At 60.0% G+C, this 56,443-nt stretch carries 52 protein-coding genes (2 of these 52 cut by a window edge); 22 read left to right on the top strand and 30 right to left on the bottom strand.

Annotated elements, in window-relative coordinates; all coding sequences use genetic code 11:
• Both fadB and ACKZ62_RS20955 read right to left on the bottom strand, forming a co-directional pair.
• Nucleotides 1–645, bottom strand: partial view of a fatty acid oxidation complex subunit alpha FadB gene (gene fadB / locus ACKZ62_RS20950; RefSeq protein ID WP_032888792.1) — the 5' end (the start) only. Its footprint begins 1,503 nt before the window's first position; the window shows 645 of its 2,148 coding nt (coding positions 1–645); the start codon lies at nt 643–645; the stop codon falls past the left edge of the window.
• 493 nt (nt 646–1,138) lie between these two features.
• Nucleotides 1,139–1,576, bottom strand: coding sequence for a hypothetical protein (locus tag ACKZ62_RS20955; protein ID WP_032888790.1), 438 nt, complete (start codon nt 1,574–1,576; stop codon nt 1,139–1,141).
• A 105-nt stretch (nt 1,577–1,681) separates the two neighbouring features.
• Here ACKZ62_RS20955 and ACKZ62_RS20960 point away from each other — a divergent pair, with 105 nt between their 5' ends.
• On the top strand, nt 1,682–2,122 hold the full coding sequence (locus tag ACKZ62_RS20960; protein WP_032888788.1) for a universal stress protein: 441 nt from the start codon (nt 1,682–1,684) through the stop codon (nt 2,120–2,122).
• Nucleotides 2,123–2,260: 138 nt separating this feature from the next.
• Here the strand turns inward: ACKZ62_RS20960 and ACKZ62_RS20965 are convergent, their stop codons facing one another.
• Nucleotides 2,261–4,180, bottom strand: coding sequence for an ATP-binding cassette domain-containing protein (locus ACKZ62_RS20965; protein ID WP_122764927.1), 1,920 nt, complete (start codon nt 4,178–4,180; stop codon nt 2,261–2,263).
• 213 nt (nt 4,181–4,393) lie between these two features.
• Between ACKZ62_RS20965 and ACKZ62_RS20970 the strand changes: the two genes are divergently transcribed.
• Nucleotides 4,394–6,322, top strand: a complete 1,929-nt coding sequence (locus tag ACKZ62_RS20970) for a transglycosylase SLT domain-containing protein (RefSeq protein WP_447095776.1) — start codon at nt 4,394–4,396, stop codon at nt 6,320–6,322.
• A gap of 209 nt (nt 6,323–6,531) precedes the next feature.
• Entirely contained in the window at nt 6,532–10,434 is a 3,903-nt protein-coding gene (locus tag ACKZ62_RS20975) for a hypothetical protein (protein ID WP_447095777.1), read from the top strand.
• Between the two features lie 22 nt (nt 10,435–10,456).
• On the opposite strand, the gene ACKZ62_RS20980 is transcribed toward ACKZ62_RS20975, so the two are convergent.
• The gene (locus tag ACKZ62_RS20980) at nt 10,457–12,223 is read right to left on the bottom strand and encodes an ABC transporter transmembrane domain-containing protein (protein ID WP_099601402.1); all 1,767 of its coding nucleotides are present in this window, start codon (nt 12,221–12,223) and stop codon (nt 10,457–10,459) included.
• Between the two features lie 243 nt (nt 12,224–12,466).
• Between ACKZ62_RS20980 and ACKZ62_RS20985 the strand changes: the two genes are divergently transcribed.
• The gene (locus ACKZ62_RS20985; protein WP_032888780.1) at nt 12,467–12,640 is read left to right on the top strand and encodes a PA1571 family protein; all 174 of its coding nucleotides are present in this window, start codon (nt 12,467–12,469) and stop codon (nt 12,638–12,640) included.
• A 53-nt stretch (nt 12,641–12,693) separates the two neighbouring features.
• On the opposite strand, the gene pdxB is transcribed toward ACKZ62_RS20985, so the two are convergent.
• On the bottom strand, nt 12,694–13,836 hold the full coding sequence (gene pdxB, locus ACKZ62_RS20990; RefSeq protein ID WP_122755747.1) for a 4-phosphoerythronate dehydrogenase PdxB: 1,143 nt from the start codon (nt 13,834–13,836) through the stop codon (nt 12,694–12,696).
• Between the two features lie 256 nt (nt 13,837–14,092).
• Between pdxB and ACKZ62_RS20995 the strand changes: the two genes are divergently transcribed.
• The gene (locus ACKZ62_RS20995) at nt 14,093–15,487 is read left to right on the top strand and encodes an MATE family efflux transporter (protein WP_122764925.1); all 1,395 of its coding nucleotides are present in this window, start codon (nt 14,093–14,095) and stop codon (nt 15,485–15,487) included.
• Here the strand turns inward: ACKZ62_RS20995 and tusA are convergent.
• Nucleotides 15,484–15,735, bottom strand: a complete 252-nt coding sequence (gene tusA / locus ACKZ62_RS21000; RefSeq protein WP_032888777.1) for a sulfurtransferase TusA — start codon at nt 15,733–15,735, stop codon at nt 15,484–15,486. The genes ACKZ62_RS20995 and tusA overlap by 4 nt on opposite strands.
• Before the next feature lie 13 nt (nt 15,736–15,748).
• Entirely contained in the window at nt 15,749–16,825 is a 1,077-nt protein-coding gene (gene rlmM / locus ACKZ62_RS21005; protein ID WP_032888775.1) for a 23S rRNA (cytidine(2498)-2'-O)-methyltransferase RlmM, read from the bottom strand.
• 190 nt (nt 16,826–17,015) lie between these two features.
• Here rlmM and acnA point away from each other — a divergent pair, with 190 nt between their 5' ends.
• A complete protein-coding gene (gene acnA / locus ACKZ62_RS21010; RefSeq protein WP_447095778.1) occupies nt 17,016–19,757 on the top strand; it encodes an aconitate hydratase AcnA in 2,742 nt (913 codons plus the stop codon).
• A 157-nt stretch (nt 19,758–19,914) separates the two neighbouring features.
• Here acnA and ACKZ62_RS21015 read toward each other — a convergent pair whose 3' ends face one another.
• Complete coding sequence (locus ACKZ62_RS21015; protein WP_447095779.1) at nt 19,915–20,853, bottom strand: aspartyl/asparaginyl beta-hydroxylase domain-containing protein; 939 nt, start codon at nt 20,851–20,853, stop codon at nt 19,915–19,917.
• A gap of 145 nt (nt 20,854–20,998) precedes the next feature.
• Nucleotides 20,999–21,973 (bottom strand): cysteine synthase A, encoded by a 975-nt coding sequence (gene cysK, locus ACKZ62_RS21020; RefSeq protein ID WP_122764924.1) that lies wholly within the window; start codon nt 21,971–21,973, stop codon nt 20,999–21,001.
• Between the two features lie 124 nt (nt 21,974–22,097).
• Here cysK and ACKZ62_RS21025 point away from each other — a divergent pair, with 124 nt between their 5' ends.
• The 3 genes from ACKZ62_RS21025 to ACKZ62_RS21035 all read left to right on the top strand — a co-directional run bounded on the left by ACKZ62_RS21025 (nt 22,098) and on the right by ACKZ62_RS21035 (nt 25,320).
• Nucleotides 22,098–23,174 (top strand): DUF748 domain-containing protein, encoded by a 1,077-nt coding sequence (locus ACKZ62_RS21025; RefSeq protein ID WP_122755744.1) that lies wholly within the window; start codon nt 22,098–22,100, stop codon nt 23,172–23,174.
• A 122-nt stretch (nt 23,175–23,296) separates the two neighbouring features.
• Nucleotides 23,297–24,142, top strand: a complete 846-nt coding sequence (locus ACKZ62_RS21030; RefSeq protein ID WP_003210690.1) for an AAA family ATPase — start codon at nt 23,297–23,299, stop codon at nt 24,140–24,142.
• Nucleotides 24,142–25,320 (top strand): vWA domain-containing protein, encoded by a 1,179-nt coding sequence (locus ACKZ62_RS21035; RefSeq protein ID WP_095184104.1) that lies wholly within the window; start codon nt 24,142–24,144, stop codon nt 25,318–25,320. Before ACKZ62_RS21030 ends, ACKZ62_RS21035 begins: the two co-directional genes overlap by 1 nt.
• Nucleotides 25,321–25,469: 149 nt before the next feature.
• Here the strand turns inward: ACKZ62_RS21035 and ACKZ62_RS21040 are convergent, their stop codons facing one another.
• The 3 genes from ACKZ62_RS21040 to ACKZ62_RS21050 are packed head-to-tail and all read right to left on the bottom strand — an operon-like array spanning nt 25,470 to nt 27,816.
• A complete protein-coding gene (locus tag ACKZ62_RS21040) occupies nt 25,470–26,378 on the bottom strand; it encodes a 5-oxoprolinase subunit C family protein (RefSeq protein ID WP_447095780.1) in 909 nt (302 codons plus the stop codon).
• A complete protein-coding gene (pxpB, locus tag ACKZ62_RS21045; RefSeq protein WP_095184102.1) occupies nt 26,375–27,079 on the bottom strand; it encodes a 5-oxoprolinase subunit PxpB in 705 nt (234 codons plus the stop codon). The genes ACKZ62_RS21040 and pxpB overlap by 4 nt, the downstream gene beginning before the upstream one ends.
• Entirely contained in the window at nt 27,076–27,816 is a 741-nt protein-coding gene (locus ACKZ62_RS21050) for a 5-oxoprolinase subunit PxpA (protein WP_122755742.1), read from the bottom strand. Before ACKZ62_RS21050 ends, pxpB begins: the two co-directional genes overlap by 4 nt.
• Before the next feature lie 177 nt (nt 27,817–27,993).
• Between ACKZ62_RS21050 and ACKZ62_RS21055 the strand changes: the two genes are divergently transcribed.
• Nucleotides 27,994–28,908, top strand: a complete 915-nt coding sequence (locus tag ACKZ62_RS21055) for a LysR family transcriptional regulator (protein WP_032888752.1) — start codon at nt 27,994–27,996, stop codon at nt 28,906–28,908.
• A 123-nt stretch (nt 28,909–29,031) separates the two neighbouring features.
• Here the strand turns inward: ACKZ62_RS21055 and ACKZ62_RS21060 are convergent, their stop codons facing one another.
• Genes ACKZ62_RS21060 through ACKZ62_RS21070 form a run of 3 tightly spaced genes read right to left on the bottom strand, consistent with a single transcriptional unit; the run spans nt 29,032 to nt 30,917 of the window.
• A complete protein-coding gene (locus ACKZ62_RS21060; RefSeq protein ID WP_032888750.1) occupies nt 29,032–29,574 on the bottom strand; it encodes a DUF2937 family protein in 543 nt (180 codons plus the stop codon).
• Between the two features lie 11 nt (nt 29,575–29,585).
• The gene (locus ACKZ62_RS21065) at nt 29,586–30,362 is read right to left on the bottom strand and encodes a class II glutamine amidotransferase (RefSeq protein ID WP_024074057.1); all 777 of its coding nucleotides are present in this window, start codon (nt 30,360–30,362) and stop codon (nt 29,586–29,588) included.
• 21 nt (nt 30,363–30,383) lie between these two features.
• Entirely contained in the window at nt 30,384–30,917 is a 534-nt protein-coding gene (locus tag ACKZ62_RS21070; protein WP_032888746.1) for a hypothetical protein, read from the bottom strand.
• Nucleotides 30,918–30,941: 24 nt separating this feature from the next.
• On the opposite strand from ACKZ62_RS21070, the gene ACKZ62_RS21075 reads away from it, so the two are divergent.
• Together ACKZ62_RS21075 and ACKZ62_RS21080 are read left to right on the top strand one after the other, a co-directional pair.
• On the top strand, nt 30,942–32,984 hold the full coding sequence (locus ACKZ62_RS21075; protein ID WP_447095781.1) for a S9 family peptidase: 2,043 nt from the start codon (nt 30,942–30,944) through the stop codon (nt 32,982–32,984).
• A 67-nt stretch (nt 32,985–33,051) separates the two neighbouring features.
• Nucleotides 33,052–33,525, top strand: coding sequence for a cyclic nucleotide-binding domain-containing protein (locus tag ACKZ62_RS21080; protein WP_032888741.1), 474 nt, complete (start codon nt 33,052–33,054; stop codon nt 33,523–33,525).
• Here ACKZ62_RS21080 and ACKZ62_RS21085 read toward each other — a convergent pair.
• Nucleotides 33,522–33,800 (bottom strand): hypothetical protein, encoded by a 279-nt coding sequence (locus ACKZ62_RS21085; protein WP_032888738.1) that lies wholly within the window; start codon nt 33,798–33,800, stop codon nt 33,522–33,524. The genes ACKZ62_RS21080 and ACKZ62_RS21085 overlap by 4 nt on opposite strands.
• Nucleotides 33,801–33,878: 78 nt before the next feature.
• Here ACKZ62_RS21085 and ACKZ62_RS21090 point away from each other — a divergent pair, with 78 nt between their 5' ends.
• Nucleotides 33,879–34,565 (top strand): spermidine synthase, encoded by a 687-nt coding sequence (locus ACKZ62_RS21090; protein ID WP_032888736.1) that lies wholly within the window; start codon nt 33,879–33,881, stop codon nt 34,563–34,565.
• Nucleotides 34,566–34,696: 131 nt separating this feature from the next.
• Here the strand turns inward: ACKZ62_RS21090 and ACKZ62_RS21095 are convergent, their stop codons facing one another.
• The gene (locus ACKZ62_RS21095) at nt 34,697–35,617 is read right to left on the bottom strand and encodes a ParB/Srx family N-terminal domain-containing protein (RefSeq protein ID WP_447095782.1); all 921 of its coding nucleotides are present in this window, start codon (nt 35,615–35,617) and stop codon (nt 34,697–34,699) included.
• A 101-nt stretch (nt 35,618–35,718) separates the two neighbouring features.
• Between ACKZ62_RS21095 and ACKZ62_RS21100 the strand changes: the two genes are divergently transcribed.
• The 3 genes from ACKZ62_RS21100 (at nt 35,719) to ACKZ62_RS21110 (ending at nt 37,147) form a co-directional block, all read left to right on the top strand.
• Complete coding sequence (locus ACKZ62_RS21100; RefSeq protein WP_003210675.1) at nt 35,719–36,093, top strand: YajD family HNH nuclease; 375 nt, start codon at nt 35,719–35,721, stop codon at nt 36,091–36,093.
• Between the two features lie 168 nt (nt 36,094–36,261).
• Nucleotides 36,262–36,729, top strand: a complete 468-nt coding sequence (locus ACKZ62_RS21105; RefSeq protein ID WP_003189607.1) for an RNA methyltransferase — start codon at nt 36,262–36,264, stop codon at nt 36,727–36,729.
• Nucleotides 36,730–36,796: 67 nt separating this feature from the next.
• Nucleotides 36,797–37,147, top strand: a complete 351-nt coding sequence (locus ACKZ62_RS21110) for a YgaP family membrane protein (protein ID WP_095184096.1) — start codon at nt 36,797–36,799, stop codon at nt 37,145–37,147.
• Nucleotides 37,148–37,292: 145 nt separating this feature from the next.
• On the opposite strand, the gene ACKZ62_RS21115 is transcribed toward ACKZ62_RS21110, so the two are convergent.
• A complete protein-coding gene (locus ACKZ62_RS21115; RefSeq protein WP_095184095.1) occupies nt 37,293–38,513 on the bottom strand; it encodes a M61 metallopeptidase family protein in 1,221 nt (406 codons plus the stop codon).
• A gap of 13 nt (nt 38,514–38,526) precedes the next feature.
• Nucleotides 38,527–38,976: a YcgN family cysteine cluster protein gene (locus ACKZ62_RS21120; protein WP_003172524.1), complete on the bottom strand. Its 450-nt coding sequence runs from the start codon at nt 38,974–38,976 to the stop codon at nt 38,527–38,529.
• A gap of 153 nt (nt 38,977–39,129) precedes the next feature.
• On the opposite strand from ACKZ62_RS21120, the gene ACKZ62_RS21125 reads away from it, so the two are divergent.
• A complete protein-coding gene (locus tag ACKZ62_RS21125) occupies nt 39,130–39,714 on the top strand; it encodes a nitroreductase family protein (protein ID WP_032888724.1) in 585 nt (194 codons plus the stop codon).
• Nucleotides 39,715–39,760: 46 nt separating this feature from the next.
• Here the strand turns inward: ACKZ62_RS21125 and ACKZ62_RS21130 are convergent, their stop codons facing one another.
• The 6 genes from ACKZ62_RS21130 to ACKZ62_RS21155 all read right to left on the bottom strand — a co-directional run bounded on the left by ACKZ62_RS21130 (nt 39,761) and on the right by ACKZ62_RS21155 (nt 47,095).
• Nucleotides 39,761–42,295, bottom strand: coding sequence for an OspG family effector kinase (locus ACKZ62_RS21130; RefSeq protein ID WP_447095783.1), 2,535 nt, complete (start codon nt 42,293–42,295; stop codon nt 39,761–39,763).
• Between the two features lie 142 nt (nt 42,296–42,437).
• On the bottom strand, nt 42,438–43,370 hold the full coding sequence (locus ACKZ62_RS21135) for a D-2-hydroxyacid dehydrogenase (RefSeq protein WP_122752639.1): 933 nt from the start codon (nt 43,368–43,370) through the stop codon (nt 42,438–42,440).
• Nucleotides 43,371–43,477: 107 nt separating this feature from the next.
• Nucleotides 43,478–43,771, bottom strand: coding sequence for a YcgL domain-containing protein (locus tag ACKZ62_RS21140; protein WP_032888718.1), 294 nt, complete (start codon nt 43,769–43,771; stop codon nt 43,478–43,480).
• On the bottom strand, nt 43,768–44,901 hold the full coding sequence (gene rnd, locus ACKZ62_RS21145; RefSeq protein ID WP_099601387.1) for a ribonuclease D: 1,134 nt from the start codon (nt 44,899–44,901) through the stop codon (nt 43,768–43,770). Before rnd ends, ACKZ62_RS21140 begins: the two co-directional genes overlap by 4 nt.
• 122 nt (nt 44,902–45,023) lie before the next feature.
• Nucleotides 45,024–45,623, bottom strand: a complete 600-nt coding sequence (locus ACKZ62_RS21150) for a class I SAM-dependent methyltransferase (protein ID WP_032888714.1) — start codon at nt 45,621–45,623, stop codon at nt 45,024–45,026.
• A 101-nt stretch (nt 45,624–45,724) separates the two neighbouring features.
• Nucleotides 45,725–47,095 carry a glutamine synthetase family protein gene (locus ACKZ62_RS21155; protein ID WP_095184092.1) on the bottom strand — a complete coding sequence of 457 codons (1,371 nt, stop codon included), beginning with the start codon at nt 47,093–47,095 and terminating at the stop codon, nt 45,725–45,727.
• Nucleotides 47,096–47,462: 367 nt separating this feature from the next.
• On the opposite strand from ACKZ62_RS21155, the gene ACKZ62_RS21160 reads away from it, so the two are divergent.
• Nucleotides 47,463–48,236 (top strand): transporter substrate-binding domain-containing protein, encoded by a 774-nt coding sequence (locus ACKZ62_RS21160; protein ID WP_099601386.1) that lies wholly within the window; start codon nt 47,463–47,465, stop codon nt 48,234–48,236.
• Between the two features lie 49 nt (nt 48,237–48,285).
• Nucleotides 48,286–49,125, top strand: a complete 840-nt coding sequence (locus tag ACKZ62_RS21165; protein ID WP_179179402.1) for a cache domain-containing protein — start codon at nt 48,286–48,288, stop codon at nt 49,123–49,125.
• An 86-nt stretch (nt 49,126–49,211) separates the two neighbouring features.
• Here ACKZ62_RS21165 and ACKZ62_RS21170 read toward each other — a convergent pair whose 3' ends face one another.
• Together ACKZ62_RS21170 and pobA are read right to left on the bottom strand one after the other, a co-directional pair.
• Nucleotides 49,212–50,729, bottom strand: coding sequence for an MDR family MFS transporter (locus tag ACKZ62_RS21170; protein ID WP_447095784.1), 1,518 nt, complete (start codon nt 50,727–50,729; stop codon nt 49,212–49,214).
• A gap of 66 nt (nt 50,730–50,795) precedes the next feature.
• Nucleotides 50,796–51,980, bottom strand: a complete 1,185-nt coding sequence (gene pobA / locus ACKZ62_RS21175) for a 4-hydroxybenzoate 3-monooxygenase (protein WP_178075188.1) — start codon at nt 51,978–51,980, stop codon at nt 50,796–50,798.
• Nucleotides 51,981–52,169: 189 nt separating this feature from the next.
• On the opposite strand from pobA, the gene ACKZ62_RS21180 reads away from it, so the two are divergent.
• The gene (locus ACKZ62_RS21180; protein ID WP_032888697.1) at nt 52,170–53,048 is read left to right on the top strand and encodes a helix-turn-helix domain-containing protein; all 879 of its coding nucleotides are present in this window, start codon (nt 52,170–52,172) and stop codon (nt 53,046–53,048) included.
• Here the strand turns inward: ACKZ62_RS21180 and ACKZ62_RS21185 are convergent.
• On the bottom strand, nt 53,041–53,217 hold the full coding sequence (locus tag ACKZ62_RS21185) for a hypothetical protein (RefSeq protein ID WP_163033154.1): 177 nt from the start codon (nt 53,215–53,217) through the stop codon (nt 53,041–53,043). The genes ACKZ62_RS21180 and ACKZ62_RS21185 overlap by 8 nt on opposite strands.
• Nucleotides 53,218–53,317: 100 nt before the next feature.
• Nucleotides 53,318–54,223, bottom strand: coding sequence for a LysR family transcriptional regulator (locus ACKZ62_RS21190; protein ID WP_099601383.1), 906 nt, complete (start codon nt 54,221–54,223; stop codon nt 53,318–53,320).
• Nucleotides 54,224–54,330: 107 nt separating this feature from the next.
• Between ACKZ62_RS21190 and ACKZ62_RS21195 the strand changes: the two genes are divergently transcribed.
• Together ACKZ62_RS21195 and ACKZ62_RS21200 are read left to right on the top strand one after the other, a co-directional pair.
• The gene (locus ACKZ62_RS21195) at nt 54,331–55,197 is read left to right on the top strand and encodes an MBL fold metallo-hydrolase (protein ID WP_447095785.1); all 867 of its coding nucleotides are present in this window, start codon (nt 54,331–54,333) and stop codon (nt 55,195–55,197) included.
• A gap of 34 nt (nt 55,198–55,231) precedes the next feature.
• On the top strand, nt 55,232–55,846 hold the full coding sequence (locus ACKZ62_RS21200; RefSeq protein ID WP_122680203.1) for an NAD(P)-dependent oxidoreductase: 615 nt from the start codon (nt 55,232–55,234) through the stop codon (nt 55,844–55,846).
• 40 nt (nt 55,847–55,886) lie between these two features.
• On the opposite strand, the gene ACKZ62_RS21205 is transcribed toward ACKZ62_RS21200, so the two are convergent.
• Nucleotides 55,887–56,443, bottom strand: the 3' portion of a protein-coding gene (locus ACKZ62_RS21205) for a LysR substrate-binding domain-containing protein (RefSeq protein ID WP_122764913.1). It continues 322 nt past the right edge of the window; 557 of the gene's 879 nt are visible here — the last part of the coding sequence; the start codon falls outside the window, past its right edge; its stop codon occupies nt 55,887–55,889.

The following is a 56,443-nucleotide window of genomic DNA, read 5'->3' on the forward strand; positions in this document are numbered from 1 at the left end:
CTTGGCCTTGTAATCAAACTCGCCGCTGATGGCGCCCTTGATCAGGTTCAGTGCGGCTTCGGCCAGTTTGTCCGGAGCAACCACGGCGTCGACGGCACCGACTTTCAGCGCGTCTTCAGCACGGTTTTCCTTACCGGCGGCGATCCACTCGATGGCGTTGTCGGCCCCGATCAGGCGCGGCAGGCGCACCGTGCCGCCGAAACCTGGGTAGATGCCCAGTTTGACTTCAGGCAGGCCGATTTTGGCGGTGGCCGACATGACGCGGAAGTCTGCGGCCAGGCACATTTCGAAGCCACCGCCCAGCGCGATGCCATTGATCGCGGCAACGGTCGGTACGTTGAGGTCTTCGAAATCGCTGAAAATCTTGTTGGCTTCGAGGTTGCCAGCCACCAGCTCGGCATCGGGCAGCTTGAAGTTGTCGACGAATTCGGTGATGTCAGCGCCGACGATAAACACGTCCTTGCCGCTGGAGACGATCACGCCCTTGACCGAAGCATCTGCTTTGATGGTGTCTACGGCCTGACGCAGTTCATTCAGGGTTAGACGGTTGAACTTGTTGACGGACTCACCCTTGAGGTCGAATTTCAATTCGACGATGCCACTTTCAAGAGCCTTAACCGTGATGGCTTTACCTTCGTAAATCATCAACTGATCTCCACGATATGGAAGCTGAACAGTACACATTGGACGCTGGCCTCTGGTTGGACACTGGCCTTTAGGTCAATGCTCACTCCAATCCGCCAGGCACACCCGCCAATGCGATAGTCGGGATGTATGTGCGCGCGGTCTGACAGACAAACGCTCAATTCATACGCCCGTTTGATTTGGGTACGCCACCTTCATCCAATTCCAGGCAATTGTCAATCGCTCGAAAGGCTAGGAAAAACGCGACTTTCCAGTCATTTCAGAACTCAAACCATAGGCGCACGCTTCGCCAATATTCAAATATTCACGAAATCAATTATAGGAAGGATGTGGGAAAAGACTGTACAGAACGGGATATCCGGCTAGGCTAGCCGCAACCATAACGCGCACGGATGAACATCCGACGCAGCAAGCACAGATTACCGGCCTGCCTGGCCAACTCCAGCCCGATGATGATGTCGGGCTTTTTATTGCCTGAAATTCAGTAGGCGCTTCAGGCCAGCGCTTTGAGCAGCGCATCAATGGCGAGCAAATCACTCGCTTCGCCCTTCTCGCCCCAATACAGGGCAATCATCTGCTTGTCGGCCTCGACCTTGTAGACGTTGGCCGGCAGCGTTGCAAAATGCGGCAACAACTTCTCATCGTCGCAGACTTCACGCCATTGATTAACCCACACACCCGGCTCCAACTGCCAATAACTCCAGGTTGCCGGCGTGCTGCCGCGTCGTGGCCGGCAGTATTGCGCACAGGGGCTCGGGGGCTCTTGCTTGAGCCAGTGCGGCCACTCCTGAGGTGCCAATTGCATGGCCAGGCCGATGCGGCGCGCCTCCATTCGCAGGGCCATTCGCCCACTCTGGTGGCGCGAAGGGCGTAGCCATGCCAGAGGGCTCAGAACCACCACAAGGATTGACACCACTATCCAGACCGTCATATGAGTACCCCCGAATTTCTAGATGAGCGGATTTGACCTGACGCAACCCCATCCGCTTGAAAGCAGCCATACTGAACTTATTGCAGTCCCCTGGAGGAACGCCCCATGTCCTACACACATATTCTGGTCGCCGTCGACCTGACCGAAGAGTGCGATCCAGTGATCAAGCGCGCGCAGGCTTCAGCAATCGCCAACGGCGCCAAGCTGTCACTGGTACACATCGTCGAGCCCATGGCCATGGCGTTTGGCGGCGATGTGCCGATGGACCTTTCCCAACTGCAACAACAACAGTTCGATCAGGCCAAAGAACGCCTGGACCGGTTGATCATCAAATACCCGGAACTGACCAAGGAAAACTCCCACCTCACTTACGGCCAACCGCGCCAGGAGATCCACCACCTGGCCAAGGAACAGAACTGCGATCTGATCGTGGTGGGCAGCCATGGCCGTCACGGCTTGGCATTGCTGCTGGGCTCCACCGCCAATGATGTACTGCACGGAGCGCCGTGCGATGTGTTGGCCGTTAAGTTGGTAAAAAGCTCGTAACGCCGATGAAGATGCAATGCGGGAGGGGGCTTGCCCCCGATAGCAGCCTCTCAGTAGAAACACCACTGACTGAGACACCGCTATCGGGGGCAAGCCCCCTCCCACATTTGAGCCGCTTTTTTACTGACCTCAAGTCACTCAGGCATCTAACTCTGCCCAACGCTCCATCAGCACTTCCAGCTCCTGGTTCAACTTCTCCAGAGAAGCGATGACCTTGGCAGTTTCCGCCGCTGGACGCAGATAAAAACCCGCATCAGCCATGTCGGCTTCTACCGCAGCAATCTGCTGTTCCTTGGCGTCGATATCACCCGGCAAGGCTTCCAGCTCGCGCTGCAACTTGTAGCTGAGCTTTTTCTTGGCCGTCGGCGCAGCCTCGGGTGCAGGGGCAGCAGTGGCAACAGGCGTGACCACCGCCGAGTTCAAGTCGGCCTTGCCGGACTTACTCTCGGTCACGCCCAACAGGCGCGGTGAACCGCCCTGGCGCAGCCAGTCCTGATAGCCACCGACGTATTCGCGCACCTTGCCTTCACCTTCGAAGACCAGGGTGCTGGTGACCACGTTATCGAGGAATGCCCGGTCGTGGCTGACCATCAGCACAGTGCCGTTGAAGGTCAATAAGACCTCTTCCAGCAGTTCAAGGGTTTCTACGTCGAGGTCGTTGGTCGGTTCGTCGAGCACCAGCAAGTTGGCAGGTTTGCTGAACAGTTTGGCCAACAGCAAGCGTGCGCGCTCACCACCGGACAAGGCCTTGACCGGCGTCCGTGCGCGCTGCGGGCTGAACAGGAAGTCGCCCAGATAGCTCAGCACGTGGCGGCTCTGGCCGTCGATGTCGATAAAGTCGCGGCCTTCAGCCACGTTGTCGATCACGGTTTTTTCCAGGTCCAACTGATGGCGCAACTGGTCGAAGTAGGCCACGTCTATGCGCGTGCCCTCCTCCACGGTGCCGCTGGTAGGTTTCAGACCATTGAGCATCAGCTTGAGCAAGGTAGTCTTGCCGGTACCGTTGGCGCCCAGCAGACCAATACGGTCGCCACGCTGCAGGACCATGGAGAAGTCCTTGATCAGGAACGGACCGTCCGGGTGATGGAAGCTGACGTTTTCCAGCACCATCACTTGTTTACCCGACTTGTCGGCGGTATCGAGCTGGATATTGGCCTTACCGGTGCGCTCACGACGCTCGCTACGTTCAACACGCAGGGCTTTGAGGGCGCGCACGCGGCCTTCGTTACGGGTGCGGCGCGCCTTGATGCCCTGGCGGATCCAGACTTCTTCCTGGGCCAGCTTTTTGTCGAACAGCGCGTTGGCAGTTTCTTCAGCCGCCAGCGTCGCTTCTTTGTGCACCAGGAAGCTGGCGTAGTCGCCGTTCCAGTCGATCAAGCCGCCGCGATCCAGTTCAAGGATGCGCGTGGCCAGGTTTTGCAGGAAAGAACGGTCGTGCGTGATGAACAGCACGGCGCCCTGGAAATCCTTGAGGGCTTCTTCAAGCCAGGCGATGGCGCCGATGTCCAGGTGGTTCGTTGGTTCGTCGAGCAGCAACAGATCCGGCTCGGACACCAGGGCCTGGGCCAGCAGCACGCGGCGACGCCAGCCGCCGGACAACTCGGCGAGGGTCTTGTCGGCCGGCAGTTGCAAGCGGCTCAGGGTGCTGTCCACCAGTTGCTGCAGGCGCCAGCCATCACGTGCTTCGAGGTCCTGCTGAACGTGCATCAGCTTGTTCAGGTCTTCCTCGGTGACGCAGTTCTGCGCCAGGTGATGGTATTGCGCAAGCAACTCGCCCACACCGTCCAGGCCTTCGGCAACCACGTCGAACACTGTCCGTCCGTCGGCCACCGGCAATTCTTGCGGCAATTCGCCAATCTTGAGGCCCGGGGCGCGCCAAACAGAGCCGTCATCGGGCTTTTGGTCGCCTTTTACCAGCTTCATCATGCTGGACTTGCCGGTGCCGTTGCGGCCGATGATGCACACCCGCTCACCACGGGCGATCTGCCAGGACACCTTGTCCAACAACGGCATAGCGCCGAAAGCAAGGGACACATCGCTGAATTTGAGCAGGGTCATACGCTTCTCCAAAAACTGGGCGCGCATTCTACCTGAGTTGAGGGTGGGATGCGGCCAGCATTTTCAAGGCCGACACGTTCTGTAGGACATTTCCCGTAAACCTGAACGAACCGGCCAGCAAAGCTTTCGCCGGTCGCTGGCAAAAGGCTAAGCTAGGGGCAATCAGCGTCGGCAGTACCGGCGCTAGTCGTGATTTCTCTGCACGGACGTCTCATGCGCAGTCGCCTTTTCAACTTTTTATCTTGTCTGCTTCTTTCCGCCACCGCCGTTCAATCCGCCCAGGCCGTGGACCTCACCACCCAACGTCAATATTACGATGAAGCCAAGCGCGCTCTGGCCAAGGGCGATACCGGCCCGTACATGCAATACAGCCAGGCCCTGGCCGATTATCCGCTTACACCGTACCTGGCCTACGACGAACTGACTGCGCGCCTGAAAACCGCGAGCAACCAGGAAATCGAGCAGTTCCTGGCCAAAAACGGCGACCTGCCCCAGGCGAACTGGATGAAACTGCGCTGGTTGCGCTGGCTGTCCGAGCGTGGCGACTGGCAAACCTTTGAAAAGTACTACGACCCCAAACTCAATTTCGTCGAACTGGACTGCCTGCACGGCCAGTACCAGCTCACCCACAACCTCAAGGCCGAAGGCTACAAGACCGCCGAAAAGCTGTGGATGACCGGCAAATCCCAACCCGCCGCCTGTGATGCCACGTTTGGCCAGTGGGCCGCCGACGGCCAACTCACCGAACAGAAAATCTGGGACCGCACCAAACTCGCCGCCGAAGCGCGCAACTACGCGCTGGCCAACAGCCTGGTAAAAACCCTGCCAACCCTCGGTGCCCAAGGTCGCCTGATGGTGGACGTGGCGCAAAAGCCCGACATGCTAAGCGATCCATCGCGCTTACAGCCGGCCACCGAGGCTATGTCGGATGCCGTAGGCCTGGGCCTGCGCCGCCTGGCGCGCCAGGACCCGGACAAAGCCATGGCCCTGCTCGACGGTTACGCCAGCAGCATGCACTTCTCCCGTGACGAAAAAGTGGCAATCGCCCGTGAAATCGGCCTGACCCTGGCCAAGCGTTTCGACCCACGTGCCCTTGAGGTGATGACCAAATACGACCCGGAACTGCGCGACAACACCGTCTCCGAATGGCGCCTGCGCCTGCTGTTGCGCCTGGCGCGCTGGGAAGATGCCTACCAGTTGACGCGCAAACTCCCACAAGACTTGGCCACCTCCAACCGCTGGCGCTACTGGCAGGCGCGCAGCCTTGAACTGGCTGAGCCGAAGAACCCACAAGCATTGGTGCTCTACAAGAACCTTTCGCGGGAGCGGGATTTCTACGGTTTCCTCGCCGCCGACCGCTCCAAGGCTCCGTACCAGTTGAACAACAAGCCGCTGGTGATGAGTCAGGCGCTGGTCAATAAAGTGCGTAACACACCCGGCGTGCGTCGCGCTCTGGAGTTCTACGCCCGTGGCCAGATCGTGGATGGCCGCCGCGAGTGGTACCACGTCAGCCGTCATTTCAACCGTGATGAGATGGTCGCCCAGGCCAAGCTGGCGTACGACATGAAGTGGTACTTCCCGGCGATCCGCACCATCAGCCAGGCCCAGTACTGGGACGATCTGGATATCCGCTTCCCAATGGCCCACCGCGACACCCTGGTGCGTGAAGCCAAGGTGCGGGGCCTGCATTCGAGCTGGGTATTCGCCATTACCCGCCAGGAAAGCGCCTTCATGGACGACGCCCGCTCCGGCGTAGGCGCCAGCGGCCTGATGCAACTGATGCCCGGCACCGCCAAGGAAACCGCGCGCAAATTCAGCATCCCGCTGGCTTCCCCGGCCCAGGTCCTGGACCCGGACAAAAACATCCAGCTCGGCGCCGCCTACCTGAGCCAGGTGCATAGCCAGTTCAACGGCAACCGCGTGCTCGCTTCCGCCGCCTACAACGCCGGCCCCGGCCGCGTGCGCCAGTGGCTGCGCGGAGCGGATCACTTGAGTTTCGATGTATGGGTGGAAAGCATCCCATTCGACGAAACCCGTCAGTATGTGCAAAACGTGTTGTCTTATTCGGTGATCTACGGGCAAAAACTCAACTCACCACAGCCGCTTGTGGATTGGCATGAGCGCTATTTTGATGACCAGTAAGGTCTGAAGCGACTCTGAAAATGCCCGCATCGAAAGATGCGGGCATTTTCATTTCCACGGCTGAAAATATTCTGATAGCCCGGGGAAATACACATACAGAAAAAACATGATGGAACGCGAAAAGTCTGATGTTCACTCAGCCCACGAGCTCAGTCGATAAATCATCTCTGAGTGACTGACTTCATAATGGCTTAGAGAGAAACTCAGACATGACACTCACGTCCATCAGCAGCCGCTTAAACACTCAGCCCGCGACCAACATCATCACCCCCCCGCCACTCTTCGAGGTCAAGAGTGAAAAGCCGCCCACGCCTGATCAAGATGCCGGCAAAACGCCGCAAGCCAAGGCCGATCAGGAATTGGCCGTGCTGTTTGCCGCCGTATCAGCCAGATCGGCGAAAACCGGCCCATCGTACGATGGCATCGAGAACGTTGAGGGTATCCCGCCAAGTTCGACCTTCGGCCAGTGGTGGACGCACCTGCATACGCTGCTCAAGCATCCCCAATTCGTCGAATGGGCAACGCAAAGGCACATTAATCTTTCCAAACCCTTAATGATCAGTATGCGTGACGAGATCACCTTCACCATGACTGATGGGCGCCGGGAGGTGTTCAGGGCAACGGATGAAAATCCGCTCTGGCCGGTCGTTGTGGCGCCGATTCTTCGCGCCGCCAACGTCGTGGCGGCGGGCAACAGCCCCCTTCATCTGTCCGCATCGGACCCCACATCTGCGCCCTTTGAAGTGGTGGCGAATTTTCACGGTGAATCGGTACCCCTCACGACGTCACGGACAGCAGAGCTGCAGCAGACCCAGACATTCACCAAAAACGCCGCCAACGCGGTTCCGAACAAGGTCGAGGATGGGCCGGCCAATACGGGCAAGCTCAATACAGAGCGGACCGCCCTTGGCGACCTGGTGGACACGCGCGCGCTCTGCGAAAAGCTCAAGGGCCTTGTGCGCTATGGTACCGAGGGGATTGAGGAGCGGTTAAAGAACACAACGATAGAGGTGCACCCGCACTCGTCATTCGGCCAAGGCCCCGAAGCCGGCCCTGGACGCACCGTGACACTTGAGCAATTTATCCTGGCAAATAACTGGCGGTTGCCCAGCACGCTTGAAGCACTGGAGAACATGATCAGCACGCTCAATGCCCCGCCGTTGCAGGCACCACGCCTAGGCAGCCTGGGTGGGGCGATCTCGTGGCCGGCCCCGCTGGGCGACCACGACCAAAAGAGCGTTTACAGTCATTTTCACTACAACCTGCAACTACCGGCGTTGGTGAAGGAAAGAACGGAGCCCCAAAACCCACGGGGAGTTTTGGGTTATCTCACAAGCCACCTGCACATTTCCCAAAACGAATTGCGCGACCCACTTAAAGTCATCGAAAAAATCATCAACACACCAAAAGCCATCGAACTCGAAGCCGCCTTACACCAAAAGATGGGGGATGGCTGGAAGACCAGCTCTAGCCAAGACTGGCTGTTGACTGCCATCGCTACTACTCTGGACCCAGAAAGCATGTTTGGCCCGCAACTCAATCATCTCGCGGGTTTCAATCTGGCCGACGGACGTTTCATGGGGCAGCCCCTCGCAACTATCAAGCAGGCGTTCATTGACCACCTGATAAAACTGAACAGAGCCTCGCCGGACATGGCGCCCATTGCTGCACAAATGCTGCTTTCGCGTACAGCGCCGGAGTTATTGGTCAAAAACGTTCCTGCCAGCATTACGTTGGGATCGGCGGCGTGGGTGAGTTTCAAAGCGGCGGTGACGCGGATCGAGGCCTATAGCCCTGGTGCCACGATGCAGATGACGTTTGCGCAAGTGTGTGCCAGAGATGCCCTGGACCCGATTTCGCAAGAGGGGCAGGCCATTCAGCAAGTGACATCGCGAGCGGCGCTTATTGAGTGGGGCAAGATCAACGGCGAACTCGTGCCCCGCGATGACGGGAACTATCCTCAGGCTGACATTGATCGGGTCCAGCGCGCGCTCGCTGACAAAACTTCAACGTTGCAACAAGCCGTCGAGCAACTTGCCAGTAAGGTGCCGACCCAACGCGATGTGGCGCTACAGCAACTCAAGCAACAATTCGGCGAGGGGCTTCCCTACGAACTTAAATGCTTTCGCGATAATAGCCCCCGCGGCAGAGGCCACGGAAACCTTGCTAGCTCCACGCAGCCAAAATATTCGCTACTGGACTTTTATCTTTCAAAACCCGAAGTCAATCCGTTTTCTAATTGGGTATCCGATAACAACACGATTGCCCCCAGCATGATTGCCCGTCTTGCTCACTTGCCAGACGCAAAATCCCTGCATAAACAAGCCTTTGTCGACTATGCGGAAGGCACCAAAAAAGCACAGGCGAGCGTGATAAAAAACCAGCTTGCGAAACTTCCTCTGGAAGATCGCCAGAATCTTGAGTTTGGCAGCATTCGTATATTCATAGAGGGTCAGGTCAGCCGTTATGAAAGCAACCTCCCAGGTTTCACAATTAATGACGAAGATAAAGTACCCAGCCAGCCGAAAGAGCAAAAGGCACTGATCTTCCAGACCGAGCGCGACGGAAACCTGGAGTTTTATGAAATATCAGCGCAAAAAGGCCAGATAAATAAACGTGACGATCTGAAGACAAACTTTAAGGAAGGCCCCCAAGGAGATTGGGTCAAGGTGCCCAGCCATCAAGGTTCAAAATGGACAAATACGGCGATCCATGAAGTCAAACCAAGCGCCTCCCAAGATGCAGTACAACAACGGGCCAGGCAGTTGCCAGTGACCATCCCTGCCTCGTTCAGCAGCGCGCGCAGCGCCTATATCAGCAATACGGTAGTCAATTACTCCAATCCGGAATCAAACTTTGAGCAACTACTGGAACTGACCAAAAGCATCACGACATTCGATGAAGAGGCCGATAAGGAAAAAGCCCTGTTCAACATAATTGTAGGGCTAATACCTGGGGCGTCTGCCGTTAAAAACCTGATCAATGGAGACCCCTTGGCGGCACTGGGAGATCTGTTGTTTGACGGAGTGATGTACTTGACCGGCTCGGCCCTGGGCAGAGGCGCGAGTGCCGTTGGCGGTCCCAGAGGCGCGACCCGGGTGGCCATGGCGAGCAGCCGAATAGGTCGCGGCGTGCTGGGTAAAGCCTCGGGCGCGCCGGCCAGCAGTGCCCGGCTGGCCGCAGGCACGAAACCCCTTAATGCACGGCAACTGTCGCAGAGCACGATGGATCACGCTCAACTGCGCGCGTTTGCCGAACGAGCCGACATAGCGGAAGGCACTTATCGCGCCCCCGGTGCACTCGAACCCAGCCGAGTAACCGCCCAACTGGATAACCAAACCGGTCACTGGCTGCACTATGACGTGAATAAAAACACAGCTTACGGGAAGAAACTGGATAACTTCTCACCCGACAATCATCGGCCAATTTCAGCCGCAACAGGCAGTCAACCTGCACCTGCAACCGCACCTGTGTCTTTCGAAAAAAGTCTAGCCTATGACAACGTCATACAAATGAAAGGCACGATGAAAGACCTCAAACTTGTGGCCAATGAAATGCATGTGTTCTTCGACACCTATAAAGGTGTTGATCGCCTGAATATTGTCGCCCACGGTCTTGAGCGCAGCCGACTGGACAGATTTTTGAACCGTGGAAGCAGCATCGTTATCGACAATACCGCGTACTCGGCCAAAGACTTGGTCGCTTTGTTGAACACGAAAGGCGTCGACCCCAGAGCCTTTAACAATGTGCGGCTATTGGTTTGCTACTCTGGCGAAGGTGGCAGTCGCGCCTTCGGCAGCTTGCTGCAAAAGGAGATCAACCGGCCGGTGAAGGCGTTCGAGGGCTCGGTTTCAATGCAACACGGCTCTACGTCATTGACGGCCGCGCGAGACGACCTGATTGCGCGGATCAACGAGATCAGCCCCGGCATCTCTGCTAAAAACGCCGAGCGGCTGGCAGATATGAACATGTATCAGGCATTTGTAGGGAAAGTCACCCAGCACGTTGTCAAGACTCACGGTAGCAAGATAAAGATGAACGTGGCGCTTCTGGGCGAGCCCAAACGCTATGTGGACACTAGGGTTTCGTACAAACCTGTCTACTTCCGTTAGCACTGGAGCCAGGCATAGCAGGTCATTGCGCTTGCGCACCACTATTGAACTGCAATGCCGCCAACCGCGCATACAACGGGTTGCTCGCAATCAGCTGCTGATGCGTGCCCACCGCAACCAGTTTGCCTTGGTCCATTACCGCAATGCGGTCGGCGTTCTTCACCGTCGCCAGGCGGTGGGCAATCACCAGCGTAGTACGGCCCTGCATCAATTGCGGCAGTGCCTGCTGGATCAAGTGTTCACTTTGCGCATCCAGAGCGCTGGTGGCTTCGTCCAGCAGCAGGATTGGTGCGTCCACCAGCAACGCGCGGGCGATGGCCAAGCGCTGGCGCTGGCCACCAGAGAGGCCCAGCCCGCCATCACCGAGGTGGGTCTGGTAGCCGTCGGGCATTTGCAAGATGAAGTCGTGAGCATGGGCGATGCGTGCAGCGGCTTCGACTTGCTCGCGGGTAGCTGAGGGATTGCCGTAGCGGATGTTCTCTTCGACGCTGCCGAAAAACAACGCCGGGCTCTGGGACACCAGGGCAAAGTGGCGGCGCAGGTCCAGGGGGTCGAGGTCGGTCAGCGGATGGCCTTCGAGCAGGATTCGGCCATGCTGCGGATCGTAGAAACGCAGCAGCAGGTCGAAGATCGTCGATTTACCCGCGCCGGACGGGCCGACGAGTGCCAGGGTTTCACCGGGGTTGATGGTCAGGTTCAACCCGTCGATAGCGTAGCTGTCGGGTCGCGAGGGATAGGAAAAGCGCAGATCTTGCAGCTCCATGCGGCCACTGACCCGCTCGGGCAATTTCACGGTATCAGTTGCCGGCGCCTGGATTTCATTAGTCGACTGCAACAGCTCACCAATCCGCTCAGCTGCACCGGCTGCACGCTGCAGCTCACCGAGCACTTCGCTCAGGGTGCCGACCGCGCTGCCGACGATCAGGCTGTAAAACACGAACGCCGCCAGTTCGCCGCCGGAAATGCGCCCACTGATCACGTCCATGCCGCCGACCCACAACATCACACCCACGGCGCCGAGCACCAGCATGATCACCAGCGTGATCAGCCAGGCGCGCTGGGCGATGCGTTTGCGAGCGGTGGCAAAGGCTTCTTCCACAGTCACCGCAAAGCGCTGCTCGTCCTGAACCTGGTGGTTATAGGCCTGCACGGTCTTGATCTGGCCAAGGGTTTCGGACACATAACTGCCCACATCGGCAATGCGGTCCTGGCTCAGGCGCGACAGGCTACGCACGCGGCGCCCGAAAATCAGGATCGGCGCCAGCACCAGCGGCAATGCAACCACCACGATGCTGGTGAGCTTGGGGTTGGTGACGAACAGCAACACGATGCCGCCAATGACCATCAAGGCATTGCGCAGGAACAGTGACAGCGACGAGCCGATCACCGATTGCAGCAAGGTAGTGTCGGTGGTCAGCCGCGACTGGATTTCCGAACTGCGGTTGTTCTCATAGAAGCCGGGATGCAGGTAGATGAGGTGGTTGAACACCTGCCGACGAATATCCGCCACCACTCGCTCGCCAATCCAGGAGACCAGGTAAAACCGCGCAAAAGTACCCACCGCCAAGCCAAGCACCAGGATCATGAACAGGCCGATGGACTGGTTGAGTAGGTGTGGCGATTGGGTCATGAAGCCCTGGTCCACCAGCAGGCGAATGCCTTGGCCCATGGACAAGGTAATCCCGGCGGTAACGATCAGCGCCAGCAACGCACCCAGCGCCTGCCAGCGGTATGGCGCGATAAAACGGCTGGCCAGGCGAATCGCGCGGCGTTGACGGGTTGAGAACATAGGGGCATCACCGATGAGGAACCTGTACCCAACATTGGGGGAACTTGGGCAAATAACAATGAGTCAGGTTAATTATGCCCGCCGATACTCATCCCTAGAGGCTATCGGTCTAATGCCCGGCTGGAAATCGGCCGCCGTTTCTGGTGGACTGAGTATTCGAACCGGTGGTCGTGCAGGGAGTTGTAACAGCGCGGTCACGCGGGGGTTTTAAAGTAGGTATACAACCTGATGAGGAGACAGGCCATGACCTTGCAAAACAGCAGCGATGCCAAAATTGAAGTGATCCGCCAACCCCAGCAGTTGCCTTGCTCCGTCATCGACGCCCAAGGCCATGAGGTGCAGATCACCGAAGAAATGATCCAGCAAGCGTGCCGCGAACTGGAAGAAAAACTGGTCAAGCCTGCCCAGCAAGGCTGAAGCGCCCAAGCTCTTTCAGACCCGGCCTCGATGGCCGGGTTTTTTATGGGCGCTTAAACAGCTACCGCGCCCAGTGCGGACACGATCTTCGACAACGCCGCCGACTCCCCATTGATGCGCACGCTCAAGCCATCAATCTCGCGACGCTCGGGATAGTGCTTGCGCAGCAGGTCGAACGCCTTGCGCTGCTCTTGCACAGTTCCAACCAGGCTCCGACGGAAATCCGCATCATCCCGGCGCGGGTCGTACACGCTGCGGCACAAGGTCGCCAGCGCCCAGGCCGGGTCGGTCGAGGCATTCAAGTGCACTTCAGCCAACCACAGCGCAGGCAACAGCTCACTCAAGTGAATGCTCGGTTCCTGACCCAGGTACGCGCAAAACGCCTGGTAGATCTGCGCCGTGCCGCGCTGACGGCCTTCCAGGCTGTAACCGGCGATATGCGGTGTGGCCAGCACGCACAGGTCGGCCAGGTCCACATCCACTTCGGGCTCGCCTTCCCATACATCCAACACCGCTTGCAGGTCTTCGCGTTCCAGCAGCACCTCGCGCAGGGCGGCGTTGTCCACTACCGGGCCACGGCTGGCGTTGATCAGCCAAGTGCCGGGTTTGAGTTGTTCGAGGCGCTGACGGTCGAATAAATGCCAGGTAGAGCCATTGCCGGACTTGGTCAAAGGCGTGTGCAGGCTGATCACGTCACACTGCTCGATGATCTGCGCCAGGCTCACATAGTCGCCCCCTTCGGCGATCTGCCGCGGCGGGTCGCACACCAGGACATTCCAGCCCAGGCCTTTGAGCACCTTGACCAACCGCCCGCCCACTTCACCGGCGCCGACAATGCCATAGGTGCGTTGGTTGAGGTCGGCGCCTTCGATCTCGGCGAGGGTCTGCAGGCTGCCCAGCACGTAGTCCACCACGCCACGGGCATTGCAGCCGGGCGCGCTGGACCATTGGATGCCGGTCTGCTTGAAGTAGTCGAGGTCCAAGTGATCGGTGCCGATAGTGCAGGTGCCGACAAAACGCACCTTTGAGCCCTCCAGCAACGCGCGATTGACGTTAGTCACCGAGCGCACCAGCAGTACGTCAGCCTGCTCGACCGTGGCGCGATCAAGGGAACGGCCGGGCACCCGGCGAATCTCGCCAAATCCTTGGAAGAAGGCATCGAGCAGAGGGATATTTTCGTCGGCAACAATCAGCATGGCAGGCTCCTTTGGCGGATCAGCAGTGTACAGGGATGCGATCTGCAATGTGGGAGGGGGCTTGCCCCCGAATAGCCGTGCGTCAGCGACTATCCAGTGACTGACACTCTGCAATCGTGGGCAAGCCCCCTCCCACCAGGGATATGCGGTGCCCTGGGAGGTCGCTTACAAATCCCTAACACAGGTTTTTTCCTGACCATGGCGTCAAGGCGTAGAATCCGCCGTCCTTGCGCTATTTTCTATTGGACACCCGCACGTGAACACTGCCGCCACCCCCCTCACCCGCCCCGCCCGTATCAGTCGGGAAGTGCGCGACCTGCTGACGCTCGCCCTGCCGATCATGATCGGCCAACTGGCTACCACCGCCATGAGTTTTGTAGACGCGGTGATGGCCGGACGTGTCAGCCCCCAGGATCTGGCGGCAGTGGGGTTAGGCAACTCGATCTGGATCCCGGTGTACTTGCTGATGAGCGGCACGCTGCTGGCCACCACACCAAAAGTCGCTCAGCGCTACGGTGCCGGCAAGTTCAGCGAAATCGGACCGCTGGTGCGCCAGGCCTTGTGGCTGGCGGTGGTCGTGGGGATCCTCGGAGGATTGCTGCTGCTGTGCGCCGAACCGATCCTGCATGCCATGAAGGTCGAGCCTGACCTGATCGTGCCGTCCATGGGCTACCTGCACGGCATCGCTGCGGGGATGCCAGCGATTGCGCTGTATTACGTGCTGCGCTGTTTCAGCGATGGCCTGGGCCGTACGCGACCGAGCATGGTCATGGGCCTGGTCGGCCTGGCGCTGAATATTCCGCTGAACTACATCTTCATTTACGGCCACTTTGGCGTGACGGCCATGGGCGGCGTGGGCTGTGGCTGGGCCACGGCCATTGCGATGTGGGTGATGATGCTCGGCCTGGCCGTCTGGACGCGCTGGGGCCCGGCCTATCAGAGCAGTGAATTGTTCAAGCGCTTTGACTGGCCGCAATGGGCTGTGATCAAGCGTGTATTGGGGATTGGTCTGCCGATTGGCGTCGCGATCTTTGCCGAGTCGAGCATTTTTGCAGTGATCGCCCTGTTGCTCGGCAGCCTCGGCGCCACGGTGGTGTCCGGGCATCAGATTGCACTGAACGTCAGCTCCCTGGTGTTCATGATCCCATACTCCCTGAGCATGGCGGTCACAGTGCGCGTCGGTCAGGCCCTGGGGCGTGGCGAAGCGCGTGAAGCGCGCTTCGCCGCCGGGGTCGGCATGGGCACCGCGCTGGCGTATGCCTGCCTGTCGTGCAGCCTGATGCTGTTGTTTCGCGAGCAGATCGCGACGATCTACACCCCGGACCCGGTGGTGATTCACCTCGCGTCGACGCTGATCGTGTTCTCGGCGCTGTTTCAGTTCTCGGACTCGATCCAGGTCACTGCCGCTGGCGCATTGCGTGGCTATCAGGACACCCGGGTGACCATGGTGCTGACGTTGTTCGCCTACTGGGGCGTGGGATTGCCGGTGGGCTACGCACTGGGGCTGACTGACTGGCTCGGCGCGCCCAGCGGCCCAAGCGGTTTGTGGCAAGGGCTGATCGTGGGCCTGAGCTGTGCGGCGGGGATGTTGCTGGTACGCCTGGCGCGCAGTGCACGCCGGCGTATCCGGGCGGATAAGGCGCGCGCTTAGTCGGCCTTTTTGCGAATCCAGTACAGGTAAGTGCCGGCTTGTTCCTGCTGATCCACCAATTCGTGGTCAAGGAACACGCAGAACTTGGGAATATCGCGACGGGTTGACGGGTCGGTCGCGATCACTTTGAGCAAGCCGCCTGCCGGCAGGTCCCGGATGTGCTGGTGCAGCATCATCACCGGTTCCGGGCAGTTGAGGCCTGTTGCATCGAGAACGCCGTCTACGGGGCTGTCGTTAATATCGCTCATTGATTACTCCTCGTTAACGGGCCTTGGTTTTCTTCGCATCCACCAGCCGACGCAGGTGGCACGTCACTTCCTCACGGTCGTGGTAAAGCTGCTTGCAACCGATCTCCACGCGGATGCCGCGCGCCTTGAAACCCTCTTCGATGCGCTCCAGCAGACGCTTCACTTCGGCATAACGCTGCTTCATCGGCAACTTCAGGTTCACCACCGCCTCGCGGCAATATCCTTCGCCAATCCAGGTTTCCAGCAGCGCGGCGTTGCGTGCGGGTTTCTCCACAATGTCGCACACCATCCAGTCAACCGGCTGCTTGGGCACGAAGGTGAAACCGTCGGCCATCAGGTGCTGCACCAGGCCGGTGTCCATCAGGCTTTCGGCCATGGGGCCGTTGTCGATGGCCGTCACCAACATGCCCCGGTTGACCAGTTGCCAAGTCCAACCGCCCGGCGCGGCACCGAGGTCGACGCCGGTCATGTCGCCGTGCAGGCGCTCGTCCCATTGATCGCGGGGGATAAAGTGGTGCCAGGCCTCTTCCAGCTTGAGGGTTGAGCGGCTTGGCGCGTCACGCGGGAATTTCAGGCGTGGAATGCCCATCGGCCACATCGCCGAGTTGTTCGACTCGGCCAGCCCCATGAACACTTCGCGGCCACTCTTGAACGTCAGCAGCAAGCGCGGCTTGCTCGGGTCGTCCACCAGTTTGCCGGCGTTGAGCAGGGCTTTGCGCAGGTGCACTTCGAATTTCTTGCAGAAGTTCGACAGTTCCTTGCCATCGTTGGTGTCGACCATCTCCAGCCAGAGGCTGCCGCACACCGGGAATTCACGCAGGTGAGCGAGGATCACGCTGATGCGATCGGTTTCCGGCAGGTCGATAAACACCCCGCGCGCCCACTGCCTCGGGAAGATCAGCTCGGCAAAGCGTTGGCCGTGCATCAAGCGCTGGGCGCCGTCTTCTTCGGTGCAGACAAATTCGGCGCAGGCGCTGCCGGTCTTGGCTTTGGCGTAGCCGGAAACGTTCAGACGCGCGGCGTGTTCCGCGATCTCGGAACAGACTTCGCCTTCAAAACCCGGGCGGCAGTGCATAAAAAGGGTGTTCATTGAATCTCCTGGCAACTGGCTTGCTCGATCGCAATGCCTGTCATGAAAACGCGCGCATGATAGCCGAGTTCGGAACCTTGGACTTGCCCATAGAGTCCAGTTATTAGCCTGCTAATGAAAACAGCGCTAGTTTTAAAGCTCTGTTCGTCCCGTCAGGTCCGTAGCCGTGCGGACCATAAGGAGTCATGTAATGTCATCCCTTGATAGCCTGAGAACCCTTAAAACTTTAGAAATCGACGACAAGACCTACCACTATTTCAGCCTGCCCGAAGCCGCCAAGAGCCTGGGCGACCTGGATAAGCTGCCGATGTCGCTCAAGGTGCTGCTGGAAAACCTGCTGCGCTGGGAAGACAACAAGACCGTCACCGGCGCAGACCTCAAGGCCATTGCCGCCTGGCTCAAAGAGCGCCAGTCCGACCGTGAGATCCAGTACCGCCCCGCCCGCGTGCTGATGCAGGACTTCACCGGTGTACCCGCCGTAGTCGACCTGGCCGCCATGCGCGCCGCCGTGGCCAAGGCCGGGGGCGACCCGCAGCGCATCAATCCGCTCTCCCCCGTGGACCTGGTGATCGACCACTCGGTAATGGTCGACAAGTTCGGCAATGCCGACGCCTTCGAAGAAAACGTCGATATCGAGATGCAGCGCAATGGCGAACGCTACGCCTTCCTGCGCTGGGGCCAGAGCGCCTTCGACAACTTCAGCGTGGTGCCGCCGGGCACGGGCATCTGCCATCAGGTCAACCTGGAATACCTTGGCCGCACCGTCTGGACCAAGGACGAAGACGGCCGCACCTACGCCTTCCCCGACACATTGGTCGGCACGGACTCCCACACCACCATGATCAATGGCCTCGGCGTACTGGGCTGGGGCGTGGGTGGCATCGAAGCGGAAGCGGCGATGCTCGGCCAGCCGGTGTCGATGCTGATCCCGGAAGTAATCGGCTTCAAGCTCACCGGTAAACTCAAGGAAGGCATCACCGCCACCGACCTGGTGCTGACCGTGACCCAGATGCTGCGCAAAAAAGGCGTGGTGGGTAAATTTGTCGAGTTCTACGGCGACGGCCTGGCCGATCTGCCCCTGGCCGACCGCGCTACCATCGCCAACATGGCCCCGGAATATGGCGCCACCTGCGGATTTTTCCCGGTGGATGACGTCACCCTGGATTATCTGCGTTTGTCCGGTCGTCCGGCGCAAACCGTGAAACTGGTCGAGGCTTACACCAAGGCCCAAGGCTTATGGCGCAATGCCGGTCAGGAACCGGTGTTCACCGACAGCCTGGCCCTGGACATGGGCAGCGTCGAAGCCAGCCTGGCTGGGCCAAAACGTCCACAGGACCGTGTGGCCCTGCCGAATGTCGGCCAGGCCTTCAGCGACTTCCTCGACCTGCAATTCAAACCCACCAACAAGGAAGAAGGCCGCCTGGAAAGTGAAGGCGGCGGTGGTGTGGCCGTGGGCAACGCCGACCTGGTGGGCGAAGCAGACTACGAGTACGAAGGCACGACCTATCGGCTGAAAAACGGCGCGGTGGTGATCGCCGCCATCACCTCCTGCACCAACACGTCCAACCCCAGCGTAATGATGGCCGCCGGGCTGGTGGCGAAAAAAGCCGTGGAAAAAGGCCTCACGCGCAAACCGTGGGTGAAGACCTCACTGGCTCCCGGCTCCAAGGTGGTCACCGACTACTACAAGGCGGCAGGCCTCACTCAATACTTGGACACCCTCGGCTTTGATCTGGTGGGCTATGGCTGCACCACCTGCATCGGCAACTCCGGGCCATTGCCCGAGCCTATTGAAAAAGCCATCCAGAAGGCCGACCTCGCCGTGGCCTCGGTACTGTCGGGCAACCGTAACTTCGAAGGCCGCGTGCACCCATTGGTGAAAACCAACTGGCTGGCATCGCCGCCGCTGGTGGTCGCCTATGCGCTGGCTGGCACCGTGCGCATCGATATCAGCAGCGAGCCGTTGGGTAACGATCAGGACGGAAACCCGGTCTACCTCAAGGACATCTGGCCAAGCAGCAAAGAAATTGCCGACGCCGTGGCGCAGGTCAGCACCAGCATGTTCCATAAGGAATACGCCGAGGTGTTTGCCGGCGACGAGCAGTGGCAGGCCATTGATGTGCCCCAGGCCGCGACGTACGTGTGGCAGAAGGATTCCACCTATATCCAGCATCCACCCTTCTTCGAGGACATCGACGGCCCGTTGCCGGTGATCAAAGACGTCATGGGCGCCAACGTGCTGGCGATGCTGGGCGACTCAGTCACCACCGACCACATCTCCCCCGCCGGCAATATCAAGGTCGACAGCCCCGCTGGCCGCTACCTGCGCGAGCAAGGCGTCGAACCGCGCGACTTCAACTCCTACGGCTCACGCCGCGGTAACCATGAAGTGATGATGCGCGGCACGTTTGCCAATATCCGCATCCGCAATGAAATGCTCGGTGGCGAAGAAGGCGGCAACACGCTGTACATCCCCACCGGCGAGAAGATGCCGATTTACGATGCGTCAATGAAATACCAGGCTTCGGGCACGCCGCTGGTGGTCATTGCAGGTCAAGAGTACGGCACCGGATCCAGCCGTGACTGGGCGGCCAAAGGCACCAACCTGCTGGGGGTCAAGGCGGTGATCGCCGAAAGCTTCGAGCGGATCCACCGTTCCAATCTGGTGGGCATGGGTGTGTTGCCATTGCAGTTCAAGCTGGATCAGAACCGCAAGGCGCTGAAGCTCACGGGCAAGGAGAAGATCGATATTCTCGGGCTGAGCGAGGTGGAGATCGTGCCGCGGATGAACCTGACGCTGGTGATTACCCGCGAGGATGGCAGCCGCGAGAAGGTCGAGGTGCTGTGCCGGATCGACACCTTGAATGAAGTGGAATACTTCAAGTCGGGGGGGATTTTGCACTATGTGCTGCGGCAGTTGATTGCGTCGTAAGGCGATCTCAAAAGCAATGGAGAACTAATGTGGGAGGGGCGGTGCGACGATTCGACTTGCTCCCGATAGCGGTGGATCAGTCATAGATGTTTTGACTGACATACCGCCATCGGGAGCAAGCCCCCTCCCACACTTTGACCGCGTTTAACGCTTCAGATCAGCCGAACAGCCACTTCCACAACAATACCAGCACCACTACCGCCAGCACCGGCCGCGCAATGCGGTAAGCCTTTGGATGCTTGCGCTTCCACTGTTTGACCACACCACTGAACTTGTCACTGAAGGTCTTGCTCCAGGCATACGCCTGGTTGATGCCGCCGACGCGCTCGTCATCCAGGTTCTGCGGCGCGGTGGCGCGGCCCAGTTGCTTGCTGACCCAACGGTTGACGCGGGTCATCACGCGATTACTCAGCGGGCGCTCGATGTCGCAGAACAGGATCACGCGTGTCTTCTCGGTTTCGTTCTTCACCCAGTGCACGTAGGTTTCGTCGAACATCACGTCCTCACCGTCACGCCAGGCATACACCTGGCCGTCGACGAAGATGCGGCAGTCGTCGGAGTTCGGCGTGGACAAGCCCAAGTGATAACGCAGGGAACCGGCAAACGGGTCACGGTGCGGGTTGAGGTGGCTGCCGCCCGGCAACAACGCAAACATCGCCCCTTTGACGTTAGGAATGCTGCTCACCAAGGCCACGGTTTTCGGGCACAGCGCCTCGGCCGATGGCAGGGGTTTGTCGTACCACTTGAGGTAGAAACGCTTCCAACCCTTTTTGAAGAACGAACCGAAACCGGCGTCGTTGTTCTTTTCGGCGGCGCGAATGTAACCCTCGTCGAACAGGTGCATGGCCTCTTCGCGGATCACTTCCCAGTTTTCCTTGAGCACGTCCAGTTCCGGAAACTTGCTGCGGTCCAGGTAAGGTTTGGACGGCACGGCCGAGAACAGGTACATCAAGGCGTTATAGGGGGCGAACAGCGCCGAATGGTTAACGAACTGGCGCAACATCGGTAAACGGGCCTTGCCGCGCAGGTGTACATACAGCGTGCTACCGATAAACAGCAGCAACACCGACAGTTTGGCGGCCAAAGAAAAGGTCATGCAGCAACTCCTGGAAATAAGCGTCTGGCCAACAACTTCCCGTCACGGGGAAACCAGACGTAGCAGCCAGCCATGATAAACAGTTGGGCCAGTATGCAGAAGGCCCAGGGTAACGGGGCTGACACACATCAACCCCAAACGCTCATCAGGCCTGGTTTTCCTGCTCGGTAAACAAATCGCTGAATAGCATGCTCGACAGGTAGCGCTCGCCGGAGTCCGGCAGGATCACCACGATGGTCTTGCCCTGCATTTCCGGCTTCTCGGCCAGGCGCACGGCCACGGCCATCGCTGCGCCACAGGAAATACCGCACAGAATTCCCTCTTCCTGCATCAGGCGCCGTGCCATGGCCTTGGATTCGTCGTCGGTCACCAACTCGACGCGGTCAACCATCGAAAGATCGAGGTTTTTCGGCACAAAGCCGGCGCCGATGCCCTGGATCTTATGCGGGCTGGGCTTGATTTCTTCACCGGCCAGCGCCTGGGTGATCACCGGCGACACAATCGGCTCCACCGCTACCGACAGAATCGGCTTGCCCGCTATGTTCTTGATGTAGCGCGACACACCGGTAATGGTGCCGCCGGTGCCCACGCCCGCTACCAACACATCGACCGCGCCGTCGGTGTCGTTCCAGATTTCCGGACCGGTGGTTTTCTCGTGGATCTCGGGGTTCGCCGGGTTTTCAAACTGGCCCGGCATGAAGTAGTTGGCTGGATCGTTGGCGACGATTTCGCCGGCCTTTTCGATAGCGCCTTTCATGCCTTTGGCCGGCTCGGTCAGGACCAACTCGGCGCCCAGCGCCTTGAGCACCTTGCGGCGCTCGATGCTCATCGACGCCGGCATGGTCAGCAGCAGCTTGTAACCACGGGCGGCGGCGACAAACGCCAGGCCGATGCCGGTGTTGCCAGATGTGGGTTCGACAATGGTCATGCCCGGTTTGAGTTTGCCGGTGCTTTCTGCGTCCCAGATCATGTTTGCGCCAATGCGGCACTTCACCGAGTAACCCGGATTACGCCCTTCGATCTTGGCCAGGATGGTCACGCCACGGGGGGCGATCCGGTTGATCTGCACCAGGGGCGTGTTACCGATGGAGTGCGCGTTGTCTGCAAAAATGCGGCTCATGACGGGTCCTATAGGCAATTTCAAGAAGGCAATAAGGGTATGCCTCGTACTGCAAAGCGTCCAGTCAGAGGAACGTTGCTCGGCTCGCGGCAGTCCATGTTTTACCTGCAAGGAGAACTGCCCGATGAAACGTCGCTACAGCTGGCCACTATGGACCGTCGCCGGATTGCTGGTGGTCATGGTTGCCTTAAGCATCGCCCTGCCCTACTTAGTGCGTAACTATCTGAATGACAAGCTCGCCGACATGGGCGATTACCGAGGCCGAATTACCGACGTGGACCTGGCGCTGTGGCGCGGCGCCTACCGGATTAACGGCCTTGAGATCATCAAGGTCGACGGCAAAGTGCCGGTACCGTTCGTCAAGGCGCCGCTGATCGACCTGGCGGTGAGCTGGCATTCGCTGTGGTACGACCATGCAGTGGTCGCCAAAATGCGTTTTATCGAGCCTGAAGTGAATTTCGTCGACGGCGGCGCTAACAAGCAGGCGTCCCAGACCGGTAAAGGCACCGACTGGCGCGAGCAGTTGAGCAAGCTGGCGCCGATCACCCTTGATGAAGTGCGTATCGAAGAGGGCAAGATTGCCTTCCATAACTTCAGTTCCAAACCCGTGGTGAAGATCGACGCGACCAACGTCAACGCCAGCTTTTATAACCTGACCAACGTCGTCGACGTCAAAGGCAAGCGCGACGCCCGCTTCGACGGCAAAGCCCTGCTGCAAGGCCAGGCCCCGCTGGAAGCCAGCGCCACCTTCGACCCGCTGAGCAATTTTGAGAACTTCGAATTTCGTTTCCGCGCCAAAGACCTGCAACTCAAGCGCATGAATGACTTTGCCTCGGCCTACGGTAAGTTCGACTTCAAGGCCGGCACCGGCGATGTAGTCATCGAAGCCCAGGCCGAAAAAGGCCAACTGACTGGCTATATCAAACCGCTGCTAAGGGATGTGCAGGTGTTTGACTGGCAGCAAGACGTGGAGAACAAGGACAAGAACATCTTCCGTTCGATCTGGGAGGCCGTGGTAGGTGCGAGCGAAACCGTGCTCAAGAACCAACAGAAAAACCAATTTGCCACCCGCGTCGAACTCAGTGGCAGCGTGCATCAGAAGGATGCCAGCGCGTTCTCTGCGTTTTTAGCGATTTTGCGCAATGGTTTTATCCAGGCGTTCAATGCGCGCTATGAACAGCCCAAACCCAGCGCAGATTAAAATATGGGAGGGGCAAGCCCACTCCCACATTGGTCATTCAGAGACTGAATAACCCGTCTGCGTTCACAGTCGCCGGGGCTGCGCGGTATAGTCCCGGCATTGATGAATGCGAGGAAACACCGATGAAGTTCGAAGGCACCCAGGCCTATGTGGCTACCGATGACCTGAAACTGGCCGTCAACGCCGCCATCACCCTGGAGCGGCCGTTGCTGGTCAAGGGCGAACCGGGCACCGGCAAGACCATGCTCGCCGAGCAACTGGCCGAATCCTTCGGCGCCAAGCTGATCACCTGGCACATCAAATCCACCACCAAGGCCCATCAGGGCTTGTACGAGTACGACGCGGTCAGCCGCCTGCGTGACTCGCAGTTGGGCGTGGACAAGGTGCACGACGTGCGCAACTACCTGAAAAAAGGCAAGTTGTGGGAAGCGTTCGAATCCGAAGAACGGGTGATCCTGCTGATCGATGAAATCGACAAGGCCGACATCGAGTTCCCCAACGACCTGCTGCAAGAACTCGACAAGATGGAGTTCTACGTCTACGAAATCGACGAGACCATCAAGGCCAAGAAACGCCCGATCATCATCATTACCTCCAACAACGAAAAAGAGCTGCCGGACGCGTTCCTGCGCCGCTGCTTCTTTCACTACATCGCCTTCCCCGACCGCACCACCCTGCAAAAGATCGTGGATGTGCACTACCCCGACATCAAGAAGGACCTGGTCAGCGAAGCGTTGGACGTGTTCTTCGACGTGCGCAAAGTACCGGGCCTGAAGAAAAAGCCATCCACCTCCGAACTGGTGGACTGGCTCAAGCTGCTGATGGCCGACAACATCGGCGAAGCGGTGCTGCGCGAGCGCGATCCGACCAAAGCCATCCCGCCGCTGGCCGGTGCCTTGGTCAAGAACGAGCAAGACGTGCAACTGCTGGAGCGTCTGGCGTTCATGAGCCGTCGCGGTAATCGCTAATGTTGCTCAACCTGTTCAACGAGATGCGCGCCGCCAAGGTGCCGGTGTCCGTGCGCGAGCTGCTCGACCTGATCAACGCGCTCAAGCAGCGCGTGACCTTCGCCGACATGGACGAGTTCTACTACTTGGCCCGGGCGATCCTGGTCAAGGACGAGCGGCATTTCGACAAGTTCGACCGCGCGTTCGGTGCCTATTTCAACGGCCTGGAAAAGCTCGACGACCATTTGCAGGCGCTGATCCCCGAAGACTGGCTGCGCAAGGAATTCGAGCGTTCGCTGAGCGATGAAGAACGCGCGCAGATCCAATCCCTTGGTGGCCTCGACAAGCTGATCGAGGAATTCAAAAAGCGCCTGGAAGAACAGAAAGAACGCCATGCCGGCGGCAACAAATGGATCGGCACCGGCGGCACCAGCCCGTTCGGCTCCGGCGGCTACAACCCCGAAGGCATTCGCGTCGGCGACGCCGGCAAGCGCCAGGGCAAGGCGGTGAAAGTCTGGGACCAGCGCGAGTACAAGAACCTCGACGACCAGGTTGAGCTGGGCACGCGCAATATCAAGATCGCCCTGCGCCGCCTGCGCAAGTTCGCGCGCCAGGGTGCGGCCGAAGAGCTGGACATCGACGGCACCATCGATCACACCGCCCGCGATGCAGGGCTGCTGAATATTCAGATGCGCCCGGAACGGCGCAACACCATCAAGCTTCTGTTGCTGTTCGATATCGGCGGCTCGATGGACGCCCACGTGAAGATCTGCGAAGAGCTGTTCTCGGCCTGCAAGACCGAGTTCAAGCACTTGGAATATTTCTACTTCCACAACTTCGTGTACGAGTCGGTGTGGAAGAACAACCAGCGCCGCACCTCGGAGCGCACTTCCACTCAAGACCTGCTGCACAAGTACGGCGCCGACTACAAAGTGATCTTTATCGGCGATGCGTCGATGGCGCCGTATGAAATCACCCAGGCCGGCGGCAGCGTCGAGCACTGGAATGAAGAGCCGGGGTATGTGTGGATGCAGCGCTTCATGGCCAAGTACAAAAAGCTGATCTGGATAAACCCGTATCCCAAGGATACGTGGGGTTACACCGCGTCAACGGGGATTGTGCGGGAGTTGGTGGAGGATCAGATGTATCCGCTGACATTGCGCGGGCTGGAAGAAGGGATGCGCTTCCTCTCCAAATAAACGCCGACCCAAATAATGCAGGAGATCTCATGTGGGAGGGGCGGTGCGACGATTCGACTTGCTCCCGATAGCCGTGTTTCAGTCAACACATCAGTGACTGAACCATCGTCATCGGGAGCAAGCCCCCTCCCACATTTTAAATTGCGGTGTTATGTAAATCGGCGCAAATATTCGACATGCTGCCGATGCGCCGTTTCCTGGACCACCGGTACCAACCTCACTTTCTCTCCCGGTAAACACTGCGCCAGTCGCGCCAGCGACAAAGGCGTCAACGCCCCCAGACGCGGATAACCGCCAATGGTCTGCCGATCATTGAGCAACACAATCGGCTGCCCATCCGGCGGCACCTGGATGCCACCCAACGGGATACCTTCGGAAATCAGCGACGGCCCTTGGTACCGCAACGGCGTACCGAGCAAGCGCATGCCCATGCGGTCAGCGCGACTGTCCAGGGCCCAATCGGTATTGAAGGCATCGAACAGGCTCTGGCCGCTGAACTGGCCAATTTGTGCACCGACGATCACATCCAGCGGCGCCTTGGCGGGCAACGCCTGTGCGCTCAGCACTTTCATCGCTCCGCCCGTCCCGGAATAACCCAACCGCCCACCCTCGGCCAACGCCTTGCCGAAACCGTCCAGCCCACCCAATTCTTCACGCACCACCGTCGCACAACTGCCCAGCACATCCGGCGCATCAAACCCGCCGGGTGCCGCCAGGTACGCCCGCGCACCGTTGAACGGCTGGGTAAAGCGCAAACGCTGGCCTTTTTGCAGGATAAAACTGCGTCCCGGACTGATAGGGCGTTCATCGACATACGCGCCCAGGTCCGCACCGGCCCAGGCCAGCAAGCAATACTCCTCGGCCTGCACGGTAAAGCCGCCGAGGGTGATCTCCACCACCGGTGCGTCCAGCGCATTGCCCAACAGCCAATTGGCCCACGACATCGACACCCAATCCAGCGCGCCGCCCTGGGTCACGCCCAGGTGGCGTACGCCAAAACGACCGGCGTCCTGCAACAGGCACAGCGGCGTGCTGGCCTCGATGATCAAGCGGCTCATGCCTGCGCCTCCAACGGCGTGTCATCGCCACCCAGGTTGATAAATTCGGCACGACTGACCGCTTCGAAGCGCACCGTGTCGCCAGGTTGCATGAGGCTGTAGCCGTCTCGCGCGCGGTCGAACAGTTTGGCGGGGGTGCGACCGATCAGGTTCCAGCCACCCGGAGAAACCACCGGGTAAGCAGCCGTTTGGCGCTCGGCGATCCCCACACTGCCAGCCGCCACGCGTTTGCGCGGTGTGCTGAGGCGTGGGCTGGCGAGGACTTCGTCCACCAACCCCATAAAGGCAAAACCGGGGGCAAAGCCAAGGGCGAACACCTGATATTCGTGGGCGCTGTGGAGACGGATCACGTCGTCGACGGCCAGGCCACTGCGCTGGCTGAGCAAGGTCAGTTCCGGACCGACGCTCAGGTCGTACCACACCGGCAGCACATGGCATTGACCGCTTCCCTGAGCCTGCGGCTGCAAGTCGGTGAGGGCGTGGTCGATCAGCTCTCGGGCCTGGGCAGGGCTCAGCGCGATGAGGTCGTAATGCACCATCAAGGTGGTGTAGGACGGCACCAGATCCACCAATGCAGCGCCGAACCCTTCTCGCAAGCGTTGCGCTGCGGCGAGCATCCACGGCATGTTGGCTTCTGCAATCGCATCGAACAGACGCACCATCAGGCAGTCGATGGCCACCACTTCAATCCGCGGCTTCATGCTGGCTTCAACGCCTCGCGGATACGCTGCACGGCAGCAATTGAACTGGCGTTGTCGCCATGCACGCACAGGGTATTGGCGTTTAGTACGAGGGCGCTGCCGTCGCTGGCCGTCAACGGTTCGCCACGAGAAATAGTCAGGGCTTGCTGGATGATCGTGTCGGCGTCGTGGTGCACAGCGCCGGGTAACTGGCGGGAAACCAAGTGGCCGTTATTGTCGTAGGCGCGGTCGGCGAATGCTTCAAACCACAGGGTCACGCCATACTCATCGCCCAATGCCTGGGCTGCGCTGTTATCGCGAGTGGCCAGCAACATCAGCGGCAAGTCACCATAAGCGGCCACCGCCTCGATGACCGCACGCAGTTGCTTCGGGTTGGCCATCATGTCGTTGTACATCGCGCCATGGGGTTTGACGTAGCTGACGCGGCCGCCTTGGGCACGGCAAATGCCGTCGAGGGCGCCGATCTGGTAGTGCAGCAGATCCTGGATTTCCTGAGGGGTATAGGCCATGGAACGGCGGCCGAAGCCTTGCAAATCCTGGTATGCCGGGTGCGCCCCCACTTGCACGCCATGCTTGAGCGCCAAGCTAACGGTTTTGCGCATGATGCTTGGGTCGCCGGCATGAAAGCCGCAGGCCACGTTGGCGCAATCAATGAACGGCATGACCTCGGCGTCCAGACCCATGGTCCAGTTACCAAAGCTTTCGCCGATATCGCAATTCAGTAAAAGACGGCTCACGGTCTGGCGCTCCTGTAGGACTTATTTTTTTGCAGTGTGGGATTTTTAACGCAGAACGTGCAACCTGTCCTGACACCCCCACGACGCTCATCGTGGAATACGCTCGATTTTTGGCGCTTGCCCGGTACGGCGTCCAACTAATAAAAACCGATCCATGCATAAGAAAAAGTTGATCCCATGAATTTGAAGTTCCTCGAAACCTTCGTCTGGGTGGCCAAGCTCAAGAGCTTTCGCCTGACTGCCGAGAAGCTGTTCACCACCCAGGCCTCGATCTCCAGCCGCATCGCCGTGCTGGAAAGCGAGCTGGGGGTGAAACTGTTTTTGCGTGATTCTCGAGGCGTAAGCCTGACCCCGGAAGGCTTGAAGGTGCTCGATTATGCCGAGCAGATGATGGTGACCATGCGGGGCCTGAAGCAGTCCCTGGAGACCACCAGCAGCAAGGTCGGGCGCATTCGGATCGGCGCGATGGACACGGTGATTCACACTTGGCTGAGCCCGTTGGTGGCGGAACTGATGGACCATTTCCCCTTGGTCGAAATCGAATTGGTCGCTGATACCGCGCTTAACCTCAGCGATCAACTGCAAAAAGGCTTCCTTGACCTGATCCTGCAAACCGACCTGCTGCGCCTGGAAACCGTGCGCAGCCTGGAACTGTGCAGCCATCCCATGGCCTGGATCGTCGCCAGCCAATCGATCTACAACCGCGACTACGCCTCCCTCGCCGAACTGGCTCAGGAGCGGATCATCACCTACTCGAAAAACTCGCACCCACATCAGGATGTGCTGAGCCTGATGCAGGCCAACGGCGTGGCCGCGCCAAGGATGAACTGTGTGAATTCGGTGTCGGCGATTACGCGGTTGTTGCGCGATGGATTCGGCATTGGCGCACTGCCGCCGGTGCTGGTCAGTGAGGAACTGGCGCGCGGGGAATTGGTAATGTTATCGATGGCGCAGAAACTGCCTAACCTGCAGGTGGTGGTGTCGTGGCGTGTGGGGGTGGAATTGGTGGAGGAGATTGTCGGGCTGTGCCAGAAGGTCGTTGCCCGCTATGCCGAGGAAGTTGGCGAAGAGCGGATGGTGCTGGCCCCCTGACGAAACCCGGTTAAAAATGTGGGAGGGGGCTTGCTCCCGATAGCGGTGGGTCAGTACCTGAAGTATTGACTGACCTACCGCTATCGGGAGCAAGCCCCCTCCCACATTTGACCGAGTTGGGCGTTAGAGACCTTTCAGGTCCCGCTCTTCAATCGGCCGGCTCTGGCGCAGGCGCTTGCCGCCCAACACGACCCAGTCGATCAGGCGGAACAGGCATTCCAATCCAAACGACAGCAGCATCGCCCCGCCCAATCCCCAACCCATGGCTTCTGGGGTCAGGAGGATCTGATAGCTGTAACCGTTCCAGGTTTCCTGGCGGATATCCGGGTCGGCGGCCACCGCCACTTGCAACGCGCGGATGTACCACGGGCCTTGCATGGCCTGGAATTGCTTGTCCAACGCAACTTGGCGATCAAGCATGGCGCCCAGGCTGTTGGCGTCGCTCTGGAAAACCGGGTCGTCACTGGCGCGGTAATGCGCGACCAACGCCTTCAAATCACCGTTGAAGAACTGCCGTGCGGTGGTTTCAAACCCGCTCAGACCCGTCTGGGCCTCTATCAAGTGGGCTTCGACGCGCTTGGCGTAATCGTTGATAAATCCCGGCACTTGCACGCCGACCAACAGGCCAATGGCAAACAGCACCAACCGCAGATAGCTGAGCAACATGGTCGATATCCTTACTCAGTAATGCCCTGGCTGACGCATTCACCGCGTCGCCACAGGCTCCATTGGCCCGGTTCGTAACGGGTCCAGTTTTCGTTGTCGGTCAACGGTTCGGTGGCGATTACCGTCACTACATCATTGGGTGTGGTTTCGGCCTGAAAATCGACGATCACGTCGACATCTTTCAAGCGCGCCGGACCGAACGGGGCACGCCGGGTGATCTGCGCCAATTTGGTCGAGCAGTAGCAAAACAACCAGTCGCCATCGCTGAGCAGGCAGTTGAACACGCCTTTGCTGCGGTATTCGGCACAGGCGGCGATCAGGTCCGGCAGCATCTGTTCGATGTCCACCGGCTCGGGGAAGGCTTCGCGCACGCGGTTGAGCAAGTCGCAAAAGGCCGCTTCGCTGTCGGTATCGCCGACCGGGCGGTAGAAGGTGGCGCGGGGGTTGAAGTCCGCCAGTTGGCCGTTATGGGCGAAACACCAGTTGCGGCCCCACAGTTCGCGCACGAACGGGTGGGTATTGGCCAAGCTCACCTTGCCCACGTTGGCCTGGCGGATATGGCCGATCACCACTTCACTCTTGATGGGATAACGCTGCACCAGCAGCGCGACTTCCGATTCACTGCTGGCGGCCGGGTCCTGGAACAGACGCAGACCACGGCCTTCGTAGAAAGCGATGCCCCAACCGTCGCGGTGGGGGCCGGTGCGCCCACCGCGCTGCATCAGCCCGGTAAAGCTGAACACGATATCGGTGGGGACGTTGGCACTCATGCCCAATAATTCACACATGCCAGGGCTCTCGCTGCAACGTTAAAGGCGCGGTTCGACCCGCATGCCACTGACAGGCGCCGGACGGCGGAATGGCTCGTCGTCTTCTTCCGCCGGCTCAGCGGCCAGGGCTGCATCTGTGGCAGCCTGGCGCTCACGACGCGCATTGGCGGCGCGCTCGATGGGCCAGCGGATCAACACAATCACCAGGTACACGCCAAAGGCGATCATGGTGTACATGAACAAATCTGAAATAGCCCGCCAGGCGTTATTGCCGACCTTGAGCACCAGGTCCAGGGCGGTAATTGCCACGGCCGGCGCGAACTGAGTCTTGACCGGGTCTACGATGGTCGGGCTGAACAGCAACACGGCCATCAGCAATTGCAGCGGCTCGCGCAACCAGCGCCACATCCAGCGCGTCATGCGCCACCACACCAACAGGCAGCCCAAAGCGGCGAAGGCGTAAAGGCCCCAAGCGGTCAGATAGTCGTTCTCGGTCATGGTGTCCATGGCAAGGTAGGCAAACAGGCGGCTATGATAACGGCTTTTGCGTGTCGCGGCTGCAAAGCCTGCCACCGTCCGCCAGATAGAGAATAATCCATGCCTGTATCGACGCCCCCGATTGCCCGAAAGGCCCCTGGCCAAGACCCTTACGCCTGGCTGCAAGAACGCGACAGCGCTGAAGTACTCGATTACCTCAAGGCCGAAAACGCCTGGCAGGAAGCCCAGCTCGCCGATCAGGCAGCCTTGCGCGAAAGCCTGTTTGAAGAGATCAAGGGCCGCATTCTCGAAACCGACCTGTCCCTGCCCTCGCCGTGGGGCCCGTACCTGTATTACACCCGCACCACCGCCGGTGACGAGTACGCCCGTCACTACCGCTGCCGCCGTCCGGCCGATGACAGCAACGTGGTGGACGACAGCAGCGAAGAGCTGTTGCTGGACCCGAACGAACTGGCCAACGGTGGCTTTTTCTCCCTCGGCGCATTCAGCATCAGCCCCGACCACAATCGCCTGGCCTACAGCCTGGACACCACCGGCGAAGAGATCTACACCCTGTTCGTGAAGGAATTGGCAACCGGCAAGGTCAGCGAACTGGAGTTCCAGGACTGCGACGGCAGCATGACCTGGGCCAACGACAGCCTGACCCTGTTCTTCGGCGAACTGGACGAAACGCACCGCCCCCACAAACTCTATCGCTATCGCCTGGACGGCACGGCGGCGCAGGAAGTGTTCCATGAGCCCGACGGGCGTTTCTTCCTGCATTGCTACCGTTCCAGCTCCGAGCGCCAGTTGCTGGTGGCCCTGGGCAGCAAGACCACTAGCGAAGTCTGGGCCCTGGACGCCAACCAACCGCAGCAGGATTTCACCTGCCTGGCGCCACGGGTCGACGATCACGAATACGATGTCGACCACGGCCAACTGAATGGCGCCTGGACTTGGTTTATCCGTAGCAACCGTGATGGCATCAACTACGCCCTGTTTGTCGCAACCGACATTGGCGACGTGCCGACCGAGGATGAGTGGCAAAACCTGATCCCCCACAGCGATGAGGTGATGCTCGACGGCGTCAGCCTGAACACCAGCGCCATGACCTTAAGCCTGCGCATCGGCGGCCTGCCGGTGATCGAAGTGCACCCCGAGGGCCTGCCTGCCTATCGCGTGGAATTACCTGACGCCGCCTACAGCCTCTACGTACAGAACAGCCTGGAATTCGTCAGCGACAAGATCCGCCTGCGCTACGAAGCCCTCAACCGTCCGGCCCAGGTACGCCAGCTGGAACTGGCCAGCGGTGCGCAGCTGGTGCTGAAGGAAACCCCGGTACTCGGCGTGTTCAACGCCGACGATTATGTGAGCCAGCGCCTGTGGGCTACCTCCGCCGATGGTACTCAGGTGCCGATCAGCCTGGTGGTCAAGCGCGACCAACTCGGCAAAACCACACCGCTGTACCTTTACGGCTACGGCGCCTACGGTTCGAGCCTCGACCCATGGTTCTCCCACGCACGCCTGAGCCTGCTTGATCGCGGCGTGGCGTTTGCCATCGCGCATGTGCGTGGCGGCGGCGAACTGGGTGAAGCCTGGTACCGCAATGGCAAGCAGGAACACAAGCAGAACACCTTCAGCGACTTTATCGCCTGCGCCGAACACCTGATCGCTCAAGGCCTGACCACCTCCAAGCAGCTGGCCATCAGCGGCGGCAGTGCCGGTGGCCTGTTGATCGGTGCGGTGCTCAACCAGCGTCCGGCGCTGTTCCAGGCGGCGATTGCCGAAGTGCCTTTCGTTGATGTGCTCAACACCATGCTCGACCCGGAGCTGCCGTTGACCATCACCGAGTACGACGAATGGGGCAACCCCGAGGAGCCCGAGGTGTACGAGCGCATCAAGGCCTACGCGCCGTACGAAAACGTCCAGGCCCAGGCCTACCCGCACATGCTGGTGATCGCCGGCTACAACGACAGCCGCGTGCAGTATTGGGAAGCGGCCAAGTGGGTGGCCAAGCTGCGTGACACCAAGACCGACGACAACCTGCTGCTGCTCAAGACCGAACTGGGTGCCGGCCATGGTGGGATGAGCGGTCGTTACCAAGGATTACGTGACGTAGCGCTCGAATATGCATTTGTGTTCAAGGCGCTGGGGTTGATTTAGGAACTTAGCGCGGCGGGCCTGTCTGAACACAGGACCGCCTACTGATTGATGGACCAAGATTGCAGCCATGGCACTACCGACGCTAATGAATACCGAAATCCGCGACATGCTCATGGACTGCGGCCTGTTCGACCCTTTGTTGCCGGAAGATTTTCACGTCGCCGCCGGCTACTTCAATATCAGCAGCATTGCCCAGGACGAAGCGATCTTCCTCGAAGGCGATGCCGGCACGTTCATGTGCATCATCCATAGCGGCCAGGTGGCGGTGCAGAAAACCAATCACGACGGCCAGCGCCTGACCATCGCCACCCTGCGCAGCGGCCGGGCTTTCGGTGAGATGGCAGTACTCGACGGCGAGCGTCGCTCCGCCAGTTGCGTGGCTGCCAGTGATTGCGTGCTGTTGAACTTGGGCAAGGACTCCCTGGAAAAGATGCTCAACGAAACCCCGCGAGTGGCCGCGAAGATCATCCGCGCGATTGCGATTGCCCTGTCCAAGCGACTGCGCATGGCTGATGGGCAGTTACTGTCGCAACAGTTTTAACCGCCGGGGGTCTTTGGTTTGCTGTCGTTCTGCTGCAGGCCGGGCACCGTCTGGTCCTTCGGTGGCGTCGGTAACACGATGGGCGCCAAGGGCGGCGAGCCGTTGGTCTTGGGCAGCGCTGGCGGGCTGACTTGGGGATACAGCGTCGGCGTCGGCGTGCCCGGTGCACCGGGGGTTGGCGCGGGCGCGACCGGTACGGTTTGCAACTCCTGAGCCTGCGCCGCACCCAATGCGAGCGCGCTCAACACAATGACCGTTAGAATGCTGCACTTCATCGATGGCTCCATGGCCTGACCGGAATGTCGTAAGGCTACTCCCAACCGCGCAAGAATGCCCTTCCCAATGAGATTTCCATGAAACGTTTCGTTCTGCTGGACACCACCCCGATCCCCGACAACGGCGGTGCCTTGTGCCTGTTCGAATACGGCGAGGATTTTGTCATCAAGATCCAGGGTGGTGACGGCGGCCAGTTGATGAACACGCGCATGCACGGATCCGAAGATGCGCTGGCAGAAATTCCCTGCCGCAAAGTTGCCGGTCGTCCTGATTCACGGGTGCTGATTGGTGGTTTGGGCATGGGCTTTACCCTGGCCTCGGCCCTCAAGCATTTGGGCAAGACTGCCGAAGTGGTTGTCGCCGAACTGGTGCCGGGCGTCGTGGAATGGAACCGTGGGCCGCTGGGGGAAAAATCCGGGCGCCCACTGCTGGACCCGCGCACCGTGATCCGCATGGAGGACGTGGCCAAGGTGCTGCAAGCCGAGCCCCAAGGCTTTGACGCGATCATGCTCGACGTCGACAACGGCCCCGAAGGCCTCACGCAAAAGGCTAACAGCTGGCTCTACTCTGCCGGTGGCCTGGCCGCCTGCGCCAAGGCCTTGCGGCCCAAGGGCGTGCTGGCGGTGTGGTCAGCGAGTGCCGACAAACTGTTCAGCGACAAACTGCGCAAGGCCGGTTTCAAGGCCGAGGAAGTGCAGGTATTTGCCCATGGCAACAAGGGCACCCGACACACCATCTGGATTGCGGAGAAGCTCAAGGGCTGAGCACCATTAACCAAATCACTGGAGATCCAATGTGGCAGGGGGCTTGCCCCTGATAGCGGTGGTTCAGTCAAAACATTTGGTGACTGACACTACGCTATCGGGGCAAGCCTCCTCCCACATTTTGATCCCTGTCAGTTGTGGGATTTGCGGTAGTCGATCACGTACGGGACTTTTTTGTCGAAGGTCTTCTGCAGCTCATCGCGATCCAGTTGGGTCATCCCACCCAGTTGCTGGGCGGTAAAACCGCTGCCTCCCACCGGTGATCCCGGCGCCAGGCTGACCATGCGCTTGGCGACCGCTTCGATCGCATCCTTGTAGCCGCCTTTTTTGTCCAGGTTGTACTGGCCCAGATCAATTTGCGTGCGCAGCCAGTTACCCCAATAGAACTCCAGGAATTCCGGGGCGATCTCGCCACCATCCGGCTTGCCATAGGCGGCCTTGCGGGTGAAATACACCAGGCTGCGGAAGGTGTCGTCCTGCAGATTCTTGAAGCCCAGGTGAGCAGGCAGTTGCGTAGGCGGCAGGGTCTGGCCCCGGTTGTCCTTGAGCCAGACCTTGCGCGCCGCTTCCATACGCTGCCAGAAGGTGGCGAGGTCTGGGCTGTTGCTGAAATCGTCAGTCACCTTGACCCACATTTTCAACTGAGGGCCGGCACCCGGCGTTTGCCAAAGGGTGGTGAAACTGTGGTGACCGTCGGTCAGGTACAACTGGCCACCAGGGCCGACCACCACGGTTTTCATGTCTTCGGGATGAGTGCCTACCGGGTCTTTGCACGTGAAACTGGAAGGTGCAAGCAGGCTGGCGTTCTTGGGCACCTTGTCGGCCTCGCCCTGGCCGTTGGTTTCGCAGTATTCATCGAAGGCTTTGGTGGGTTTGTCGGCGAACAGCCCGAGGCTGTAGTAGATCTGGTCGAAACCCACCACGGCCTGGGTCGGGTGCAACTGTTCAAGGGTGACCTCAATCACCTGCCCGGGCTTGGGCGTCGAAAACGCTTGGGTTTGAGCCGCCAGCGCGCAGAAAAGCAGTGCAATTGTCCATGTGTACCAACGCATAGGTTTCAGATCCTTGTGAAATGAATGAACCGATACTACAAACGCCCGCCGACGGCTAGAATCAACGTTATCCGTGACCCACAAAATAGCCAGGAGCCATGATGAGCTCGACCAACCCGCCCTCCCACACCGCCAAGCTGGACCGCATCCTCGCCGATGCCCAGCGTGACCGGGAAATGGGCTACCGCGACAAAGCCCTCAAGATGTACCCCCACGTGTGCGGCCGCTGCGCCCGTGAATTCGCCGGCAAGCGCCTGAGCGAACTCACCGTACACCACCGCAACCACAATCATGATGACAACCCTCAGGACGGCTCCAACTGGGAGTTGTTGTGCCTGTACTGCCACGATAACGAACACTCGCGCTACACCGATCAGCAGTACTTCGGCGAAGGCTCCACCAGCAGCCCGACGATTGCCAAGGCCACGCATAACCCGTTTGCGGCGCTGGCGGGGTTGATGAAGAAAGACGACTGAAGAGTGTCGTCGCCTGTCCTGGCCTCATCGGGAGCAAGCCCCCTCCCACATTTGAAAGTGTTCACAACTCAAAATGTGGGAGGGGGCTTGCTCCCGATAGCGTTAGCCCAAGCAATACATCACCTTCAAGCCGTATAATCGCCGCTTTTCTCCAAGGCACCCTTCCCCGTGGGCAATAAACGCTACAGCTGCATCGGTCTGTATAACCCCAAATCCCCCGAAAACGTCGGCTCGGTCATGCGTGCCGCCGGTTGCTACGGCGTGGCCTCGGTGTTCTACACCGGCGTGCGTTACGAGCGCGCCCGGGACTTCATCACCGACACCAAGAAGGTCCATCACGATATTCCGCTGATCGGTATCGATGACCTGAAAAAAATCCTGCCCCTGGGCTGTATCCCCGTCGCCGTGGAACTGGTGGAGGGCGCCCGCCCGCTGCCCGAGTACACCCACCCCGACCGCGCGCTGTATATCTTCGGCCCGGAAGACGGCTCGCTGGATAAAGAAATTCGGGACTGGTGCGAAGACGTGGTCTACATCCCGACCACCGGCTGCATGAACTTGGCCGCCACGGTCAACGTGGTGCTCTATGACCGCCTGGCCAAGGGCAACAACACCCGTTCGGGCCCCAAGTATTGATTTTTTGGGAACATCCGACGCCCGCCAGCAGTCAGCTACTTACACTTGCCCTTGTTGGAGACAGATCATGAGCGACAGCAAAAACGTGCGACCTATCATCGAGCACACGCCCTTCCAGAGCCAGCCGACGCAAAACGTCCACGGCTGGGAACGCATCGGCTCGGTGGCCGGTGGCGTGATGATGGTCGGCAAAGGCCTGCGCCGTGGCGGGATTTTCGGTTTGATCCAGGTGGCGATTGGCGGTGTGGCACTGGCCCGTGGTTTTACCGGGCACAGCTCGCTCAAGGACAAGCTGGAACAGGGTCGCCAGGAAATGAACAGCGTGCGTACGAAGATCGAGCGTGCGGGTGCAGAGCTGAAAAACCTGAAGACCAAGGCTGAAGTGGCGGCTGAGAAAGCTGTGAAAACCACAGGCTGAACCTGGCTTTCGGTAGGTTAGAGATCCAAATGTGGGAGGGGGCTTGCTCCCGATAGCAGAATGTCAGTCAGCACATGTTGTGACTGAATCAGCGCTATCGGGAGCAAGCCCCCTCCCACATGTTGATTGATGCAGAGGTTGAAAATCAGCGCAGTAGCTTGGTATCCAGCACCACCGACGACTCGCCAATAATGCTCTCAGCCAGCTGCACGAACTCCGCCGTCGTAATGCTGTTCGCCCGCATCACCGCTTGCGCGAGGTCATCCAGCGAGCGTTTATTATGGGTTTTCACCCGAATCTCGCTGTCCAGCTCCTGCAATATCACCACTGCCCGCGACACGGTTGCACCACTGACATGCTCGCCGCGTAGCGTCGTGACATCTTTGCCCTCCTTGCTCAACCGCGCCTGTATCGCCTGATACCGCTCATCGGTGATCCCACCGGCACGGCGCACCAGTTCGATGGCGTAATACTCCCCAAGCCCTTCGCTGATCCAGTCACTGGTGTCGTGATCGTTGAAACGTCCGATCGCCTGCACTACTTCACGAATCAACGGGCTGCTGCCGTTTTCGCTGACCAGCGGTGTGCGGCTGTTGAGGTAGATCGAGTCATGCGCCGAGAACACGCCACGGCGCATCGGATCACTGGCGCCCACCACCAACAGCTTGGCCGGATGACGCGGGAACGCGGCTTCGACCTGGGGCCAGACAAAGGTCAGCAACGTCAGCACGTCCATGCGGCGCATGGCCTGACCCTTGGGCGACGCCACGGTGACTTCGGTTTCGCCCAGGCGCACGCGGCGACTGCCAAGCGTGCCCGCGAGCATCCAGCCGGTGGGCCGGTCGAACAGGCGGGAAACGTTGTCGATGCGAAATTTATTCTTGCCGATACGGGGCCAGGCGGTTTCGACGCTTTTCCAGCCCGCAGGCAATTCGAACACCAGGCGCGAGATCAACTCGACGCCGTCCTGCTGGTCGAGCCGCGCGGTCGGCACCAGGTCTTCGCCGCGAAACAGCGCCCAACTCGCAGTCATACGTGCTTCATAGCTGCCCGGCTTGCGCGCCTGGGTGAGGTGCACGCGGTAGGTCAGACTGGCCTTGTCGGCGCTGGGCTGCCACACGCCCCGCTGGCCACTGACCTTCCACTGGCCGTCGGCCTTGAAGTCGCTGTAACTGCCTGCCGGGCCCAAGTCAAAATCCAGGCTGCGCACGGCCGAGCCTTGTGACAGGCTCAGGCGTACTTCAGCCTGATCGCTCTGGGGCAGCAATTTAACGTGATAATCCAGGTCGACTTTCCTGGCGCACCACGCAGGCATGCTCAGCGCCAGCAGCACCAGGCATGCCGCCAGCTGGGTTCCCACCTTCATACACACTCCTTTTTCAGCCTGCGCGGAAGATCAGGTAATCCTCCCAGTCGTCTTCAGGCACGCTGCCTTCGCTGAGCATGCGTCCAGACTGGGAAATGCGTTCGTGGTGCACGGCGTCGCGGTCGCCACAGACCAGGTGGTGCCACAGCGGTAAATCCTTGCGCTCGCTGACCAGGCGGTAGCCGCAGGTGGGCGGCAGCCATTTGAACTGATCGGCCTGGCCTGGGGTGAGCTGGATGCAGTCGGGCACCGAGGCGCGGCGGTTGGGGTAGTCGGTGCACTGGCAGGTTTTCAGGTCCAGCAGTTTGCAGGCGATACGGGTGTAATAGACGCTGTTGTCGTCTTCATCCTCAAGCTTTTGCAGGCAGCACAGGCCACAGCCGTCGCACAATGACTCCCACTCCTCCTGGTCGAGGTGTTCAAGGGTTTTGCGTATCCAGAAAGGTTCGACTTTGGCGGCCATGGCTCTGCATCAGTATCGGTAGGTGAAAAGGCCGCCAGTCTAGTGCCCAAGCCCCTTGGAACCAAGCGCTTACGACTGGCGGTGTTACAACACTTGTCAGTCTAGCGGGCGCGCAGTAGCTTTGAGCGCCGAATTGACGATCAGGACCTGCTCATGACACGTGTTGCCGACTATCCGATCCACACCCAGTTCACCGACCGCTGGTCGCCCCGCGCCTTCACTGGCGAGAGCATCTCGAAAGAGACGCTGCTGAGTTTCTTCGAAGCTGCACGCTGGGCGCCGTCGGCCTACAACTCGCAGCCGTGGCGGTTTCTCTACGCGCGCCGCGACACGCCGGACTGGGAACGTTTCCTGGGCCTGCTCAATGAATTCAACCGCGGCTGGGCGCAGCATGCCTCGGCCCTGGTGATCATCGCCTCGAAAACCGACTTCGTCGCTCCCGGTGCCACTGAAGAAACCCCGGCGCTGTGGCACACCTTCGACACCGGCTCTGCTTGGGGCCACCTGGCACTGCAAGCCAGCCTCAGTGGCTGGCACACCCACGGCATGGCCGGTTTCGATCAGGAGCTGACACGCAAGGAGTTGAAGATTCCGGAAGGTTACGCGCTGCACGCAGCCGTGGCCGTTGGCAAGCTGGGAGACAAGTCGACCCTGCCGGAGTACCTGCAAGGGCGTGAAGTGCCGAGCCCGCGCAAGCCGCTGAGCGAGCTGGTGTCCGAAGGTGATTTCGGCCTCTGACAGCCAGCACCCTGCCGCCTGAACGCGGCAGGGTGTCTCTTGAGGATTACCGGGCGATCAGTTCGCTGAACGCCGAGCGCAGCTGCGTGATTTGCCGGTCATACACGTTCTTGACCGCCGGCACCATGAACTCGGCGGGCATACCGTTCATGTCGATGGGATAGAGCTTGTTGTCTGTTTTTGAGTACATGAAGTTACTCAACTGCGGGTCGTTATGAAAAATATCCCTGGCCTCCATTTGCGCTACCGCGTCGTCGAGTAACGAACGAGCTTCGGCGGGCAGGCTGCCTTTTTCGACATGGGCAAGATCAACCCCGTCAATTTTGCCCATCTTTATGTATTTGCGGCCGTCCTCGATCAATACCTCGGCAAAGCCCTCTCCGTAGTACTTGTTCAAATTGACCACTTCCATGTCGACGTAGCCCTCTACCGAGGTCAAGCGGGTCGGCCCCAAATCTTTATAAACACTCTTACCGTCGAGGCTTGTATACACCACGCCTTCGCCCCCACGGCCGATTTCGGGGCCGAGATCGGCTTTGACCGCAACCGGCTGGCCGCCCCGCGCACCCAGTCGCCGCCATTGGTCATCCTGCACACGTTCGAGTAACAACGGAGTTTGCCGGTTGTTGTGGTACACCCGCGCCTGCACGCTGCCGTCCGCGCCGCGGGACACCTGCCGGACCTCATAAACGCCAGCCTGGCCGGACGCGTCGAGATGGCGCACATACGAGCGATGGCCGTCGGCAGCAACGTACACGCCCTGATTATTGCGCGAGAGCCCGGTGAGGCTCGACTCCGGTGCCCTGTAATGACGAAACAGCCCGTTGCTCAGCTCACCGGCAGAAGCACTGCCCCTGGTCACCCACCTGCCTCCGCTCACCAGCAGATCGCCGACGCCGCTCAAGGGGTTGAAGGCCTCCACCGCCGTTGCGCCAACAAACCTCACCGCCTTGGCCGCCTGGCGCGCAGTGGTCAAGGCGCCGCCCAGCACCTTACCCGCCTGCACGGCTTTGCCGGCGCCCAACGTAACCAGGCCAACCGCATCCAGGCCCAGGTCGAACACGCCCTGCCCGATATTGCCGTTTTGGAAGTTGACGATAGCCGAGCGCAAGGGGATCAAGTTCAGGAAGAATTCGCCAATGGCTTCATTGCGGGCGCTGTCTTGATCAAAGGACGTCAGGCCCCGGGCCTCGTTCATCAGATCGTCGTTGTTCAGGTCGAGGGATTTGACGAACACATCAGCAATGGCATGGCTGCGCCGCGAGTTGAGACTGTCAGAGGCTTGGGTGCCTTGGGGTTGCGCCGGGAAATCGCTGTCGGGCTCAAACTGAACGGTTCTAGAAAGAATATTCGCCTCGCGCGATTCCATATTCGCAGCGGTGTAAGGCGGAGTACGTCGGCGCAATAGAAAGTTTTCTTTCTCAACGGTGCCGTTTCGCGTGTCGAGGGTATAGAGATTGACCTCGCCGTTTCGAGTCGCCTTCACCTCCAGCGTATGGCCGCGCACGTGCAGCGCCGGCGGAGTAAACAGGTCTTTGGCGATTATGTACTGGTTGGTGTGGAAGAATTCGAGCTTGCCGAACTCCAGGTTATTGCGGTCCTCCAGGGGCAACGTGGCGATCATCTGCCGCACGCGACTCTGTTGCCCGGTTTGATGGGCGCTGATCGCCTGGTCGTAGGCCTTCGTGAATGCGCTGGCGACCTCCAGCTTGCCTTGTTGGTAAAGGCTGCAAAAACGGTCAATGGGCAGGCGTTTGTTATTGCTCACCCAATGCTCATCGGTCGCCAATGGGCCGCCGTGCATGACGATATCCAGCATAGAGCGTGAGCCGGGATGGATGCCTGGGCGCCCTTTGGTGAGCCTGGCCTTTTGAAAATGCCTGACTTCGAAGAGGCTCGGGTCGACGTCAGGAAACGCCCGCTCAAGCAGGGCCAGCGCCATGGCTCTGCGACTGGGGATTGGCGTTTGCAGGAGGGCGCTGGTGCTTTTCAGCGCGCTGAGCTGTTCGTTGTAGGCCGCCCTCAGGCGCTCCATTGCACTGGCCGATGGCATCTCATCGGTGCGGGTCAGCACACCGTTGGCCTCGCCCCACTCCGTCAGGGCCTGCCCATCGATGCGCTGGCGAGTGACAGCGTCAAGGGTGAGCGATTCGGCGTTCAGCAAAATTTCGGCATACCCCATACCGAGCGTGCGGCCTGGCGCGTGGGCTTCGATCCTGCCCACAGCCATCGCCAACTGAGCCCAGAGCACACTGGCGCAGGTCACGCTGGCGGGAATGTCCTTGACCAAATATTCAGGTGCGGAATTGATCAGTAAGCGATACGCGGCCTGGTGGGCTGCTTGAACGCTGGTACCGCCTTTTTCGAGTAAATGGCTGGCCAATCGTTGGATGACGACCGAGGGCGGCTGCCCCCAGTGGTCGCTACGCGTCAGGTCAAAGCCGGACAAGTCTTCAAGCGGTGCAGGGACATCGACCGGACGCGACGGGTCAGGCTCGCGGTCGGGGGTGCGGGTTACGTCGTTGTGGTGAGCGGGCGCCATCGGGCGCGGCTGAACAGCGGGGGAAATAAGGGGCGTCATGGAAATACCTGTCCTTAGCCAAAAGGAATCCGTTAAAGGCGCGACCTTGCGCCCTTTGCGGCCCGTGGGTGGAACGCGCCGCCAATGCGGTTCCATCCTGACTGTCAGGTTTTATGTAGGCCCAGCGAGCGGCGCGGTGACGTCAGTACCCGCGCTCGAAATCCACTTCTCCGCGTAATGCCTGCTTGGCCTTATACGCGCGGACATTTTCCAAGAACAACTCCACCATCATCGGCGGCGATGTGGGTGCGGAACTGTGCCCGGTCAACAGCAACCCCCAGGCGGTCCAGAATGGATGACGCTGCGGCAGTGGCTCCTGGCGACATACGTCGATCACTGCGCCGGCCAGGTGCCCTTCCTTCAGGGCTTCGACCAGATCAGCATCCACCACCGCCACACCACGGCCGACATTGATAAACAAGCCCGTCGGTTTGAATTGCTTGAACAGCGCGGCGTCGTACAGGTCATGGGTGTTCGGCGTGTTGGGCAGCAGGTTGATCACGTAGTCCACCTCACCGACCAGACGCCCGATCTGATCAAGCCCGGCCACTTCGATAAACGGGGCCTGTTCACGCTCAGTACTGGCAATGCCATACAGCTTGACGCCAAACGGCACCAGAAACTCAGCCACACTCTGGCCAATATCGCCGGTGCCCACAATCAACACCTTACGCCCCGCCAGGCTCTGGCCGGTGCGGCTGTCCCACTTGCGCTCGACCTGGCTGACCAACCGCGCCAGTACTTCGCGTTCGTGGCCGAGCATATACGTGAGGACAAACTCGGCCATGACCTGGCCAAAAATACCGACGGCGCGGGTCAAGCGATAATCGCGGGGCAAGCCTTCGGCTAGCAGGGGGGTGATACCGGCCCAGGTCGATTGCAGCCATTGTGGTTGGTGGCCCTGGCGCAACAGAGTGGCCAGCAGGTCCGGTTGGCCAAGCCAGACCGGGCAATCGGCGGCCAGACGAGACAGTTCGGCCGAGTCGCCACTGGTGAGCACCTCAAGGTCCGGCGCCACGTCATTGAGCAGTTGGGCGTAGAGCGGGTGATCCTGTTCAGCAATCAGAACACGCATGGTTCAAACCTTTCAAAAACAGTGCAGACGGCCGCCCGCTTCCTTACGGCCACCGCCCACTAATACGATTCCATTGAAACCTGTGCCCTGAAGCGGGCACTGACCGATTACATCGGGTCGTTACGACGCAGCAGCTCTTCGGGCAAGTGCTCGATGTACTCGTCCTCGGCCGGCGGCATTTGCAGGTGGTAGCCCTGCTTATCGAGGTTTTCCAAGACCACGACGATGTCTTCGCGCGAAAGCTTGCGCTCTGGTGTCAGCACCATGTCGAAGGCGTGGTGCGGCTTGCCGAAAGCGACCATCAATGGCTCCGGCACGCGCTCAAGTGCATCGCTCTTGAGCACGTAGAGGTACATGCCGTCTTTTTTCAAGCTGCGGTAGATGGAGCAAATACGTTTCAAGGCTGTTCTCCGGCAGTGGCCAGGCTGTCGAGCAGCGCCTGGCCCATCAACTCGCGGCGCCAGCCACGCAGCGAGTCTGGCAATTTATAAGGCCCATCGGGGTAGCCACTTTTAACCAGGGCTTCGAGGGTTTTCTTGCGCAGCATCAGTTCCGGCGCCATCTCCAGGCGTTCGGCGAATGTCTGGCCCAGGGCGCGCAGTTGCTTGATCAGCGTGGCGGCATCCACCGGCAGCGGTTCAGCCACAGCCGGCGGCCATTGGTCCGCGGGCACGCTGCCGGCACGTTTGATCAGGTCCAGCAGGAACTGGCCATCCTGACGCACGGTGCGCGGGTGCATGTCTTCGATCTTGCCCAGGGCGGCGAGGTTATCCGGCTGGGATTTGGCCAGGGGCCACAACGAGTGTTCACGAACGATGCGGTTGCGCGGCAGGTCACGGGCGCGGGCTTGCTGCTCGCGCCAGGCGCACAGTTCACGCAGTACGGCGAGTTGAGCGCGGGACAGTTTCCACGCCAGCTTGGCGTCGCGGTACACCTCGTACGGGTCGACTTCCCGGCGCAGGTTGGCCACCAGTTCGGCGCCATCTTCCAGCACCCAGGCATATTTATCGTCTGATAGCTGCGGGCGCAGGCGAATGTAGACCTCGGCCAAGTGTACCGCGTCTTCGGCGGCGTAGCTGATCTGGGTTTCGGACAACGGCCGCTGCAGCCAGTCCGAGCGGGTCTCGCCCTTGGGCAGCTCGATGTCGAGTACGGCTTGTACCAGGCGCGAGTAGCCCATGGAGAAACCGAGATTCAGGTAAGCGGCGGCCAATTGGGTGTCGAACAACGGCACTGGCAGGCTGCCAGTCAGGCGCAGCAACACTTCCAAGTCTTCGCTGCAGGCATGCACCACCTTGATCACGGCTGGGTTTTCCAGCAGCTCGGCGAGGGGTTTCCAGTTGTCGATGGTCAGGGGATCGATCAGGTAAGCGCGTACGCCATCACCAATCTGGATCAGCCCGGCAATGGGATAAAAGGTGTCGACCCGCATGAATTCGGTGTCGAGGGCGACGAATGGCAACTGCTGCCATTCGGCGCAATGCTGGCCGAGGCTATCGTTGTCGCAGATCCAGTGAATATCGATGGCCACACGGCTCTCCCTTGAAGAATGGCGCGCAGTATATATCGCGAAAGAGGCTAGCGAGCATCCGCAGTGCACTGGCAACCATGAAAACTCAGACAGGGGATGAAGAATAGCCCTACAGGCCAGAGTTATCCTTTCTTACGAAGCACATAGACGCGCCACAGGCTGGAGCCTGGCATGAATTCCTGCTGGTTCAGGACCTTGAAGCCAGCCTGACGAAACTCGTCGTCTACCGCCGTTCGCGAATTGACCGAGACAATCACCGTATCGCGGCTGACGCGGTGAAACTCCCGCAGCAACGCCAGACGTCCTTCGCTGCTGGGCACATGGCGAAATAACTCCAGGCAAAAGATGCAGTCCACCGCATTTGCCGACAAGCCGATGGAAAACGCCGAACCCTGAAAGGTTTTGATCCGCTTTAGCAGCGTCGCCGGATGGTGGGTGCGCGCATGGTCGAGCATGTCCTGGGAGTTGTCCGAGGCAAGGATCACCCGATTGATATGCTCGGCCAATACCGGCCAGAACCGTCCCGAGCCGCAGGCCAAATCGAGGATCAGCCCCGGTTCGCCGGCAACCTTGAGTGCGTGGCGAACCAACCACTCGTCGCGCCATGACGCAAGGCGCCGCAGCATTCCGGGTGGGCGCGTGTCCGCACAGACCTTGGCATGTTCAAGGCCACAGCGCTCTGCGTATTCGATCTCGATGGAGGATGGTGGTTGTGGCGACATCACGGGCTCATTGGATTTAAACAGTGGTGAACGACCTTGATTCGCAGCTTAACCACCGCAACGTGAAAAAAAGGTCGAAGCCTCCACGCCCGTCAATCCATTCAGGCTTGATGCAGATACCAACGCCAATCCTGTTCGCCCACCTCGCCCATGAACTGCCGATACTCAGCGCGTTTCACCGCCAGGTACACCCCCAGGAACTCACTGCCAAACGTCTCGCGCGCCCAGCTTGAAGCTTCCAGCGCGCGCAGGGTGGTGAGCCAGTCGGTGGGCAGAAATTCCGTGGCCTGGGCGTAGCCGTTGCCTTCCACTGGTGCGCCCGGGTCGCGCTGTTCGCGGATCCCGCGATGAATACCCGCCAAGATCGCGGCAGCGGCAAGGTATGGGTTGGCGTCAGCGCCGCAGATGCGGTGTTCGATATGCCGGGAATTTGCCGGGCCACCGGGCACGCGCAGGCTGACGGTGCGGTTGTCCACGCCCCACGTGGCGGCCAGGGGCGCATAGCTGTTGGTTTGGAAGCGGCGATAGGAGTTGGCGTTGGGGCAAAACATCAGCAGCGAATCAAGCAAGGTGCTGAGCATGCCACCCACGGCCTGGCGCAGCAGCGGCGTGCCGTCGGCAGCCTCGCTGGCGAACAGGTTATTGCCTTGGGCATCCGCCAGGCTGACGTGCATGTGCATGCCGGTGCCCGCCAGGTCGTCGAAGGGCTTGGCCATGAAGCAGGCAGCCATCCCGTGTTTGTGTGCCACGCCCTTGACCAGACGCTTGTAGCGCACCGCTTCATCCATGGCTTGCAGGGCGTCGGCGCGGTGTTCCAGGGTGATTTCCACTTGGCCGGGAGCGTATTCGGAGATCGCCGTGCGCGCCGGGATGCCTTGGAGCTTGCAGGCGCTATACAGGTCGGCGAGGAAGGGTTCGATCTGCTCCAGTTCGCGCAGGCCGTAGACCTGGGTCGAGCGTGGGCGACCACCGTCCACATCCCGCGCCGGTTGCGGGCGGCCGTGGCTGTCGGGTTTCTGGTCCAGCAAGTAGAACTCCAGTTCGGCGGCCATCACCGGGTAATAGCCATCGGCTTTAAGCCCGTCGATGACCTTCGCCAGCACATGCCGAGGGTCGGCCACGGTGGCGGGCAAACCTTCGGTGGGGTGCATGCTGACTTGCACCGCTGCGGTCGGGATCAACCGCCACGGCATAGGTTGCAGGCTGCCACTGACCGGATAGGCGCGGCAGTCGATATCTCCCACCTCCCACACCAGACCGGAGTTCTCCACGTCGTCGCCATTGATGGTCAGGCCGAGGATCGTACTGGGCAGGGGCCGGCCGCTTTCATACACCGCCAGCAGTTCATCGCGGTGCAGCAACTTGCCGCGAGGTACACCATTGTTGTCGAGGATAAACAGCTCGAACATCTCGATGTCCGGGTGTTGCTCAAGGAAGGACTGGGCTTCTTGCAGGCGCGCGAAATCGCTCATTGGGTTTCTCATACGTGTTCGTCAGGCAGGCGCACAGGCGCTGCCGGGCAGATGCGCAGGGGGCCGCGTCATCCATGGGGTAGATCAACGTAGGAGAAAGGCATCCGGCGGGCGCGCATGCCGACAGTGGAACAGCGCCCAGAACGCCAGTATGGACGGCAGTGTCGCGAGGTGGGTGGCGGCGGAACCGTCCATGGGAGAATCACGGTGATGAAGATGCCCGCAGCCTCACACGCCTGGATACGCTATTAAATTCAGGGATGACGGAGTTTGGTTACACCCACGCTAAACATTCGCCACGCCTTGCCACCCTGCCCCGCGCTGGAAATAATGACCGCCCCCGACCATGCCCCAAGGACTCGACCGCATGAAAGCTCCCTTCGCCCTGTGTGTACTTGCGAGCCTGGCCACCAGCGCCCTGGCCGACACTGCCCCGTCACGCCTCGACGACGTGCTCCAGCGCGGCACCCTCAGCGTGTGCACGACCGGCGACTACACGCCCTACACCAAGCTGCGCGCAGATGGCACTTATGAAGGCATCGACATTGCCATGGCCGAGTCCCTGGCCAAGAGCCTCAATGCGACAATCACCTGGGTGCCCACCACCTGGAAAACCCTGATGCCGGACTTCCTCGCCCAACGCTGCGATATCGCCGTGGGCGGTATTTCGGTGTCGCTGGAGCGTCAGAAAAAAGCCTTTTTCAGCCAGTCCCTCGGCGTTGACGGCAAGATCCCGCTGGTGCGCTGCGCCGATGTACAGCGCTACCAGACCGTCGAGCAGATCAACCAGCCACAGGTGCGCGTGATCGAACCGGCGGGCGGTACCAATGAAGTATTTGCCCGCGCCCATCTGGGCCAGGCGCAGATCCGCCTGCACGACAACGTGACCATCTTCGACGAACTGCTCGCCGGCAAGGCGGACGTAATGATCACCGACGCCAGCGAAGCCCGTTACCAGCAGAAGCAGAAGCCCGGCCTGTGTGCGGTCAACCCTGAGCGGCAAATGCAGTACAGCGAAAAGGCCTTTTTGCTGCCCCGCGATGATGTGGCCTGGAAAAGCTATGTCGACCAGTGGTTGCACCTGAGTGTCGCGACCGGTGTGTACCAGGGCATTGTCGACCAATGGTTGGCAGCGCCGTGAGCTAAGGCCGACTACGCTCTTGTCACACCAATAAGAACGAGGACGGAACATGAAGGGATTGCTCCGCATCACCTGGCTGCTGCTGTTGTGTTTCAGCCAGGTGCACGCCGAAACGACTCAGGATGAGGACGCCCAGGCGGCCAAGGCCCTGCTGGAAAAAGCCCTGGCTTACTACAAGACCAATGGCGACAAAGCCCTCGCCGTGTTCAGCCGCCAGGGGGAATTTATCGACCAGGACCGTTATGTGTTCGTGATCGATACCAAGGGCGTGCTACTGGCCAGTGGCGGCCCCTCCTCCGCGTTGATCGGCCGGGACGTTAACGAGGTATTGGGGCCGGACCTGAGCCAGTCATTCAAGGATGCCCTCAAGGTGCCTGAAGACCAGGGTATCCAGCAGGCCGATTACCGTTGGCAGAACTGGAACGACGGCAAGGTAGAGCGCAAACATGTGTTTTATCAGCGGGTGGGGGATCGCATCCTGGCCGTGGGCTACTACCTCCCACGGGCCACGCCGGAACAGGCGCGAGCCTTGCGCAACAAAGCGGTCAACGCGCTGCTCAAGGATGAACCCGGTACGCTCAAGGCCATCAACTCATTGCAAGGCGGCTTCCTACAGGATGACCTCTACGTGTTTGTGGTGGACCTGAACACCCAACGTTACGTGGCGCACGGCACCAACCTGCGGCTGGTCAACACTGACTTCAGCAAGATCAAGGACCCGGACGGCAAGCCGGTGGGCGAGCCGATCCTCAAGTTGATGGCGGAGCAGGACCAGGGGGAATACAAGTACCGCTGGAAAAACCCGGTGACCGACAAGGTTGAGAACAAGCATGCCTATGTGCGCAAGGCCGGGCATTTCATGGTTGCGGTGGGTTACTACAGCCCGTGATCTGGACTGGAATGCAGTCAATTGTGGGAGGGGCGGTGGGACGGTTCGACTTGCCCCCTTCCACACTTTGATCGCTATCGTGTCAGTTACTTAACTTTATCTTCCCGACCGCGCAGCAACCGGTTAGGCATCGCAATCGCCGCCGCCAACCCCAGCAACGAGACCGCCGCACTCACCATCAACAAATGTCGGAACGTCACCGCCAGCTCCCCGCGCAGTGCATCTTGCGCCGGGCCCGGAGCGGCGTTCAGGCCATCCAACAGCACATTGCCGGAACTGCCCTCGGCCACCAGCGAACCGCTGGCCAAGTGAGCGAAGCTCGAATCCTGCAACAACGCCAGCAGCAGCGCCGACATGCACGCCACGCCCACCGCACCGCCGAGGGAACGGAACAGGTTGGTGGTGCTGGTGGCGACGCCGATGTCGCGCTGTTCCACCGAGTTTTGCGAGCCCACCAGGGAGGTGGGGAATTGCATCCCGCCGGCGATCCCGCACAACAACATGAACACGCCGGTAAGCACTACGTCCTGGGGCGCGCTGAAGGCCATGCCCAGGATCGCCAGCGGGCTTAACAGTGCGCCGCCAAGGATCATCGGTTTATAACGTCCGGTCACCGAGGTCATGCGCCCTGCGGAATACGCGCCAATGGGTAAGCCGATGGCCAGGGGCAACAAGTGCAAAGCGGCACTGTCGGCCCCGCCTCCGGTCACTGTCTGAAAGCGCAGGGGCATCAGCACCGTCAGGGAAATCGCCTGGAAGCTGGTGAAGAACACCGTGCACCAACACAGCACCGCGCTGCGGTTGGCGAACAAGTGCATCGGCAGCAACGGCTCCCGCGCACGGCGCTCGTGCCACACGAACAACGTCAATGCCACCAGCGCGCAGGCCAGCAGCCCCAGCACCCCACTGTCACGCCAATGATGACCCTGACCAATTTCGGTGATACCCAGCAACAGGGCGGTCAGGCCAACGATCATCAACACGGTGCCGAGGTAATCGATGATCGGCTTGCGCTGCGGCACAGGCAGCCCCACCAGGGTGCGATGGGCCACGTACCAGGCACCGGCGCCCAGCGGCAAGTTGATCAGGAATACCCAACGCCACGACAGGTACTCGGTCATGTAGCCGCCCAACACCGGACCGGCCACGCTGGCCACTGCGTACATGCTGCTGAAATAGCCTTGATAACGCCCACGTTCACGGGGCGGAATAATGTCGCCGATGATCGCTTGGCTCACCGAGATCATGCCGCCAGCGCCAATCCCCTGGAGCACCCGTGCCAGCACCAACTGCTCCATGCTTTGCGCCATGCCGCAAAACAGCGACGCCACGGTGAACAAGCCCATGCCGATCAGCATCATCGGCCGGCGCCCATACAGGTCGCCGAGCTTGCCGTAGATAGGCACCGCCACTGTCATTGCCACCATGTAGCCGGAGATCACCCAGGCCAGCAGGTTGACGTCGTGGAACCGCGCGGAGATAGCGGGCATGGACACGGCGACAATGGTCTGGTCCAGTGCGCCGAGGAAGATCGCCATCATCAACGAGGCGAGAATACTGCGCACCGCGGGCAGCGGTGGCGCGGGCTGATTGAGGTGAGTCACGACAGAACCTTCAAGCAAGGCCCGTGGGAAAAGTCGGCCCACGGCAATGCTCAATACGATAGCAGGCTATTCGATAGCCTCGTAAGGAAGCCCGACGTAATTTTCCGCGATGGTTTTGCGCCCGGCTTCGGAGTGGATGAAGTACTCCAGTTCGCTCTGGGCAATGCGCTGGCTGAAGCCGTCCGCCTCCGGGAATTGATGCAGCATCGAGGTCATCCACCAGGAGAACCGTTCGGCCTTCCACACCCGGCGCAGGCAGATGGCGGAATAGCGCTCCAACAAATCCACGCGCCCCTCGCGATACACCTTGAGCATGATCCTAAATAGCGTACTCACATCACTGGCCGCCAGGTTCAGGCCCTTGGCGCCGGTGGGCGGCACGATATGCGCAGCGTCACCCAGCAGGAACAGACGCCCGTACTGCATCGGTTCAGCCACAAAACTGCGCAACGGCGCGATGCTCTTTTCAATCGACGGCCCGGTGACCAACTGCTCGGCCAGGCTGCTGGGCAGGCGGGTTTTCAGCTCAGCCCAAAAGCGTGCATCCGACCATTCATCCAACGGTTCTTCAGCCGGCACTTGCAGGTAATAGCGGCTGCGGGTCGGCGATCGCATGCTGCACAGAGCAAAGCCACGGGGGTGTTTGGCGTACACCAGTTCGTCGTGCACCGGCGGGGTGTCGGCGAGAATGCCCAGCCAACCAAAGGGGTACACGCGCTCGAAGATTTTCAGTGATTCAGCGGGGATCGACTGACGCGCCACGCCGTGGAAGCCATCACAACCGGCGATGTAGTCGCATTCCAGACGGAACGCCTCGCCCTGGTGTTCGAAGGTCAGCCAGGGTCGATCACTTTTGAGATCATGGGGCTGCACGTCACGCGCGTCGTAGAGCGTAACCGCGCCGGCAGCCGCGCGGGCGGCCATCAGGTCGCGGGTGACTTCGGTCTGGCCGTAGATCATCACCGATTGGCCGCCGGTCAGCGCCTTGAGGTCGATATGGGTGAGATGTCCGTCGAGCGCGAGCTCGAAGCCATCATGTACCAGGCCTTCGGCATCCATGCGTTGGCTAACGCCGGCTTGGCGCAGCAGGTCGACCATGCCTTGCTCCAGCACCCCGGCGCGGATGCGGCCTTGCACGTAGTCAGCGCTCTGGCGCTCTAGAATAAAGGTCTCGATGCCGGCGTTATGCAGCAGTTGGCCGAGCAACAGTCCGGAAGGACCGGCGCCGATAATGGCGACTTGGGTTTTCAGCGTTTTCATTATTTTTATGGCCCGCAAGTTCCACTCGAACGGATTGAGTGAAAGAGTTGTCATTGGTCTTGTGGCTGACATTTTTCACTTGAGTGCTTGGCATAAGAAGGTGAAAACTGCGACAAACCCTGCGCTTTTTGCCAATTTGGGCGATTACCGCACAACCGTCCTGAGTATCGGATTGAAACCATGACCAACACCGCGATTCCGGTCTTCAAGCTTTACGGGGAAAACCAGCAATGGCCGACCCCCGATTTGTTGCACTGCGAAACCATTTCCCGCCGCAGCCGGGAATACCAGTGGGAAATCCAGCCCCACCGGCACGCGGATCTGTGCCAGTTGTTGTACGTGCACAAAGGCCAGGCTCAACTGGAAATAGAAGGTCAGCGCACCACGCTCAACGAAGCCACGCTGCAGATATTGCCGCCGTTGTGCGTGCATGGGTTTCGCTTTGCCGAAGATGTCGAAGGTTATGTAGTGACACTCTCGGCGCCACTCGTGAGCCACTTGCAGGCCCAACTGGGCGCAACGGCCGGCGGTTTGCAGACCCTGGGCAGTTACCCGGCGGGCAAGGACAGTGACTACCTCAATAGCCAATTCGCCCGCCTGCAGGACGAATATGCAGAAGAGCAACCGGCCCGGGACATGATGATGCACGCCTTGGTTAGCGTGCTGCTGGTGTGGATCAGCCGTCAGGCCATCCAGCGTTGCCATCCGCGCGCGCCAAGAGGCCGCGAGTATTTCCGGCGGTTTACCCAATTGGTCGAACAGCACTACCGTGAGCACCCAAAGATTGAGGATCTGGCCCACAAGCTGGGTATCTCGGTCTCACATCTGAATGGGACATGTCGGGAACTCGGTGGCCAGCCCGCCCTGCAGATCATGCATGACCGCCAGTTGCTGGAAGCCAAGCGCCTGCTGACTTACACCAGCATGACCATCAATGAAATGTCGGAAGTGTTGGGGTTTTCCGACCCGACTAACTTTTCCCGGCTATTTCGCCGCCGGGTCGGATTCTCACCCAAGGCGTTTCGCGAGCAACTCAAGGCCGAATCGACCACTACCTGAGCGCACTGAAACTGCCGGTGTGGGGGACACATTGGTCCTGGTTGCAGCTGATCGCAAAGGTCGGCTGCATACGGGTCTGCTCCACACGGTAGGCGGCAGTCCCGTACAGTGCGCTGGCCAAGGCGCAGAGAGTGAAAATCATCAGGTACTTTCTGGTTTTTATGCTCATGACAGAGACCTCTGGACGGATCTACATGACGCTGCTTAAAGCATAGGCCAGTCAGGGCGAGTTGCCATTATTGGACGACATTCAACAGGGTTATGTCGCCTCAGAGACCGATGTCCCACGCCGGCTCTTCAGGGAACCTCACCACCAGAAAATCCAGCAGGCTGCGCAACGCCGACGGCATGTGTTTGCGTGAGGCGTAGACCGCGTAGATGTTCATCTGCCGGGGTTCGGCGCGGGGCAGTAGGCGCACCAGTTCACCACGTCGGATGTGATCGCCGGCCTGGTAGCTGGGCAACATCGCCACCCCAGCGCCGGCCAGCGTCAGGCGTAGCAGCGTGCTCGCCTCGTTGGCGGTGATATTGCCGTGCACCGGCACCGACACGTGCTCGCCACTTTCTTCGAAATGCCACAGGCTTTTGCCGAAGTACGAGTGGGTCAGGCAGTTGTGCCGGGCCAGGTCTTCGACTTTTTGTGGGGCCGGATGCTCGCGCAGATACGCGGGGGTGGCGCAGACCACCGAGCGACAGACGGTCAGGCGCCGTGCGATCAGGTTCGGGTCCAGGTCATTGCTGGTGCGGATGGCCAGGTCGATGCGCTCGTCCACCAGATTCACCGTGCGATCAAGCATTTGCAGGTCGACCGTGACCAAAGGGTAGCGTTTGACGTACTCGGCAATCGCCTCGGCCAATTGCGCCTGGCCGAACGAGGTGCTGACACTCAGGCGCAGCAGGCCACGGGGCGCGTCATCGGGCTCACTGACGGCGGCCTGCATGTCGCCGCACAACTCCAGCAATTGGCGGCAGCGCGGCAAGGTCTCACCGCCCGCCGCCGTAAGACTAAGTTTGCGCGTGGTGCGGTGCAGCAGGCGCGCGCCGACCCAGTCTTCCAACTCGGCGAGGTAACGCGATACGACCGGCCGCGACAGGTCCAGATGGTCCGCGGCGGCGGACTGGCTGCCCAGGTCCACCACGGTGACAAACACGCGCATTGCTTGAAGACGATCCATGATTTGCCCGATTTCAGAAACAAACTATGTTCCAGCATCGCATTTTTAGTCTCGTTTAGTGCAACTAAGCTCTGTGCATCCTTTGAACCGATTGCTGGAGCTGCCCAATGCTTTCAACCCTCAAGCGCATGACCCTAGCCACCGCCGCCCTGGCCTTTGCGGCCCATGCCTCTGCGGCCGACTTGACCCTCGACGTGTACAACCCTGGCGCAGCGGCGATCTTCCCGGTGACCTCGGTGCTGGTCAGCGGCGCCAAAGACGCGATCCTGGTGGACGCGCAATTCGGCAAGGGCCAGGCCGAGCAATTGGTGCAAAAGATCCGCGCCAGCGGCAAACACCTGACCACCATTTACATCAGCCATGGCGATCCGGATTACTACTTTGGCCTCGACACCCTGACGGCCGCGTTCCCGGACGCCAAGGTGCTGGCTCCGCAACCGGTGGTCGACCACATCAACGCCACCGTGGCCGGCAAACTTGAGTTCTGGGGCCCGAAAATGGGCGCCGACAAACCGGCTAAAACCATCGTGCCACAGGTGCTGCAAGGCAATAGCCTGACCCTTGAAGGGAAACAGTTGGACGTTATCGGCCTGGACGGCCCGCAGCCGGATCGCAGCTTTGTGTGGATCCCGTCGATCAAGGCGGTGGTCGGTGGCGTCGTGGTTGCCCAAAACATCCATGTGTGGATGGCAGATACCCAGGGCGCGCAATCCCACAAAGACTGGCTGGCCACCCTGCAACGCATCGAAAACCTGAAACCGCGTACCGTGATTCCGGGTCACTACCTGGGTACGCCGTCCGTGGCGTCGGTCACCTTTACTGCCGACTACATCAAGGCCTTCGACGTAGAAACCTCCAAGGCCAAAGACTCCGCCGCCCTCATCGCGGCCATGAAAAAGCGTTACCCCACCCTGGCGGACGAAAGCTCCCTGGAGCTGAGCGCAAAAGTCGCCAAGGGCGAAATGAGGTGGTGAAAACTCTCAAACCTTAACCGTACTGGAGAACGTCATGAGCAAGATCGCAATCATTGGGGCTACGGGCCGTGCCGGCAGCCAATTGCTGGAAGAAGCGTTGCGTCGCGGGCACAGCGTGACCGCCATCGCGCGTAACACCGACAAACTGGCAGCGCGCCCGAACGTCACTATCAAACAAGTGGACGCGTTGGACGCCGATGCCCTGCAACAGGCCATCAGCGGCAACGACGTGGTGATCAGTGCCGCGCACTTCGCCACCCTGCCCGCCAGCGCCGTGATCGGGCCGGTGAAAAAGGCCGGTGTCAAACGCTTGCTGGTGGTGGGCGGTGCGGGTTCGCTGTTGCTGCCGGGTGGCGGTCGCGTGATCGACAGCGAAGGTTTCCCTGCTGAGTACAAGGCAGAGGCCAGCGCAGGAGCTGAATTCCTTGAAACCCTGCGTCAGGAACAAGAACTGGATTGGACTTTCCTGTCGCCATCGGCTCTGTTCGATGGCACCGAGCGCACCGGTAAATTCCGCCTGGGCCAGGATGATTTGCTGGTGAGCAGCGAAGGTACAAGCTCGATCAGCTTTGCCGACTATGCCATCGCGATGATTGACGAAGTGGAAACACCGAAGCACTCGCGCCAGCGTTTCACCGTCGGTTACTGACATTTGTGGGAGGGGGCTTGCTCCCTCCCACATTTGCCCTTCAGTGTTCTGGAGATTGTGCCTGGCTGACTAACCAATCCATTAGAGCTTCGAGCCCGGTCGACGGCTTCGTCCCCGGTGGATACACCAGGTAATACCCCATCCCCGTCTGTACCCGCAGTTCATACGGCATCACCAACCGCCCCGCCTTCACATCCTCGCCAATCAACGCACTGTCGCCTATCGCCACCCCGGAACCCTGGGAGGCCACCGTCATCGCCAAGTCCAGCGTTTCGAAATGATGGCCTTGGCTCAAATTGCTCAAGCGCGTGTTAGCAGCCTTCAACCATAACGCCCAGTCCCGCTCATCCCGCGTGGGATGCAGCAGCACCTGGTGCTGCAAGTCTTGCGGCGTGTGCAAGCCATCCGATAACCCAGGCGCGCAAACGGGCGTAAGTTGCTCATCGAACAAATGCCGCGCCTCGGCTGATTGTTCGGCGATGGGTGCGTAGATCACCGCTGCGTCAAACTGCTCGCGGCGAAAGTCCACGGTGTAAGCCACAGTGGTGGTGAGTTCCACCGGCACGTCCGGGCGCTCCTTTTGCCACTGCATCAAGC

This window comes from Pseudomonas sivasensis (genome assembly GCF_052938085.1).

What these genes read in the sequence shown, in the direction of transcription:
- ACKZ62_RS20955 (WP_032888790.1), bottom strand. Translation starts at nt 1,576, where the DNA reads ATGACGGTCTGGATAGTGGTGTCAATCCTTGTGGTGGTTCTGAGCCCT.
- ACKZ62_RS20960 (WP_032888788.1), top strand. Translation starts at nt 1,682, where the DNA reads ATGTCCTACACACATATTCTGGTCGCCGTCGACCTGACCGAAGAGTGC.
- ACKZ62_RS20965 (WP_122764927.1), bottom strand. Translation starts at nt 4,180, where the DNA reads ATGACCCTGCTCAAATTCAGCGATGTGTCCCTTGCTTTCGGCGCTATG.
- ACKZ62_RS20970 (WP_447095776.1), top strand. Translation starts at nt 4,394, where the DNA reads ATGCGCAGTCGCCTTTTCAACTTTTTATCTTGTCTGCTTCTTTCCGCC.
- ACKZ62_RS20975 (WP_447095777.1), top strand. Translation starts at nt 6,532, where the DNA reads ATGACACTCACGTCCATCAGCAGCCGCTTAAACACTCAGCCCGCGACC.
- ACKZ62_RS20980 (WP_099601402.1), bottom strand. Translation starts at nt 12,223, where the DNA reads ATGTTCTCAACCCGTCAACGCCGCGCGATTCGCCTGGCCAGCCGTTTT.
- ACKZ62_RS20985 (WP_032888780.1), top strand. Translation starts at nt 12,467, where the DNA reads ATGACCTTGCAAAACAGCAGCGATGCCAAAATTGAAGTGATCCGCCAA.
- pdxB (WP_122755747.1), bottom strand. Translation starts at nt 13,836, where the DNA reads ATGCTGATTGTTGCCGACGAAAATATCCCTCTGCTCGATGCCTTCTTC.
- tusA (WP_032888777.1), bottom strand. Translation starts at nt 15,735, where the DNA reads ATGAGCGATATTAACGACAGCCCCGTAGACGGCGTTCTCGATGCAACA.
- rlmM (WP_032888775.1), bottom strand. Translation starts at nt 16,825, where the DNA reads ATGAACACCCTTTTTATGCACTGCCGCCCGGGTTTTGAAGGCGAAGTC.
- acnA (WP_447095778.1), top strand. Translation starts at nt 17,016, where the DNA reads ATGTCATCCCTTGATAGCCTGAGAACCCTTAAAACTTTAGAAATCGAC.
- ACKZ62_RS21015 (WP_447095779.1), bottom strand. Translation starts at nt 20,853, where the DNA reads ATGACCTTTTCTTTGGCCGCCAAACTGTCGGTGTTGCTGCTGTTTATC.
- cysK (WP_122764924.1), bottom strand. Translation starts at nt 21,973, where the DNA reads ATGAGCCGCATTTTTGCAGACAACGCGCACTCCATCGGTAACACGCCC.
- ACKZ62_RS21025 (WP_122755744.1), top strand. Translation starts at nt 22,098, where the DNA reads ATGAAACGTCGCTACAGCTGGCCACTATGGACCGTCGCCGGATTGCTG.
- ACKZ62_RS21030 (WP_003210690.1), top strand. Translation starts at nt 23,297, where the DNA reads ATGAAGTTCGAAGGCACCCAGGCCTATGTGGCTACCGATGACCTGAAA.
- ACKZ62_RS21035 (WP_095184104.1), top strand. Translation starts at nt 24,142, where the DNA reads ATGTTGCTCAACCTGTTCAACGAGATGCGCGCCGCCAAGGTGCCGGTG.
- ACKZ62_RS21040 (WP_447095780.1), bottom strand. Translation starts at nt 26,378, where the DNA reads ATGAGCCGCTTGATCATCGAGGCCAGCACGCCGCTGTGCCTGTTGCAG.
- pxpB (WP_095184102.1), bottom strand. Translation starts at nt 27,079, where the DNA reads ATGAAGCCGCGGATTGAAGTGGTGGCCATCGACTGCCTGATGGTGCGT.
- ACKZ62_RS21055 (WP_032888752.1), top strand. Translation starts at nt 27,994, where the DNA reads ATGAATTTGAAGTTCCTCGAAACCTTCGTCTGGGTGGCCAAGCTCAAG.
- ACKZ62_RS21060 (WP_032888750.1), bottom strand. Translation starts at nt 29,574, where the DNA reads ATGTTGCTCAGCTATCTGCGGTTGGTGCTGTTTGCCATTGGCCTGTTG.
- ACKZ62_RS21065 (WP_024074057.1), bottom strand. Translation starts at nt 30,362, where the DNA reads ATGTGTGAATTATTGGGCATGAGTGCCAACGTCCCCACCGATATCGTG.
- ACKZ62_RS21075 (WP_447095781.1), top strand. Translation starts at nt 30,942, where the DNA reads ATGCCTGTATCGACGCCCCCGATTGCCCGAAAGGCCCCTGGCCAAGAC.
- ACKZ62_RS21080 (WP_032888741.1), top strand. Translation starts at nt 33,052, where the DNA reads ATGGCACTACCGACGCTAATGAATACCGAAATCCGCGACATGCTCATG.
- ACKZ62_RS21085 (WP_032888738.1), bottom strand. Translation starts at nt 33,800, where the DNA reads ATGAAGTGCAGCATTCTAACGGTCATTGTGTTGAGCGCGCTCGCATTG.
- ACKZ62_RS21090 (WP_032888736.1), top strand. Translation starts at nt 33,879, where the DNA reads ATGAAACGTTTCGTTCTGCTGGACACCACCCCGATCCCCGACAACGGC.
- ACKZ62_RS21095 (WP_447095782.1), bottom strand. Translation starts at nt 35,617, where the DNA reads ATGCGTTGGTACACATGGACAATTGCACTGCTTTTCTGCGCGCTGGCG.
- ACKZ62_RS21100 (WP_003210675.1), top strand. Translation starts at nt 35,719, where the DNA reads ATGAGCTCGACCAACCCGCCCTCCCACACCGCCAAGCTGGACCGCATC.
- ACKZ62_RS21110 (WP_095184096.1), top strand. Translation starts at nt 36,797, where the DNA reads ATGAGCGACAGCAAAAACGTGCGACCTATCATCGAGCACACGCCCTTC.
- ACKZ62_RS21115 (WP_095184095.1), bottom strand. Translation starts at nt 38,513, where the DNA reads ATGAAGGTGGGAACCCAGCTGGCGGCATGCCTGGTGCTGCTGGCGCTG.
- ACKZ62_RS21120 (WP_003172524.1), bottom strand. Translation starts at nt 38,976, where the DNA reads ATGGCCGCCAAAGTCGAACCTTTCTGGATACGCAAAACCCTTGAACAC.
- ACKZ62_RS21125 (WP_032888724.1), top strand. Translation starts at nt 39,130, where the DNA reads ATGACACGTGTTGCCGACTATCCGATCCACACCCAGTTCACCGACCGC.
- ACKZ62_RS21130 (WP_447095783.1), bottom strand. Translation starts at nt 42,295, where the DNA reads ATGACGCCCCTTATTTCCCCCGCTGTTCAGCCGCGCCCGATGGCGCCC.
- ACKZ62_RS21135 (WP_122752639.1), bottom strand. Translation starts at nt 43,370, where the DNA reads ATGCGTGTTCTGATTGCTGAACAGGATCACCCGCTCTACGCCCAACTG.
- ACKZ62_RS21150 (WP_032888714.1), bottom strand. Translation starts at nt 45,623, where the DNA reads ATGTCGCCACAACCACCATCCTCCATCGAGATCGAATACGCAGAGCGC.
- ACKZ62_RS21155 (WP_095184092.1), bottom strand. Translation starts at nt 47,095, where the DNA reads ATGAGCGATTTCGCGCGCCTGCAAGAAGCCCAGTCCTTCCTTGAGCAA.
- ACKZ62_RS21160 (WP_099601386.1), top strand. Translation starts at nt 47,463, where the DNA reads ATGAAAGCTCCCTTCGCCCTGTGTGTACTTGCGAGCCTGGCCACCAGC.
- ACKZ62_RS21165 (WP_179179402.1), top strand. Translation starts at nt 48,286, where the DNA reads ATGAAGGGATTGCTCCGCATCACCTGGCTGCTGCTGTTGTGTTTCAGC.
- ACKZ62_RS21180 (WP_032888697.1), top strand. Translation starts at nt 52,170, where the DNA reads ATGACCAACACCGCGATTCCGGTCTTCAAGCTTTACGGGGAAAACCAG.
- ACKZ62_RS21185 (WP_163033154.1), bottom strand. Translation starts at nt 53,217, where the DNA reads ATGAGCATAAAAACCAGAAAGTACCTGATGATTTTCACTCTCTGCGCC.
- ACKZ62_RS21190 (WP_099601383.1), bottom strand. Translation starts at nt 54,223, where the DNA reads ATGGATCGTCTTCAAGCAATGCGCGTGTTTGTCACCGTGGTGGACCTG.
- ACKZ62_RS21195 (WP_447095785.1), top strand. Translation starts at nt 54,331, where the DNA reads ATGCTTTCAACCCTCAAGCGCATGACCCTAGCCACCGCCGCCCTGGCC.
- ACKZ62_RS21200 (WP_122680203.1), top strand. Translation starts at nt 55,232, where the DNA reads ATGAGCAAGATCGCAATCATTGGGGCTACGGGCCGTGCCGGCAGCCAA.